Below are 55,193 nucleotides of genomic sequence, written 5' to 3'. Positions count from 1 at the left end.
CCCTGTATCGGATCGGACGGTGACCTCATGCGGCAGAGCACCCTGGACATGGACGACCTCCGCAAGCGGCGCAGCCTGGTCATCACCCGCAAAGAAGCCGCCGAAGCGCTCGGGGTCGATCCCCGCACGATCACCACGAGCATCAACGAGGGCACGATCCCGCATGTGAAGCTCGGGCGTCGCATCGTGATCCCCCGCGAGAAGTTCCTCGCCCTCTTCGCCGACACCGCGCCCGAGCACGACGGGTCGTAGGCGGCGCGCTGTGGCGGTGCCGATTCGGCACCCCCGCGCCGAGTTCTCGGAGGAATGTCGGCGGAGCGACGTAGACTGAACCCGTAACGCCGACCACAAGGAGGCACCCCGTATGGCTACGAAGACTCGCGTATCCGAGGCGCACGTTCAGCGCGTCCTTGCGGAAGTGCAGGCCGGGCAGCAGACCGCGGGCGAGGAAATGACTCCCGAGGGTGTGCAGCTTCTGGCTCGTCAGGTGCGCGGAGAGATCACCGTAGACGAGGCCGTCGCAGTGATCGCCGCTCGCACCCGCGCACGCCTGGCCGCCCGCACCGTCTGAACCGTATTGCGTCGCGATGCCTGATCGGTATACCTATCCGGGCAGCGACGTTCTCGTCAACAAGTTCGGCGTCACCGGCTATGACGATTGGAAAGACGCCGAGGTCGACTTCATTGGCGCCCGCATGGGTGCCTTGCGTGAGCATCCGATCCTCGGCGGGTACGACCTTGCGCACCTGCAAGCGATTCACGCCTATCTGACGCAGGATATGTACTCGTGGGGCGGTGAGATACGCGACACCGACACCCACCCCGGCGGTACCGGTATCGCGCACTGCCGCCCGCAGTTCATCGTGCCCGAGGCCGAGCGCATCTTCGGTATCCTCGCCGGGAGTAACTGGCTGCGCGCGCTCGACGCTGACGAGTTCTCTGAGGGGCTGGCCTGGGTATGGGGCGAGACGACAGCGATCCATCCATTCCGGGATGTGAACACCCGGAGTCAGCACGTCTTCTTCAACCAGCTCGCCCGCGATGCCGGATGGATCATCGACTGGTCGCAGATTCCCGGCGACGTGTTCGCCCACGCCCGCACCCTCGCCATCGTTCAAGACCCCTCGGGCCTGGACGCGCTGATTCGCCCGAGCCTCGTCACTGTCGAGGACGCCGAACAGCACGACAGGCTGATGGGGTTGCTGCAGGAACATGCTCAGGGCTTCACGACACGCAAGAGCACCCGTGACCCTGCCGTGCTCGACCGGGAACTGAACGCCGCGCGCGAACGCCGCCGCACCCTGCCTCCGCTGGATGCGTTCGGACACGACGCCCCGCCCGGCGGCGACCGGGGCGGCCCGAGCCTCGGACGGTAGCCGAGGGCAAGGGCGCGATGCGCCCGCGGCAGCCCCACCCGTGCAGTGTCACAGGCCGCGTGCCGGGCCGTCGTGCCGGGGCGCGCTCCGGTGCCGCTCCTCATGGCCGTGCGACATGGCGCGCTCCCGCTCGGCACGCCGAGCTTCCCACGCGGCCTGTGCTGCGCGGGTCTGCTCGATCCTCTCTGCGGCCTCGGCCGGGGAGAGCGCGCGCAGCAGGGCGGCTTCCTCCCGCGCCTGTTTCGCGGTCTTCGCTGCTGGTGCGGCTTGCTGCGCGGGGCTGGCGGTGAGGTACGCCTGCTGATTGCGGATCACGGTCTCCGCGCCGAACACTCGCGCGTATGCTGCCAGTCGTTCCGTGTGTGCGCGCTCTGGCCGGTGCAGCAGCGCGTCGCGTGCCGCCCGGTGCTCCTGCTCGGCGTCGATCACGCGCGGGTCGCTGTCGATTCGGGGCCGGGTGACTCGCTCCACCCACGCATCGGCGCGTTCGTTCCATCTCGGCGGTTCACCCCACTCGCCGGTCACCTGCTGGCGTGCCTCGGCGGTTCGCGTCTGGGCGTTCGCGTGTTCGTCGCGGGCGCGGCGCTTCCCGAACCACGCCGCCACCCGCACCTGCTCGCTGGCTTCCTGTTCAGCGGCGTCGGCCTGCTCCCAGTCGGCGAGTGCCCCTTTCGCCGCGGAGACGATCGGCGCGGTGACCTCGGCGCGCACTTGCTCGGCGCGCTGCCGTGCGGACTGCTCGGCCGCTCGCGCCCTCTCCCGTACCTCGGTCTCACGGTCGCTGAGGTCGGCAAGAGCGGCGCTGACCTGTTGCCAGCGTGCCGCCTGCGCCTCAGCCGTCTCCGCACGCTTGTCGAGCGCCGCAATCTCATCGTTCACGAACCGCACGGGGCCGTTCTCGACCAACCCGGCCACGTCCTCGACGGCGCGGCGGGTCGCGTCGGCAAGTCCGCGGTCGGCACGGTCGCGATCCATCACCTCGATGAACTGCGCCCTGGCGTCAGCCTGGCTCTCGGCGACGACGTGCAGCATGTTCGACTCTCGCCCGCGGGTCATGCCGACGTACACGTCCGCGGCACTGGTGGCATCGGTGAGGATCGTGTGCGACCCGGCGACGGTCGCGCCCTGCACCCCGTAGGCGGTCGCCGCATACGACAGGTGCGCGTGCTCGGCCACATAGTCGGCAGGGAGGCGCAGGGTGCGCTGCCGCTTCCGCCCGCTCCCGGCCTCGCGCACGGAGAGCGCGCCATCGTCCTCGACGTGCTGCACGACCCATCGCTGCCGATTCGCCACCCCAATGCTGGCGTTGTTCTTCCGCGTCTGAATCACATCCCCGGCCCCGATAGGCAGGCCGTCGCTGCCGTACACGGTCGTCGAGTCGTCGACGACACCGTGCGAGACTCGTTCCTCGCGGATCCGGGCATTGATAGTGCGGGCCTCGTCGTTCGTGCTGACAGTGATCGCTTCGCCGTCCTGCCGCTCCTGGGCGATATGCTCGCCCGCCTCGTCGCCGCTCTCGTGCAGACGGATCAGCCCGAGGCTTGTGAGCTGGTCGAACACTTCGCCGGGCTGTTTGCCGTCGCGCATCCGTAGCGTGACCTCAGCGTAGGCGGGGGCGGTGAAGCGGTGCACCTCGGCCATATCGAACGCGCGCCCCCGAATGTGCGCGGCCATATCGAGCACACCGCCACGACCGACTGCGGCGAGCTGCGCGCGATCCCCGATCAGTGCGACCGTCGCGCCCGCCTCGGCGGTGACGGTCAGGAGGGCGATTGCGGTGTCCTGGTCGAGCATCCCGGCCTCGTCAACGATCACCCGCTCCCCCCGCACCAGCCGCGCATCCTCGGACGGGCCGCGATAGGTGCGCCCGGTCTCGGGGTCGGTGTCGCCGGGTGCGAGGCGCGTCCATACGCCATCGACGTTCCAGCGCCACCCGTGGGCGTGCACGAGCGCCGCAACACTGGTCGCGGGCACCCCGAGTTCGTCGTGTGCGACCTGCGCGGCGCGCAACGTCGGCGCAACCACCCGCGACGCCCTCCCGTGCTGCGCCGCGACCTCGATTGCGACACTGAGCATCGTGGTCTTGCCCGCGCCCGCGGCACCCTCCACGACCACGAGCGGATCAGTCGATGCAACGGCAGCGGCGGCGCGCTCCTGCCCCGCATCCAGGCCCCGCGCCCTTGCCGCGTCGTGCCCGTCGGGGTGCTTCGGTTCCCGCTTCGGCACTCGTGCGGTCAGGAGATCGCGCAGTTCTGTCTCGGCCTGCACGACGCGCAGGCTTGTGAGGTGCGCCACATGCTCCGGTGTCGGTGCGCCGGGCGGGAGGATCGAGAAGCAATCCTCCATCGCCAACGCCGTTGCAATGCGCACGAACTCGCGTATCTCGTCGGGTGCAGCTTGCACGCCGTACTCCGTCATGATCCGGGTCGCGTGCTCCTGCACCGTGTGCCGCGTCCACGCCGAACTACTGGCGGCGCACCGATCCAGTGCCCGGTTCGCCACGGTCTGCACGGAGAGGTCATCCAGCGACACCGGCGCACGACGCACGGGCCGGCGCAACGTCTCCGGGTCGTAGCCGGCGTCTCGCAGCTCCGTCGCCCAAGCGTGTTCTTCGCGGAGGGTGGTGGGCTTCTTCGCAGGCCGCTCATACGCCCACGCTTTCGCCGCGAGCCGGGCCGAGACGACCGGCCCCACAGTCTCGCCCGAATGCGCCGCCTCCCACTCCGCTTCAAGCCGTTCAAGATGCTTGCGGACTTGCTCGCCGCGCTTGCTCATCACGCCGTTGAACCGCTCGAGCTCGACCACCTCACCCGATACCCGATCAAGGGTCAGGCCGTGCCGATCCAGCACCTCCGCCAGCCCCGGATGCGCGGCGATCACGGCGGTGCCGAGAGCGCGGATCGCGCCCTGCTGCCGGAACAACGCCGCCGTATCCAAAGCTCGCCACTTCCCGGCCGCCCACACGCGGGTGCCGATCTGAAAGTGGATATGCCGGTGCGGATCACCCGCCCGCGACGTGCGGTGCGACACCGCGACCGTCTGCAACTGCTGGACGGGCACGACCTCCTGCTTGCCGCGCGGCCCGACGCGGGTCGCGGAGTGCTGGGCGAGCCACCGCTGAATCTCCGCCACCGCGTCCTGCTGCGCCCGGTCGAGAGCTTCGGAGACCTCCGGGTGGAGCGCTGCGGCGATCGAGAGCGACTTCGGGGCGTTCACCACCATCTCCGCAAACCTGGGCGACCCCCGCCGCCCCTCGCCCGGCAGACGGGGCCTGCCCATCGACTCACCCGTGAGCGGGTTCACCCAATCCACCCAACCGGAGTAAGCCTCCGGGCCGAGCCCCAACGCCGCGGTCGTGTTGCCGTCGCTGTCGAGCGCGGTGAACGCCGCCACAGACGCATCCGCGCCGAGATAATAGTCATCGGCACGGGAGCGATCGGCCTCGACATAACGGCGCGCGTCGGCTCCGGTTCCCCGGAACAGGATCACGCCGCCATGCATGGGATCACCACCTGACGTTTCTACTACAGAAACTGACGTATCTATCACGGTAGCATACGTTCATTCAGAAGAACAAGGGGAAGATCAATGCTGTCGGCGCGTGTAGTGGGCTAGGTGCGGGTTGTGGTGGGCATGCCACAGGGGTGCATGTGAAAACGGGAAGATCAAGCTGTGGCATCGATGTTGACCACGACCCCTTCTGGATGGTCGCGCAGTATCTTGTGAGCGCACGATCGATCAGAGTGAAATTGCCCTCCGTTGACACCGTCACGCTAACGAGCCTTCGCGAGTGGGGATGTGATGGAAATCCCCGCGGGTTAGGTTGAGGCCGACGGCTAGGCGAGCGTGAGAAAGAGTTTCTCGAGTTCGTCTTGATCGGGGGCGCCCTCCTTGCCTGGGTGGTTCAAGCATTCTTTCAATGCGCTGGAGATCACAAGGAACCCCGCCCGGTCGAGCGCCTTGGAGACGGCGGAGAGCTGCTGCACGACATCGCGGCAGTGCGCGTCCTGCTCCACCGCGGCGATGACCGCGGCGAGCTGCCCGTGTGCACGACGCAAGCGGTTCACCACCTTGCGCTTCGCCTCCGCATCATGCTGAGCAGGAATAGGGTCTGCTGTTGTCTCATGCCCCATGACCTCTGCCTCCTTCACTGTGTTGAAACGACCTGACTTGACAAACATAATACCCCCCTGGGTATAGTTATCCTATTCCGCAGGATACCCCCTGGGGTATATAGAACCAAGGAGAGCGTGATGTGTCGAGCGGTGACCTGTCGTACATGCAGGAAGACGACCTGGGCGGGATGTGGGCAGCATGTCGCGATGGTGAAGGCGGGCGTGCCCGCATCGGACTGGTGCAACGGCAAGCACACTCAGGCGCAAATCGATGCCGCGAAGGCAAACCGGGGCGGGTTCTTCTCCCGCCTGTTCGGCCGCTAAACCGCAGAGAAGGAACGGAACAGGCAATGGCTACGAGGAATCTGACGCTGGACACCTTCGAGGGTGCCGTGAACGGTGATGGCATCGTGTTCGTCGATTTCTGGGCGGCGTGGTGCGGGCCGTGCCGGGCATTTGCCCCCACCTTCGAGCGCGCCTCCGAGCAGCATCCAGACATTGTGTTCGGCAAGGTTGACACCGAGGCCGAGCAGCAGCTCGCAGCGAGCTTCCGCATCAGCTCGATCCCGACTCTCATGGTGTTCCGCGACGGGATCCCGGTCTACGCCCAGCCTGGGGTTCTCCCTCCTGCGCAGCTCGACCAGCTCATCCAGGGCGCCCGTGACCTCGATATGGACGACGTGCGTCGGCAGATCGCCGAGCGCGGCACGCAGCCCGCCTCCTGAAACCGGCTGAGATCCACTCATCCATCCAGCACATCGTCAGAAGGACCCTCATTATGTGCGCACGAATCACCTGCTCTGCCTGCGGCAGGCCCACCTGGACCGGCTGCGGCGAGCACATCGAGGATGCCCTCTACGGCGTACCCGAGGCCGACCGCTGCACCTGCAACTGACTCCTGAATCACTACATCACTCGAGAAAGAACTGATCATGCTGCTCGAACGCATCTATGACGAGGATCTCGCACAGGCGAGCTATTTCATCGGCTGTCAGGCGAAGGGCGAGGCCATCGTCATCGATCCCCGCCGCGACATCGATGTCTACCTCGACCTGGCCGTGAAGAACGGCATGCGAATCGTCGCCGTCACCGAGACGCACATCCACGCCGACTACCTGTCGGGCACCCGCGAACTCGCTGCGAGAACCGGCGCCCGGATGTACGTCTCCGACGAGGGCGGGCCAGACTGGACGTACGGCCCCGACTTCGACAGTGCCGTGCGCATGAAGCACGGCCACCGCATCCGACTCGGCAACATCACCGTCGAGGCCTCGCACACGCCCGGGCACACGCCTGAGCACCTGTCGTTCCTCATCACCGACGGGGCGCAGGCGAGCGAGCCGGGTTTCATGCTCACCGGCGACTTCGTGTTCGTCGGCGACCTCGGTCGCCCCGACCTGCTCGACGAGGCCGCCGGGTTCGTCGACACCCGCTTCCGGGGCGCGAGGGATCTCTTCGCAAGCCTGCGCGACCGCTTCCTCACCTTGCCCGACTATGTGCAGGTGCTGCCGGCGCACGGCTCCGGTTCGGCGTGCGGCAAAGCGCTCGGCGCGATCCCTGCGTCGACCGTCGGCTACGAGCGAAACTTCTCCTGGTGGAGCCAGTATCTGAAGAACGACGACGAACAGGGCTTCGTCGATGAACTGCTCAGCGGTCAGCCGGATGCTCACGCCTACTTCGGCCGCATGAAGATCGAGAACAAGATCGGCCCAGCCGTGATCGGCGATATGCCCGAACTCGTTGAATACACGGCAAACGAACTCCGGTCGGCGCTCGATGCCGACTCCGTGATCTTCGTGGACACCCGCCACAACAGTAAGGTGCACGAAGGTACCGTGGAGCGCTCCCTGAACATCCCGGGCGTCGCGAAGGCCGCGAGCTACGGCGCGTGGGTCTATGATCCGCAGATCGAGGATCGCCCGCTCGTGCTCCTCGCCGGCTCGCTCGAAGAGGCGCAGCAGATGCGCGACCACCTGATGCGGGTCGGCATCGACACGGTACGCGGCTACATCACCTCACTCGACGGCCTCGAACTCGTCAAGCCGAAGCTCGTGCAGCCGGAGGCTCTCGACGGCTTTGACGGGGTGATGCTGCTCGATGTGCGCAACCGCACCGAGTACGCTGAGGGCCACCTGCCAGATGCCAAGCAGCTCTCCGGCGGTCGCGTGCTCTGGAACCTCGACCTGCTGCCCGAGCCCGAGGCCGGCACGATCGTCACCTACTGCCAGAGCGGTGTACGCAATAGCGTCGCCGCCAGCGCGCTGCGCCGTCAGGGGTATGACATCGCCGAACTCGACGGTAGCTACGCGGCCTGGGCAGCGCGCCCCGGCAACCAGCCCGTCACCGCCTGACCGGCGCACTCAGGAGTCCGAGTGGAACCCCATCTGATCGTCATCGCGCTCGCTCTGGCGGCGCTGGTCGGCGTGTCCCTCGGGCTCCTGGGCGGCGGCGGATCGATCCTCACCGTCCCGATCCTCGCATATGTGCTGGGGATGGAACCGCGCGAGGCGATCGCCGCGTCTCTCTTCATCGTCGGCGCGACCAGCGCGGTCGGCATGATCGGCCACGCCAGATCGGGACGTGTGCGCTGGAAGACCGGGGCCCTGTTCGGTATCGCGGGCATGGCCGGCGCGTTCGCGGGCGGCCTGCTCGGCGGGTTCATCCCCGGGGTGGCGCTTATGATCCTGTTCGCCATCATGATGATCGTCACCGCGACCGCCATGATCCGCGGTCGCAAGGATCGCGGCGGCGCGGCGCGCGCTGCGGATCACCCGAGGCCGATCCTGCGCATCCTCATCGACGGGCTGCTCGTCGGCATCGCCACGGGCCTCGTCGGTGCGGGTGGTGGCTTCCTCATCGTCCCCGCACTCAACCTGCTCGGCGGCCTGCCCATGGCGATCGCGGTGGGCACCTCGTTGCTCGTGATCGCGATGAAGTCGTTCGCGGGACTCGGCGGCTACCTGTTCTCGGTGCAGCTGCACTGGCCGATCGTGCTCGCTTTCACGGCGACCGCCGTCGCGGGGTCGTTCGCGGGCGTCGCCCTGGCCGGGCGCATCCCCGGACGCGCGCTCCGTAAAGGGTTCGGCGTGTTCGTGCTCGTAATGGGAGCCTTCGTGCTCGTCCAAGAAGCCCCTGCGTTCCTGTCGTTGTTCACCTCAGCCTGAAACGGAAGACGCCTCCAATGATCGCTGACGCCTCAAGCGCCGAAACCCGAGCCTCGCGCATCGGCCGAGTCGTCCCCGGGCACGCGATCCCCGTCATCGACGAGCGGGCTGTGCGCGCGGCCGCGGGAATCATGTTCCTGCTGGGCGGGGCCGCATTCGCGACGGCGTTCTTCACCGGCTCGGCACAGCCGCTGCAGCCCTTCGGCATGTTCTTCATGATCGACATGCTTTTGCGTGTGACCGCAGGTGACCGCTGGTCGCCCACGCTGATGCTCGGCCGCCTTGCGGTGAAAGGGCAGCGCCCGGAATGGGTCGGCGCACCGCAGAAGGAGCTCGCATGGTGGCTGGGCTTCGGCCTCGCCCTCGTCGCCTGCGCGAGCATGGGCCTGTTCGCGGCACCGCTCTGGATCCCCCTCGCGCTCTGCGGCTCCTGTCTCACTCTGCTCTTCCTCGAGACCGCGTTCGGCATCTGCGTCGGCTGCGCCCTACAGAGCCGTTTCAGCAAGCAACCGCCCAAGTACTGTCCGGGCGACACTTGCGATACGGGTTCCAGCACCCACTTTGCTGCGCCCTGGTCTGCGCCAGTCGGACACCCGACCCCTGAACCATCCGTCACCACCAGACCAAAATCAAGCTGAAAGGGCCACCCGCCATGCTCCGTTCAATCACTATCTCCCTCTCCGCTGTCGCGCTCCTGCTCGGCTTGGCAGCCTGCTCATCCGCGCCGAACTCGGCTGGCGGTGCGAACCCGGTCGAAGTCGGTGATGCCACGATCCTGCTCGACGTCCGCACCGCCGCGGAGCACTCAGCAGGGCACCTCGATGGAGCCAAGCTGCTCGACTTCAACGGCGGCGACCTCGCCGCCGCGATCCCGAGCCTCGACTCAGACGCCGAATACCTCGTCTACTGCCGCTCAGGCAACCGATCCGGCCAGGCGATCGCGCTCATGGAACAGGCCGGGTTCACGAACCTCACCAACCTCGGATCCCTCGAACAAGCAGCTCAGGCGACCGGGCTACCGATCGTGAACTAAGGACAGACCCTTATCACCTATGGGTATCGGCGCTGCGATGGGCGGCGACGCTATCGGCCCCTACAGTAAAGAGCGTTGCAAAAAGTGCTAACGAAAGTGCTAAGCAACCTGTAGGTCAAGGTATCGCGGCGGAGTTATCCACAGGTCACATGTCGTAGATCGTTGATTTTATGCGGCAGAACGCTCGGCCCAGATTCGCGGCGCGAGGGGGTCGAGGTCAGTTCAAGTCCCCCCTCGCGCACAGATGGAAAATGGCCTCTGACTTGGGATTCAGCTCCCAAGGTCGGGGGTCGTTTTCGTTGGAAGTGCGAGATGAAGTGGTTATCGGCTGGTTATCGGCTGAGGTCGGCGGCGTCGGCCATCTCGCCTCCCCTCAGCGGGATCAGGGCCACTCCGGCGCTGCGTGCGTGTCCGAACAGTTCGGGATGCCGCTGGCGCCGCTCCACGGGGGCACGGCCGGCGGCGTCCGTCTGTCTGCGTGCCCCGCGCGGGATCTCTGAAGTTTTGTCCCCCAAATGGGGGACAAAGCTGCTCGAAGTTGTGTATGCTGAAGTCTGACGCACCCTCCGGTCGTCTTCGGCCCTCATCGCTCCCCCCGCGGTGAGGGCCAACCTATGCCTCCTGGGAGCGTTCCCGCCGCCGTTCCGACGTGTCCTCCGGTGTTCTCGTCGTGCAACATTTCGGTCACCTTCTGCTGACCACTGTTGCCGGGCGCGTCGGCTGGGATAGCGTTAGCCACAGTCGGTGCATCCTGCGTCGGCATAGCAACAAGCAGAACGGCAGTAGATGAGCACCCAGGGCACGGTCAAGTGGTTCAACTCGGAGAAGGGCTTCGGCTTCATCTCCCCCGACGACGGAGGCGCCGACGTGTTCGCGCACTACTCCGCAATCCAGTCTTCCGGCTACCGCTCCCTCGACGAGAACCAGCGCGTCGAGTTCGATGTGGCGCAGGGCCCCAAGGGCCTGCAGGCTGAGAACATCCGCCCCCTCTGAGGCGAATGACATAAGAACCCCGCCGGTCCTCTCGGATCCGGCGGGGTTCTTTCGTCTGACGGGTCGGGTCAGGCGTCGACCTTCTCGCCCTTGCGCGCGGCGCGGCGGCTGCCCTCGGGTGCCTTCTGCGCTGCGGCCTGGGCTGCGTCGAACGCCTCCTGGGCGGCGCGGGCGGCCAGGAACAGGCCCTCGCGGTTCAGGTGGCGCGAGTAGCGGGCATCCAGGTACAGCACGGGCACGTCGCCGGCGGCCTTGATCAGCTCGGGGTAGAGCTCGTCCTTGATGGGGCCGGAGCCGCCGCCGTAGACGTACACGACCTCGGTGGACTCGCCGGACTGGCTCAGCGTCTCGCTGAACGCGCGACGGATCTGCTCGACCAGGTGCTTCACGTCGGGCTCCACCAGGTGCACCGCGCGGGTGTGGCGGTTGCGCTGCAGCACCGACGGGGTGGACTGCAGGAAGTCCGCGAGCTGCTTGCGGCTGGTGAAGCGCAGGTCGGCCTCGTCCTGACGGTCCAGGGCGTTCTCGAGGATGGTGCCGTAGCCCATGTCGAGGGTCGAGGCGGCCTCGGCGTTGAACCGGCCGTTGGTGAACACCGGGAAGTTCACGGTGCCCTCGCCGATGTCGATGCCCACGGTGTTCTGCGCAGCGACCAGGTCGGCGCCGGTCACGCCGGGGAGGATGTCGGCCTCGCGGGTGCGCAGGTCGGCCAGCAGGGCGTCGGCCAGGGGCTCGCCCTTCTCGGAGATGGCGTACTGGGCTGAAGCGCCCTCGGCCACGACCTGCACGTCGTCGAACTCGATGCGCACGCTGACGGGGGTGTTGAAGTTCTTGATCGTGACCAGGTGCACGGCCGAGCCCTTCGAGCCGATGAACTCGCCGGCGTAGCCGTAGCGGCGGGCGACGAACTCGCTGATCGGCAGGGCGAGGCCGGTGCGCACGCGCACGCGCAGCTCGTGGTCGGGCAGGGCGTCGTGCTCGCGCACGTAGTCGCGCAGCGCCTTGGCGGCGTACACGCCCAGCACGAGGATCTTGCTGAGCTGCTGGTCGGCCTTGCTGGCGTGGCCGTCGTGCACCTCGAACTCGCTGAACACCGAGCCGCGCACGCTGAGCGCGGAGCGGCCGAAGATGCGGCGGTCATTGTCGGACACCAGCGGCGACGAGAGCGAGGCGTCGAGGCGGTTGTAGAAGTCCTCCTCGGCATCACTCATGGTCTGGGGCGCCTCAGCGTCCTCCAGCGGCACCTTCGGCGACTGCCGTGGCGTGGCCACGATCGCGCTGGGCAGGTCGATGCGGTCCCGAACGCCGGTGTCGGTGTTGAGGATCATGCCCTTGACGTAGCCGTTTCCGACGTCGATGCCGCCGGTCAGGTGAATGATGTCCGAGCTCATGGGAAGGCCTTTCGTTCCGAGTCGTCGGTGGAATTGTGGAGGATGCTCATAGACCGAGCAGGTCGTCGATGGTCGCCGTCGCCGCGCTGGGAGCTGCGCGTTCCCGGCGGATCCTCGCCGGGGCGGATTCGGCATCCGGCTCGTGGTCGGGTCCGGCATCCGCAGTCGTGGGCGCCGTCCGTGCGGCGGGCCGGGGCTTCTTCGAGGCGAGCTGCGGCGCTGCGGTGGGCTCGGCGGAATCCGGCTGATCCTCGTCGGGCAGCTGCTCCCCGACGTACACGGGACTCGCGGGCGGGCGCACCGGTCGGTTGGCCACGTCGACGAAGCCCTCGCGGGCAACCGACTCGCGGATCAGGCGACGCACGGACTCGGAGGCCGAGAACTGCAGATCGAGCCATTCGGTGACAGTGGTGTCGGCCGCGGGCACGGTGAGCTGCACCTTGCGCGTGCTCGGCGCTTCAGCCACTGCTGCTCCTTCACCTCATGGCGCGCGTCATCGGCAATGTCGCGCCTAGATCACGGTACAGTACCCGGCTGTCAGTGGAGCAGTGCGCGCCTCAGTGCGACGGTGTCGGAGACCTTCTGGTGCGCGTGCTCGGCCTCCTGCGGCTCGCCGAAGCCCCAGTCGACGAAGATGACGGGGATGCCGTGCTCGGCGGCTCCGTCGACGTCGTGATGCCTGTCGCCGATCAGCACGGGCCGCGATGTGTCGACCCCGGCGGCCCGCAGCCGCTCGAGCGCCTGGGCGATCACGAACGCCTTGCCGTCGGCGCGCCCCTCGGGCACGGGTCGGGCGCCGGAGATCGCGGTGAACAGGTCGGTCAGCTCGTAGTGGTCGAGGATGGCGCGCACCTGGTTCTCGGGCTTGGTGCTGGCCGTGGACTGCGGGATGCCGGCATCCCGCACCTCCCGCAGAAGCTCGGGAACGCCCGGGTAGATGGTGACGGAGGCCGCGTAGCCGTCGGCCTTGGCCAGCTCGCGGTAGCGATCGACGGCCTCGTGCGCGCGCTGCTCGTCGAGGCCCGCCCGCAACTGGAACGACTCGTGCATGGGCGGACCGATCCAGAGCGACAGCTCGGCGGCATCCGGTTCCGGCAGTCCGTACGAGGCGAACACCTTGCGCAGCCGCGGCATGATGCCCGCCGACGCGTCGGCGATGGTGCCGTCCACGTCCCAGAGGATGCAGGAGTAAGCCATGCTCCCACCCTACTTTTCACGGTCTCCACGCCTCCCCCACATTTCCGACGCGGGGAGGGGAGGGGACTGGGTCAGAAGAGGCGGGGGGCGCCGGATTCAGTGCCCTTCATGCCCTCGTAGTCCAGGACGACGCAGCGGATGCCCCGGTCCTCGGCCAACACGCGGGCCTGCGGCTTGATCTCCTGAGCGGCGAACACGCCGGTGATGGGGGAGAGGTGCGGGTCGCGGCCGAGCAGCTCCAGGTAGCGGGTGAGCTGCTCGACGCCGTCGATGTCGCCGCGGCGCTTCACCTCCACCGCGATGGCTGCGCCGTCGGCATCCCGGATCATCAGATCCACCGGACCGATGGCGGTCGGGAACTCGCGGCGCACCAGCTTGCCGCCCTCGCTGATCAGGTCGACCTGCTCGGCCAGCAGCCGCTGCAGATCGGCCTCCACACCGTCCTTCTGCAGGCCGGGGTCGATACCGAGGTCGTGGTTCGAGTCGTGCAGGATCTCGTAGATCTGCACGCGCAGCGCATCGCCGGTCTTCTTGTGCGTGACGCGCCACACCTCGACGACGCCGGCGGTCGCCTCCTCCTCGCCGGGCTCCTCGGTGGCCAGGGTGCACGGCGGGCTCATCCAGTTCAGCGGCTTGTAGCTGCCGCCGTCGGAGTGCACGAGCAGGCTGCCGTCGCCCTTGTGCACCAGCAGGCGCGTGGCGAGGGGCAGGTGGGCATGGAGCCGCCCGGTGTAATCGACGGAGCAGCGGGCGATGACGAGGCGCACCCGAAGAGCCTACTTCGTCGTGACCGGGGTGCCCTCGCGCAGCGGCTTCGCCGCACTCGAGAACAGCCCCGACATGACCACCAGCGCCACCAGGATGAACAGCGTGTTCAGCAGGCCGATGTGCTCGCTGATGACTCCCAGCACCGGCGGTCCGCCGAGGAACGCGACGTAGCCGATGGTGGCCGCGGCGCTCACGCGCGCGGCGGCCTTGGTCGGGTCGTCGGCCGCCGCCGACATGCCCAGCGGGAAGCCGAGCGATGCGCCGATCCCCCACAGCGCCGCTCCGACCAGCACCAGCGGCAGGTCCGGGCCGAGGATGAACAGCAGGATGCCGGCCGCCGCCGTCGCCGACAGCACGCGCAGCACGGTCACGCGGCCGAACCGGTCCACGAGCGGTCCGCCGAACAGGCGCACCACGCTCATGCCGATGGAGAACACGGCCAGCGCCAGCGCGCCCATTCCGGACGGCTGGTGGTGCCCATCGACGACCCCCAGAGCGATCCAGTCGTTGGCGCCGCCCTCGGCGAAAGACATGCCGAGCATCACGATGCCCAGCGCATAGGTGCGGGGCTCGCGCCAGGCCTCCAGCGCCGTGTGCATGCGCTGACGGAAGGTGGGCTTGATCTCGTCGGTGGGGTCGAGGGCGATCTCGCGCACCGGCACCTGGAAGAAGCAGGCGACGGATGTCGCGATGATGACGACGCTGATGATGCCGGCGTGCGCGGCGACATCCAGTCCCCCGCGCGCGGCCAGCACGCCGATGCCCGCACCGATCACGGTTCCGAAGCTGAAGAAGGCGTGGAACACCGGCAGGATCGTCCGGCCCATGTGCTGTTCGATGGCCGTGGCCTCGACGTTCATCATCACGTCGACCGAGCCGTTGCCGAACCCGAAGAGCATGAGCCCGGCGAGCACCACGGGGATGGAGCCGAACAGGTCGGTGCCGAGGCCGATCAGCAGCACGCCCGTGCCGAACAGGAGCATGGCGACGAGCATCCCGAGCCGGGCGCCGGTGCGGGCCATGACCAGCGGCCCGGTGGAGATGCCGATGATCGACGAGATCCCCATGCTCAACAGAAGCAGGCCGATCTGCGCCTTGTCGATGCCGAGTGCGGCCGCGATGTCGGGAACGCGGGATGCCCAGGTGGCGACCGACAGGCCGCTGGACAGGAAGATCGCGAAGATCGCCGCGCGCCAGCGCACGAACTGCGAGTGGGTGAGCGCGGCGTCCATTCGGGAAGTCTATCGAATCGATTCGACGATGGGGGAGCGCAGCGCGTTATCCTCGGAGGATGAGCAGCACTGCACGTCGTGCGACCATCGCCGACGTGGCCCGCGAGGCCGGCGTCTCCACGTCGACGGCGTCTGTCGTGTTCAGCGGCAAGGTCAATGTCGCCGACGCCACGCGCGAAAAGGTGCTGACGGCTGCGGCGGCACTGGGCTACGCCGGCCCCGACCCCCGAGCGGCCTCGCTGCGGCTCGGTCGCAGCGGCATCGTGGGCGTGGTGCTCGGCGGCGAGCTGCGATACGCGTTCCTGGACCCGGTGACGACGGCCATGATGGACGGGCTCTCCGACGCGCTCGCCGCGGACAGCGCCGGCATCCTGCTGCTTCGAGACGATCCGCAGGGCGACGAGGCGCCGCCCATCACTGAGGCTCCGGTCGACGCAGTGGTGCTGATCGGATGCTCGGGACGAACCCGTGCCGCCCTGGATACCGTGCGCCAGCGCGGACTGCCGGTCGTCGTGATCGAGGGGGACGCGGGAGAGGGGGTCCCGCAGATCACGCTGGACAACCGCGAGGCGAGCGCGCAGATCTCGCGGTACGTATTCCAACTCGGACATACGAATGTCGCGACGGTGACGCTGGCCCTGGATGCCGAGCGAGAACGGGGGCCGATCACCGCCGAGCGCGTGGCGGCGGCGACCGTGGACGTGACCCTGCACCGGCTGGCCGGTTTCCGCGAGGTGTACCCGGATGCCGACGGCGTGACGGCTGCGGCCAGCCTGGCCGACGAGGGCATGATCGCCGCGCGCTCGCTGCTGACCGATGCATCCGGTGCGCTCCGCGCGGACCGGCCGACGGCGATCGTCGCACAGAGCGACCTGCTCGCGGTGGGCGTGATCCGCGCGGCCGAGGAGCTGGGACTGCGCGTGCCCGAGGACCTGACCGTCGTGGGATTCGACGGCATCAACGCCGACGGTCTGGGCTCGCTGAAGCTCACGACCGTCGCGCAGCCCGCCGTGGCCAAGGGCCGCGCGGCGGGGGAGCAGGTGATCAGGATGCTGGCCGGCGAACCGGGGGAGTCCGTGCACTTCACCTGCACGTTCCGCGAGGGCCAGACCACGGCCCCGCCAGCACGCTGACCGGCTTCATAGACGGGCTTTCAGGAGCGCTGGGGGCCGAGCGGCAGGGGCTGGCGCGCGAAGTCGAGGATGCGGTAGCGGCCGCAGGCGATGACGTCGTCGGGCTGTGGCGCTCCGGCGATCCGCCACGGAACGGTCTGCGCATCCTGCACGAGGAACGTCACCTCTCGAGCGGAGAAGTCCGTGCGATCGGCGAGCCAGTTGTAGCCGCGCAGCGTGTGGTCCACCTGCACCAGCTGCGCCGGATGCTCGAGAAGCAGCTTCGGCAGGCGCACCGTCCAGAACTGGCCGGCTCCCACGCGGCCGGAGGCATTCACCCAGTCCACGACGCACGCGACGTCGGCGTCCGGAGCCGTCGCAGCGGCGTGGATGCGCGGCACCGACAGCATCGCCCCGGCAGCCAGGAGCACGGCTCCGACGGCGGCGAAGATCCGTGTGGGGGAGGGGAGCTTCAGTGCCAGCGGATGCGCGACGAGCCCGAGCACGGGCGCGAACGCGATCGGCTGCAGATATCGCGCCGCGTGCGTACCCAGCAGGATCGCGCCGACGACAGTGGCGATCGGCGCCAGCCAGCCGTATGCCGCCAGCAGAACGCCCCGCGCACCGGGGCCGTCGTCGCAGGGCTGGGGACGGACGGTGCGCAGCACGCACACCAGCAGCAGGACCAGCGTCAGCGCAGTCGCGGCGATACCGCCCGGTGCGGCCAGACGCTCGCCTGCGAGTGCGCCGTAGTACCCCAGCGACACCAGGGCGTCGGACGGATGCGCATAGCCGTCGCCCGGATTCGCGATCCATGCCGAGAGCGGAATGCGTGCCAGCATCCCGAGTCCGGAGCCGGTGACGAGTGCGATCAACGGCGGCAGGGCACGGCGTCCGGCGAACCGCGGATGCAGAGCCGCCAGGAGCAGCACGATCAGCGGAGCGGTGCCCCATGCGAGGAAGAGCAGGTTGGTCGTCGTGGACACCAGCGCCACGACGACCAGCCAGAACAGCCTGCCGAAACCCCTCGTGCCCGTCGAGACCCCTCGTGAGTGACGTCGATCATGAGGGGTCTCGACGGTGGTGAGGGGTCTCAGCGCGGAACGCCGCGCGCGTGCGTCGAACCAGCGACGCACCAGGCCGGCGGCCAGGACAGCGCCGATCACGGTGGCCGAGTAGTAGGTGGTGGTCAGGAGCATGGATGCCGGATCCAGGGCATCCCGCGACGCGGACGTCTCAGTGATCGCGAGGATCCCGAACGCGCCCAGCGCGGCGAGCGACCATGCCACCGGCGCATGGCCCGGGCGGCGCCTGCCGGCGGCCAGACGGATCGCCCCGTAGAAGGCCACCAGGTTCACGATGGCGTTCGCGGCCAGCACGCACATGATCGACACCGTCGGGAGCAGAGTGCGCAGCAGCGTGAAGACCGCCGTCTCGGGCAGGAACAGCACGCCTGAGAACATCCAGTCCAGTCGGTCGCCGTCCAGGATCGAACGCCCGACCATGGCCACGATCAGGGAGTCGCCATCGCGGAAGAGCAGCTCCGAGCGTGGCGTGGAGGCGACCTGACCGACGATGATCGCGGACATCGCGATGGCAGCCACCCATCCCGACGCCTCGCGCCATGCCCCACGCATGAGTTCATGTTCGCACGGGGCAGCTGTGAGCCCGGGCGACGCTTCGCTTCGACTCGCCGACGCTCGCTGAGTGCAGGCGATGGGCTCGGCGACCCGGGCCGCACAGGCGCCGAACCGCGCGGAACCTCGCGTCAGTAGAATGGTCGCAAGAACTGCCCGCCCGCGCCGGAAGGCCTCGACGAGCCTGAGGAGCCGCTGATGCAATTGCTCCTCGCCGTGTTCCTGGCAGGGTCTGTTCTCCTCCCCCTCCTGGTGCGCTGGCTCGGAGCACAGGCGTTCATCGTCGCGGCGCTCGTCCCCGCCGCCGCCTTCGTGCATGCGCTCGCGCTCACTCCGGCCGTGCTCGTGGGGACAGCACCGTTCGAGGACTACGAGTGGATCCCGCAGCTGGGCCTGCACCTCTCCATGCGCATGGACGTGCTGAGCTGGGTGCTGACGCTCATCGTCACCGGCGTCGGCGCGCTGGTGCTGCTGTACTGCCGCTGGTACTTCTTCGACGATGCAGCCGAGGTCGGCCAGTTCGCCGGTGTCCTGCTGGGGTTCGCGGGCGCCATGTACGGGCTGGTGCTCACCGACGACCTCATCATGCTGGTCATGTCCTGGGAGATCACCAGCATCCTCTCCTACCTGCTGATCGGCCATTACCGCCACCGCGCAGCCAGCCGTCGTGCCGCGCTGCAGGCACTGCTGGTCACGACGCTGGGCGGTCTGGTGCTGTTCGTCGGCGCGATCCTGCTGGTCGTGGATGCCGGCACAGCCAGCATCCATGAACTGCTGCAGCTCGCCCCGACCGGACCGCTGGTGGATGCCGCGGTCGTGATGATCCTGATCGGTGCGGTCTCCAAGTCGGCGATCTTCCCGTTCCACTTCTGGCTGCCCGGTGCCATGGCGGCGCCGACGCCGGTGAGCGCGTACCTGCATGCCGCAGCCATGGTGAAGGCCGGCATCTACCTGATCGCGCGCTTCGCGCCGATCTTCGCGCTGACCGGCCCGTGGCGGCCCATCGTCATCTCGCTGGGCGTGTTCACGATGCTGCTGGGCGGCATCCAGGCGCTGCGCGAGACCGACCTCAAGCGCATCCTGGCGTTCGGCACGGTCAGTCAGCTGGGGTTCTTCTCGGTCGTGATCGGCTTCGGCACCCCGGGGGCGGCTCTCGCCGGCCTCGCGCTGGTGATCGGGCACGCCCTGTTCAAGTCCGCGCTGTTCCTCATCGTCGGCGTCATCGACCGCCAGCTCTCCACCCGTGACCTGAACGAGCTGTCCGGCCTGGGCAGGCAGGCCCCGGTGATGGCGACCGCCGCGTTCATCTCCGTCGCCTCGATGATGGGCATCGCCCCGACCATCGGCTATGTGTCCAAGGAGTCCGCGCTCACGGCCCTGCTCGAAGACGCCCAGCACGGCTCGCCCTGGGGCTGGGTCGCGCTGATCGGCGTCACCGTCGGCGCGGTGCTGACCGTCGCCTACGGATGCCGGTTCCTCTGGGGCGCGTTCTGGCGCAAGGACAACCGGCACGGTGAACGTATGCCGGATACGGAATGGCCGGATCCGCCGGTGGGATTCCTGGCATCACCGATCGTCCTGGCGGGACTCAGTCTCGCCGTGGGCATCGGCGCTCCGGCAGTGGACATCATGCTGCAGGGCTATGCGGCGACGTTCGACCCGGCTCTGGGAGAGGCCGGCCATCTCGCGCTGTGGCACGGGATCGAGCCCGCCCTGCTGATCTCGCTCGGCGCGATCGCCGGGGGCATAGGCGCCTTCGTGCTCAGCATCCGCTCGGGCTGGCATCGCTGGCAGCGGATGCTGCGCTTCACCGCCGCCGACGTCTACTACCAGGTGATGCGCGGAATCGATCGCCTCTCGGTGCTGACCACGAGTCTGACGCAGCGCGGCTCGCTGCCGATGTACGTCGGCACGATCTTCATCGTGGTGCTGGCGGCCGAGGCGACAGCACTGGTGGGTGCGGCACCCGAGCGCCTGGCGCTGTCGGCCTGGCATACGCCGACTCAGCTGGTGGTGGCACCGATCATGGCGATCGCCGGCGTCATCGCCGTCCGCGCCCGCAAGCGGTACACCGGCGTCGTGCTGGTCTCGGTGACCGGCCTGGGCATGGTGGTGCTGTTCGCCACCAGCGGCGCTCCCGACCTGGCGCTCACGCAGATCCTCGTCGAGACGGTCACCATGGTCACGTTCGCGCTGGTGCTGCGGAGGCTGCCCTCGCGGATGGGAGAGCACAACGCCTCGGTCGGCCGCCTCCCGCGCGCGATCCTGGCGATCGGCGTGGGAGTGACCATGGCGCTGGTGGCCATCGTGGCCACGCAGGCGCGCATCTTCGACCCCATCTCCGTCGACTTCCCCCAGCTCGCCTACGACCTCGGGCACGGCAAGAACGTCGTGAACGTGGCGCTGGTCGACCTGCGCGGCTGGGACACCATGGGCGAGCTCAGCGTGCTGGTGCTGGCCGCCACGGGCGTGGCATCTCTCGTGTTCGTCACCCACCGCGCCGACCTGCTCTCGGCGACGAGGGACCTGCCGCAGACCGCTCGGCGGCGCACCGCACGACGGCCGCTGGTCGAGACGGCGGACGGGGTGAAGTTCCAGACCCCCGAGAACCGCGGCGCCCCGCGTGCATGGCTGGTCAGCGGCACTCAGCTGAAGGCCGAGAACCGCTCGATCCTGCTCGAGGTCATCGTGCGGGTGCTGTTCCACACCATCATCGTCGTGTCGATCTACCTGCTGTTCGCCGGCCACAACGGCCCCGGCGGCGGCTTCGCCGGCGGGCTGGTCGCGGGCATGGCCCTGGTCATGCGCTACATCGCCGGCGGACGCTGGGAGCTCGGTGCGGCCGCTCCGACGGATGCCGGGCGTCTGCTCGGCTTCGGCCTGGTGCTGGCCGTGGGCGACGCCATCCTGCCGATGTTCTTCGGTCTCGGACCGCTGCAGAGCACCGTGTGGGAGGCCGACGTGCCACTGCTCGGGCACCTGGAGTTCGTCTCCTCGACGATCTTCGACGTGGGCGTGTACCTCGTCGTGATCGGCCTGGTGCTGGACGTGCTGCGCAGCCTGGGCGCCGAGGTCGACCGGCAGACCCTGCAGCGGCGGGCGCTGTTCAAGGCCGCGCCCGAGCGGGCGGCTTCCCAGGGGGTGCAAGGCTGATGGACGTCTCGCTGACCCTCGTCATCATCATGGCCGTGCTGTTCGCCGCCGGCGTCTACGCGATGATGGAGCGGAGCCTCACCCGCGTGCTCATCGGATTCCTGCTGCTGGGAAACGCCACCAACCTGCTGCTGCTGATCGTGATGGGCGTGCCCGGGAAGGCTCCGTTCTTCGGCGAGGACGGGGCGCTCAGCGACCCGCTGCCGCAGGCGCTGACCCTCACGGCGATCGTGATCACGTTCGCCGTCTCGGCGTTCCTGCTGGCTCTCATCTACCGCTCCTGGCAGCTGGGCCAGGCCGACACCGTCGAGGACGACGAGGACGACGTCGCGCTGCGCGAGCGGACGGATGCCGAGGACGAGATCATCGAGGACGAGTCCACCCCCGGGGAGGAGGAGGCCACGACCGACTTCCTCGAGACCGAGACCTCTCCCATCACCGTGCTGAACATGCGCGATTACGCATACATCCGCGACGACGCTCCGGTGGACGTTCCGGATGGCGCTTCTACCGGCTCGGCAAACCATGCCGAGGGTGAGCGCGACGAGGAGGACCGCCCATGAGCGCGCTGGTCCCCCTGGTCGTGATGCTGCCGCTGCTGGGAGCCGCCATCACCCTGATCTACGGCCGCAATCCGCGCCTGCAGATGCTCGTGACCGCCGGCACCCTGGCATCCGTCTCGGTGATCGCGGCGATCCTGCTGGCGACGGTGGATGGGTCCGGCAAGCCGCTGGCGGTGTCGGTGGGCGGCTGGCCGGTGCCGTTCGGCATCGTGCTGTACGTCGATCGGCTGGCGGCGCTGATGGTGCTGGTCTCCAGCATCGTGCTGCTGGCGGTGCTGCTGTTCTCGATCGGCCAGGGCGCCGCCGACGGCGTCGAGGAGACGCCGATCTCGATCTTCAACCCGACGTATCTGATCCTCGCGGCGGGCATCTTCGACGCGTTCATCGCGGGCGACCTGTTCAATCTGTACGTCGGATTCGAGATCCTGCTGGTGGCCTCGTACGTGCTGATCACCCTGGGCAGCACGGAATCCCGCATCCGCACCGGGGCGGTGTACATCGTCGTCTCGCTGGTCTCGTCGATCCTGTTCCTGGCCGCGATCGCGATGATCTACGGCGCGGTGGGCACGGTGAACATGGCGCAGATCGCCGAGCGGGTGGCGCAGCTGCCGCCGCAGACCCAGCTTGTGCTGCACCTGATGCTGGTGATCGCGTTCGGCATCAAGGCCGCGATCTTCCCGGTGTCGTTCTGGCTGCCGGACTCCTATCCCACCGCGCCCGCACCGGTCACGGCGGTGTTCGCGGGACTGCTGACCAAGGTCGGCGTGTACGCGCTGATCCGCACCGAGACGCAGCTGTTCGCCTCGAGCGACATCAACACGCTGCTGCTGATCGTGGCGCTGGCCACCATGGTGGTCGGAGTGCTGGGCGCCGTCGCGCAGGCCGAGCTCAAGCGCATCCTGTCGTTCACGCTGGTCAGCCACGTCGGCTACATGATCTTCGGCCTGGCCATCGCCACCGAGGCCGCCATCGGCGCCACGGTCTACTACATCGTGCATCACATCGTCGTGCAGACGACGCTGTTCCTGGCCGTCGGGCTCATCGAGCGCAAGGCCGGCAGCACGTCGATCCTGCGGGTGAGCGGGCTGATGAAGGCCGCGCCGCTGCTGGCCGTCCTGTACTTCGTGCCGGCCATCAACCTCGGCGGGCTGCCGCCGTTCTCGGGCTTCATCGGCAAGATCGCGCTGTTCGAGGCGGCCGCGCAGGTGGGCACGCCGCTGATGATCGTGCTGATCATGGGGGGCATCCTCACCTCCCTGCTCACGCTGTATGCGCTGATGCGCGCCTGGAACCTCGCGTTCTGGCGTGAGGGCGACGACTTCTCCGAGATCGAGGGACGCGTCGGATACCTCGGCAAGGCGCCGGCCGCCGACGTGCAGCAGGAGACCCGCCGCATCCCCGCGATCATGACCGTGGCGACGGCGGGGATGGTCGCCGTGACGGTGTCCCTCACGGTGTTCGCCGGTCCGCTGTACGCGCTGTGCGACCGGATCGGTGCGGGCCTGCTGCAACCGGTGTCGCTCGTGCAGATCGATCAGGAGGCGGGATGAACCCCGAGACCAAGCGCGGCCTGGGCCGCGACCTCCTGCTGCAGCTGCCGTTCCTGCTGTGGCTGATCCTGCTGTGGATGCTGCTGTGGCACCAGTTCACGCCGTTGGCGCTGGTCACCGGCATCCTGGTCGCATTCTTCGTGACCCGCGTGTTCCGGTTGCCGACCGTCGAGCTCGTCGGCCGCGTGAACGTCTGGTACGCGGTGGTGTTCATCGTGCTGTTCCTCGGCGCGGTGGTGCACGGCGCCGTCAGCGTGGCCATCCAGGTGTTCGACTTCCGCCGTCAGCCAGGTGCGGCCATCGTCGAGGTGCCGCTGCGCTACGCCGATGACATCATCACCACGCACGTGGCGGTCACGGCATCCCTCATCCCCGGCTCGCTGGTGGTGGAGAGCGACCGGCACCGGCGCACCCTGTACCTGCACGTGATCGGCGTGCACAGCCAGGCCGACGTCGACGACTTCCGCGCCGAGGTGCTGCGCTGGGAGCGCCGCATCGTGCGCGCCGTGGGCACGCCCGCGCAGTACGCGGCGCTGAAGGCGGATGCCGCAGTCGCAACGACCCGGAAGGGGGCCGCCCGATGAACGGCATCCTGCTCATCGCGATCATGGTTGTGTTCGGCGTCGCGGCCATCCTCAGCGTGGTCCGCATCGTGCGGGGCCCGTCGATCCTGGACCGCACCGTGGCATCCGACGTGCTGCTGACCGAGGTGATGTGCGTGCTGGGTGCCGACATGGCCATCAACGGGCACACCCGCAACATTCCGGTGATGCTCATCATCGCCGCCGTCAGCGTGTTCGGGTCGATCGCCGTTGCCAACTACGTCGCACGGAGGGACAACCCGACGCCATGACCTCCTTCCTCGAGTTCGCGATCCCGCAGCAGGTGGCCGACGTCATCGTGCTCGTGCTGGTGCTGATCGGCGCGATCCTGTGCCTCTCGGCGGCCGTCGGGCTGCTGCACTTCCGTGATGTGCCCAGCCGACTGCACGCCGCCACCAAGCCGCAGGTGCTGGGCCTCGTGCTGATCTGCCTGGCCATCGCCGTCGCGCAGCGCACCATCAGCGGGATGCTGATGGGCCTGCTCATCGTGATCCCCGTGATCCTGCTGCAGTTCGCCACCGCACCGTTGTCGGCGCACATGGTGGGCCGACAGGCGTACCGCAACGGCACCATCAATCAGCGCGCCCTCGTGGTCGACGAGTACGCCGAGTCCAAGACCACTCCCCCCGGGGCCGGCTGAGCGGCGTCAGAGAACGGCGACTCCGGCCTTCCGCTCGGGCTTGTTTATAACTCCGGAGATCTGCCGCGATCAGGGCGGGTCCAGCGGATCCAGTGCCCGAACCCTGTGGATCTCCGGAGTTGTGAACAGCAGGTGCTCCTGAAGCGCCCGCTGCCGGCATGCCCGCCGCGAACGCATCCCGCGGGCCCTGCGAACAGGCGTCCTGCACACGCGGTGAATTGTGTCGAGTTGTCCACACCTACCGGGAATCCGGCGCAGTACACGGGGCGAGATCGGACAGGATCGCAGGCATGTCGAAGAACGCACCAACCCCCGCCGAACGTCTCAGGGATGTCCGCAGCGCGGGGATCCTCACGCGTGACAATCTGTGCTCAGCGGGACTCAAGCCGCGAGACATCACCGCGGCCGTGCGCTCGGGGCAGTTCATTCGCCTCCGGCGCGGCGTGTATGCATCACCGGACTTGCCGACGGAGGTGGCCGACGCCGTGCGAGTCGGCGGACGCATCGCGTGCGTCACTCTGCTGAAGATGATCGGCGTCTTCGTCCTGGAAGCACCTGGAACTCATGTGCACGTGCCGTCGCATCTCTCGCGAAGCCGACGCCGCAGGCACGAGGGGATCACGCTGCATTGGGAACGGCGTGAGGACCACGAACTGCCCCACATCGTGTCGGTGGCAGACGCGGTGCGGCAGTCCGTTCGCTGCCAGACTCCGCGAGCGGCGATCGCGACTCTCGACAGCGTCGTACATCACCGTCTGCTGACGATGGACCAGCTCCAGGAGATCTTCCGAGAACTGCCGCAGCGGTTCCATGTGCTGTTGGCACTGGTCGATCCCTCCGCCGAGTCCGGACCGGAGACGTTCATGCGGCTGCTGTTGAGAGCACTGGGCCTGCCATTCGAGACCCAGGTCCGGATCCCGGGCATCGGCCGCGTCGATTTCGTCGTGGACGGTTGGCTGATCATCGAATGCGACAGCAGGGAGTTCCACGAGGGCTGGGACAAGCAGGTGGAGGACCGATTCCGGGACATGGCCGCTGCACGACTGGGCTACGTCACGATTCGACCGCTTGCCACTGACCTCTTCCGCCGGGCGGACGAGGTCGGCGCGGCGGTCGCTGAGATCTTCGGCGCCCTGGGCCCGCAGCTCACCGCTCCCCGCCGTTCACAACTCCGGAGATCCAAGCGCCCAGCCGCAGAGAAGCCGTCGATAGGCGCAGACACCGTCCAGATCTCCGGAGTTATGAACCCGGCGGCTCCGCTCACCGCGCTCACAGCCCGCGCACGAACTCCAGGATCTCCGCCGCGGCGAGTCCGGAATCGCTGATGAGCGTGCCGTGACCGTGGTCGGGGATCTCCGCGAACCGGGCATCCGGAACCAGGGTCAGGATCCTGCGGCACCAGTCCATCGGCGCCAGCGGGTCGCGCGAGCCGCGCAGCACCAGCGTCGGCACCTGCACGCGTGGGTACGCCTTCTCGGGCTCGTGCACGATGGTGGCGCGCATCTTGCGGATGAGATTCGGGCCGCCGCGCAGGTACTCCCGCGCTCCGCGCCACAGCACGGTCGGGCGTTCACCGATCAGGTCGCGCAGCAGGTACGAACCCTGCACGCGGATGCTGCGGGCGGTGCTGTCCACGGTGGGGCCGGCCAGGATCAGTCCAGCGACGACATTCGGATGCCGTGCGGCGACCTCCGCGGCGATCTGGCTGCCCATCGAGTGCCCGAGCACCACGGCATCCGCGATGCCGCGCAAGCGCAGGAAGGTCGCGACGAGGTCGGCGTGCCGCTCCATGGTCAGCGTGCGCTCGGGCTCGGGAGCCTCGCCGAAACCAGGCAGGTCGATGCCGATCACCCGGCCGCTCAGCCGTCGGATCAGGTCGATGTAGACGCAGCGGCCCATGCCGATGCCGTGCAGCAGCACGATCGGGTGCGGCCCGGACCCGAAGTCCTCGAACACGAGCGCCGCCCCGCCGTGCGCGAATTCCCCGAGCTCGACGACGGCATCCTCGGGGGCGAGCAGGCGTTCGGGCATCCATCCACGCTACCCGGAGTGCTATCGTCGTCTCCCGCATGAACACTGACAGCACCAGCACCGCGCTCGTCCTGGGCGGCGGTGGATCCTCCGGCAACGCCTGGCTCATCGGCGTGGTGGCTGGCCTGCTCGAGGCCGGCGTCGACGTCACACGCGCCGACCTGATCGTCGGCACCTCGGCCGGCGCGACCACGGCCGCGCAGTTGCTGGGCGGCTCGCCGCGCGGGCTCTACGAGGCCACCATCGCGCCGCTGCCGCCCGCGGATGGTCGCCCGGCAGGCGGCCCTCGCGCGAGCCGTCCCGGCATCAACCACCTCGAGCGCACGACGGCGATCATCGCGGCATCCTCAGGTCCTGAGGACATGCGGCGCCGGCTCGCGGCATCCGCCCTGGAACTCGACGCGATCGACGACGGCAGCTCCTCGCAGCGCTGGCGCGAGATCACCGCCTCCCGTCTTCCGTCGTCGGAGTGGCCCGCGCAGCGGATGCTGATCACCGCCGTCGACGCGCGCACCGGCGAGCCCGTGATCTTCGACCACGACAGCGGGGTGCCGCTGGCGGATGCCGTGGCAGCCAGCACCTCGAGCGGCCTGCCCCACCGCATCGGCGACGCCCGATTCATCGACGGCGGCTACCGGACCAACGCCGACAACGCGGATCTGGCGGCAGGTCACGACCGTGTTCTGGTGCTCTCGCCGTTCGGCGGGCGCACGCGCTCGCCGCGGGAGTGGGGCCTGCACCTGGTGGATCAGGTGCAGACGCTGCGTGCTGCGGGGAGCCTGGTCGAGACGGTGTTCCCCGACGACGACAGCCTCTTCGGCGCTGCGGCGATGAACCCGCGACTTCGCGCGCCCGCGGCAAGGGCCGGGCACGAGCAGGGTGTGGCGCTGGCCGAACGGGTCGGCGCGCTCTGGAGCTGAATCCGTCGAGGGCGATTGTCGAGAGCATGCAGAGAGCATGTTCTCTGCACGCGGACAGATCGCCTGAGGCGTGCCGGCTGCGCTTGTACGATCGTCCAGGAGGCTCGGCCGGAGTGCCGGTGAGCCGAAGGGGGGGCGGAGTATGACAGCTCAGGCAGGGTGGTATCCGGCGGGCGCACCAGGCAGGGAGCGCTGGTGGGACGGCACGCAGTGGACGGCCTACGAGCGCGAAGTCACAGCCCCCGAGCGGTTCACATCGCCGGACGCAGCGGCTCAGGTCCCCGCGGTGCAGCAGCCGGCCCCGCAGCAGCAGGTTCAACAGTTCCAGGCCACCCCGCAGTTCCGGCCCGCAGGTCCTCCGATGGGCTGGTACGTCGCTCCGAACGACGGAAAGACGCGCTGGTGGAACGGCATGCGCTGGTCCGCATACTACCTGCGCCAGGGCCGTGTCGCTGCCGAACCCTACGCACTCGAACCTCCGTCTCTGGGCTGGGTGCTCGGTTCGTGCTTCCTGCTGATCGGCCTGGTGAACCTCCTGGTCGGCAGGGACACGCGGGTCATCGCGATCGTCTTCTCCGTGATCGGCGTCCTCTGGATGATCGGGGCCGGTCGTGGCACGGCGCGCGCCAAGGTGCCGGCGCCGCAGACGGCCCCATCGCTCGACCCCGCACTGCGGCCGTTCCCCGGCGAGGCCGAGAGCGCCGGCGCCGGCTGGTACCCGGTGTCCGCGAGCGCGCAGCGGTGGTGGACGGGCACCCGCTGGGCGCAGTACATCCTGGAGCGCGGTGTCGTGCAGCCCCGCCAGTTCGGCCCCCGCTCGCACCGGGTGATGATGATCGTCAGCTGGATCTTCGCCGGCCTCGGGGCCCTGGGTGCGCTGCTGGGCGCCGTGCTGCTGGGCAGCGACGCGAGCGGTGGCATCGCCCTGCTCGTCGTCGGCATCCTGATTCTGCTGATGGGCGGTGTGCTGCTGCTGGTCACCTGGGCGCGGCGCTTCTCGATGATCCTGCCGACCTCGCCGCCGCCGATCCGCTGATCAGCCCCCGTTCTGCACGAGCGGGAAGGGTCAGGGCTTCAGCACCAGGGTGTCCGTCGCCGCGGCCGTGACGGCCTTCCGCGAGAAGGCCCAGGGCTTCTGGATGCCGGCAGCCCAGTCCACGGTCTGATCCGTGTAGTGCTCGTTGAACGCGTGCCCGCTGGCACCGGTCAGGTGGATCCAGGTGGACTTGTCGAAGTCCGCCAGATCCACGATCATGCGCATGGACGGCACGGTGGTGGTCGCGTACGACTCGCCGAGGATCCAGCCGGTGGCATTCACCACCGATGATCCGCCGCTCACGGAGTACGGCCCGCGATTGAACAGCATCTCGATGGGCTTGATGCCCGACGAGCCCAGCGTGGAGCTGGTGAGCGTGAGCGCATGAAGCGTGCCCCAGTTCCACCCCGTGACGTCCTCGCCCTGCAGCTTCGACAGCTCGGAGTACGCCTGCTTCGCCGACAGGGCGAGCATCTCATCCATGCCGGTCACCCCCAGGCGGTCGTTGCTCCACAGCGGGTCGGAGGGATTGTCGAGCAGGGTGCCGACGACCGTGAACAGCCGACCCTGGTCGCCCACAGGCAGCGGCACCTCTCGATCGGTGAACACGTTGTGCACCAGGTTCGACCACAGCACGTTGGCGTACGCGGCGGCGGGGGAGTCGGCCCGGTTCTGCGCGTCCCAGGTGCGCAGCAGCTCCGCCGCGGCCTTCGGTCCCTTGCCCTCGACCGTGACATCGCCCATGGCGGCCGCCAGCTGCTTGCCGATCCACATCTCGTCGTCCAGCTGGATCTCGTGCAGGCCCTTGCCCGTCAGCGGGCCGGTGGCGGACTTGCGCTCGATGAGATGCGAGATGCGCGCGGCGCGGTATCCGTAGTCCCAGTCGCGGGAGAGGAAGTACGGGTAGTCGTCGGTGACGATCGCGTTGTTGGCGGTGACGATGTACCCCTCGGGCGGGTTGTACGACACGGGCAGCTCGTCGAAGGGGATGAATCCCGTCCAGTCGTAGGCGCTGTCCCAGCCGGGCTGCGGCAGCCAGCCGTCGCCCGCACCGCGGATGGGCAGCCGGCCCGGCGCCTGGTATCCGATGTTGCCCTTCTTATCGGCGTAGATGAGGTTCTGCGCCGGCACGTCGAACAGGGATGCCGCGTGACGGAAGTCCTTGAAATCGGATGCCGTGTCCAGCGCGAAGATCGCGCTGGCCGTCGTGCCGGGATCCAGCGCCGTCCATCGCAGGCTCACGGCGTAGTCGCCGGTCATCGTCGTGTCCGCGGTGGCGCTGGGCACATCGGTCACTGCCTTGCCGATCTCGGCCGACGGATGCTTCGCGATGGCCGTGAAGTCGTCCGTGAGCCCCGAGATGATCGGCCCGTGCACCGTGCGGCGGATGGTCAGCGGCACGTCCTTGCCGCCCGCCACCCTGATGACGTCCTTCTTCACCTCCAGGGGGACCAGCGCGCCGTCGCGCCAGTACTGGTCGCCCTGCACCTTCTCGATGTACAGGTCGGCCACGTCGGTGGTGAGGTTGGTGAAGCCCCACGCGATCTTGCCGTTGTGGCCGATGACGACGCCTGGGAGGCCCGAGAACGTGAATCCCGCCACGTCGAACGGGCAGTCCGCCGAGACCTTCGAGCACTTCAGCTGCATCTGATACCAGACCGACGGGAGTGCGGCTCCCAGGTGCGGGTCGTTGGCCAGCAGCGGCTTGCCGCTGGCGGTCAGATCGCCCGAGACCACCCACGAGTTCGAGCCGATGCCCTCGCCGAGGGGCCCGATCAGCATGCTCGCGGCCTCGATCACGCTGTCGGCCTGCTGCCACTGGACGGTCTGCAGCGCCTGCCCGACATCGGTGCCGGTGCCGCCGGTGAATGCGGCCGGCTTCGCGGCGGGTTCGGCATCCGCCGCCGGTGCATCGGTGGTGATCTTCGGCACGATCACCGGGTTCTGCGCGAACGGGTATGCCGGGTACACCTTCTCGATGAGCGCCTGGGCATCGGCATCCGATTCCCCGGCCTTGTCGAGATCCGCCGCCAGCAGCGCGCGGTCGGTCTCGTCCACGATGTTGGTGCGCAGATCCCAGGCCATCGCCTTCAGCCACGCGACGGAGTCGGCGGGCTGCCACGGCTCGGGCTTGTAGTCGGGATTCTGGATGCCGAGCACGGCGTACTCCAGCGACAGGTCGGCGCCGGAGCGCGAAGCGAGGTAGGCGTTCACGCCGTCGGCGTAGGCCTGGTAGTAGCCGCGGGTGGTGTCGTCCAGGGCATCCACCTCCTGCTGCGCGACCTCGTGCCAGCCCAGCGTGCGCAGGAACTTGTCGGTGGCCACCTGCGAGGGGCCGAACATCTCGGCGACCCGACCCGAGGTGACGTGCCGGCGGAAGTCCATCTCGAAGAACCGATCCTGCGCGTGCACGAATCCCTGGGCGAAGAACAGGTCGTCGGTCGACGACGCCGTGACGGTGGGCACGCCCAGAGCGTCGCGCTGCACGGTGACGCTCTCGTGCAGGCCCTTGACGGTCAGCTCACCCGAGGTCTGCGGGAAGGAGCGCTGGATCGTCCAGGCGAGGAAGAACGCGGCGGCGGTCGCCAGTACCAGCACGGATGCCAGCACGATGAACGCGATGCGGCCGATCCTTGCGGCGATCGAGGGGCGGGATGGTGCTGCAGCAGTGGCTGACGACATCGGCTGGTCTCCCATGAGTCGTGGGACTCCGTGTCACGGAGCGTGGGCGCGCGTCTCGGGTAAGCGCATGCCCTGGCATCCTATCCAGTCGTTCCGGCCGCGAATATCTGCACCGGGTACGAGAAAGTCCTGGTCGGACGGCTCACATGAGCTTGGTCGACTCCAGTGCGCGCACGGTCTTCTGCGTGAAGCCCATCAGCGGAACCCGCAGCACGAGCCCCAGCAGCAGCGCCGGGATGACGAACGCGAGAAGCCAACCCAGCGAGACCCAGTAGTCGTTGCGGTAGATCCCGGCGATGGCGGCGCGCATGGCGTTCACGGCGTGCGTGGCGGGCAGGAACGGACTCACGTTCTGGAACCACTGCGGCAGCACCTGCAGAGGGTAGGCGCCGCCGGAGCCGGAGATCTGGATCACCAGCAGCAGCACCGCCAGCGCCTTGCCCGCGCTGCCGAACGCCACGACGAACGTGTAGATGATCAGCGTGAAGACCAGCGAACTGACCCAGCCGGCCAGGATCAGCAGAAGCGGATGCTGGGGCTGCACCTGCGTGAACAGCACGCTGCCCACGCTCACGACCGTGGCCTGCAGGAATCCGACCAGCGCGAAGATGCCGAACCTGCCGAGGTACGTCTGCGCGGGGGAGAGGTCCTCCGCCTCGTCGGCGGGCGGGTCCACGCGGATCGACACGGCGATCAGCAGCGACCCGACCCAGAGCGCGAGCACGGTGTACAGCGGAGTCATCGCGGCACCGAAGCTCACCACGGAGTACACCGGCACGCGCGTGAGCGCCACCGGCTGTGCCAGGTGCGCGGCGAGATCCTTCGGGTCGGATCCGATGGCCTTCGACAGGTCGCTCAGGTCGCCGGTGTCGATGGCCTTGGTCAGCGCGGCATCCAGTGCGTCGAACCTGTCGGCGGTCTGGGTCAGCGACGCCGAGATCCCGGAAGTCAGGGATCCGGCATCCGTCAGCGCCGAGCGCAGCGAGTCGGAGCCGCTCAGCGACTTCGTGACCGACGAGAGCTGCCCGCCGATGCCCTTGACGTCCTTGCCGATGGTGGCCAGCGTGCCCGCGAGCTTCTCGAGTTTCGGCTTCAGGCTGTCGGTGTAGCTCGCGTGGGCGTTCTGCACGGCGGCCTTCGCCTGGGCGATGAGCCTGGTGATCTCGGCGTGCGTGGCCTGCGCGTCGCCGTTGCCGGTGGTGATCTGCGTGGCGGCGTCGACCAGCCGGGTCTGCAGAGCCTGCTCGCGCGCGATGGCGGCGTCGAGACGGGACACCGCCTGATCGAACGAGTCCAGCTGAGCGGCCGGGATCAGCGGACGCACGGTGTTCACCAGGTCGTCGCGGATCGCCTGATGCTGATCGACCTGCGTCTGCACGCGGTCGGCGATGGCGCGGATGCTGTCCGCCGAGCTGCCCGCCTGCGCACCCATCGCGGCGAAGGCCCGATCGACGCTGTCGGCCACGGCCTGGTAGCTGTCGGCCGTGCCGGCCAGGGCGCTGCCGAGGGCCGCGGTGGTCGAGTCGAGCACGCTCTTCAGCGACTGCGCGGCGTCCTTGCCGCTTCCCAGCGCGCCGGTGGCGCCGCGCAGCGCATCGCCGGAGGAGGTCACGAGCCCGGACGCGCTGTCGACCAGCGGCAGGGTGGAGGAGATCAGCGAGCCGAACATGTCGGCGGTGTCGGCATCGGAGCGCAGCTGCGCGGAGACCGCGCCGACGTGCGCCTGAAGCCGCGACAGGGCCGCCTGCGTGTCGGCGGAGTCCAGGTAGCTCGACAGCGAGGTGATGATGTTCAGCCCCGCTTCGCCGAGCGTCTCGGTGAACGCCTCGTTGATGGTGGTGGAGACCTCGCCGGCGCCCTGCTCGGTGATCTTCGGCGCCAGCGCGTTCTTCTTCTCGTTGATGTAGTACTCGATGCTGGTGCGCTGCGACCCGTTCGAGTAGAAGGTCATCATGTCGGCGCTGAAGGTGGGCGGCAGCACGATCGCGGCGTAGTAGTCGCCGGAGCGGGTGCCGTCGATGGCGTCCTTCTTCGAGGTGAACACCCAGTTCAGGTCGTGATTCGCGCGCAGCGCGGACAGCACCTGCTCGCCCACGTTCAGGCGCAGCGGCACGAGGTCGCTCTGGTAGCCCGTGTCGGTGCTGGCGACGGCGACCGTGAGGTTCTTGGTGTTCTCGAACGGGTTCCAGCTGGCGATCACGTTGAACCAGGTGAACAGTGAGGGGATCACGATCAGGCCGAACAGCACGATGACGGCCATCACGTTCGTGGTGGCGCGGCGCAGGTCGTGCCGGAGCACATGCAGGATGCCGTTCACGCGAGCCCCTGCCCTTCCCATGCGTACTCCTCCTGATCCGGCCCTTCGCTCCCCGCGCCGCGATGTTCCTGGGCCGCTGAGGTCGGCTCAGGGCGTCTGCCGTCCCGGGTCTCTGAGCCTGTCGCCTGTACTGAGCGAGCGGTAGCGAGTCGAAGTGAAGCGTCGTCGACCGTCCACGGCGCACCTTCGTCGATCAGGGCCAGCCGCAGCTCGGCATCCGGCAGTGCGCTCACCTCGGATGCGGTGTGGATGCTGTGCTTGATGTACTCCATCGTGACCAGCGTCGCGATGATGATCAGCGTCCACAGCGCCCACAGGCCCAGCATGGTGGCCTTGACATCGGGCAGCAGCCAGGCGGCGACGCCCAGCACCGCGATGCCCGCCGCGGCCACGATCGCCACCAGTCGCAGCCGTGTCGGGTACCGGTGGGTGAATCGCCGGGAGCGCTCGGCGACCTCGGCGCGGAATCCGTCGCCGTCGGTCAGCGCGTGGATGATCTCGGGAGTGCGGCGGCGGCCGGTGATCTGCACGTCCTCGCTGACCAGCAGGCGGCTCTCGGCCAGCCGGCGGTTGAACAGCAGCGCGAAGCTTCCCAGCCGGCGGCGCAGGAAGAGCCCCAGTCCGAAGGCCAGCAGCGCGTAGACCGACAGCGCGCCCATGAACCGCCACCAGTCGCCGCCGGAGAAGCCGCTGATGGTCTCGCGCAGCGCGTCGATGCCGTAGGTGAACGGCAGGAACGGGTACAGCCCGCGGAAGAAGTCCGGCATCATCTCGATCGGATACAGGCCCGAGGCGCCGGGGATCTGGAAGATCACCAGCAGGATGCACAGGCCCTTGCCCACGTAGCCGAAGCACACCGACAGGGCGTAGATGATGCTCAGGTAGACCAGGCCGATGAGCACGCTGGTGCCCACGAACGCGAAGGCGTTCGCGGTCTGCACGCCGATGACGATGTTCCCCACCGACACGACCACGGCCTGGAACACGGCGATGCAGGCGAACAGCAGCCAGCGGCCCAGGTACGCCTGGCGTACGGTGATGCCCTCGACTCCCTCGCTGTCGACCTCCAGCTTCATGATGACCACCAGCACGAAGGCGCCGATCCACAGCGACAGGTTCGTGAACAGCGCGGCCATCGCGGAGCCGTAGGCGGGGGTGGGGAAGAGCACGTTCTGGTGCACCTCGACGGGGGATGCCATGAAGTTCGCGATCTGTGCGGGATCGAGACCGCTGACGGTGCTGAGCTTCTTCCAGATATCGGCCGAGCTGAGCGCCGTGACATCGGTGCGCACGCCGTCGAGGCTCGTCTGCGCGCCGGCGAGGTTGCCGTCCAGCGCGCCCAGGGCCGTCTTCGTGCTCTCCAGCTGGGTGCCGAGACCGGCCAGCAGCTTCTGCGCCTGGGTGATCTGCGAGCGCTGGGCGTCGAGCGCCGCCGAGAATCCGTCAGCGCCGGCGGACAGCACAGACATGGCGCTGTTCAGTTCGGGCACGCTCTGGCTGAGCGCAGTGCGGATGGCGCTCGCCGAGGTCGCGGCCTGCTGGGTGGCGGCATCCACGGCGTCTGCCGACGAGGTGACCGAGTCGATGGTGGTCGACACGTCGGTGTTCAGCTGCTTCAGCTGGTCGAGCACCTTCTGGTCGGCGTCGTTGCGCTGCTGCAGCGCGTCGATGGAGGCGCGCAGCCTCTGCGCGGCATCCGATGCCTGGTCGGTGTTCTGCAGCACCTGCTGCAGCTGCGCCAGCGCGTCGCCGTTGGACTTCACCACGGCCGACAGGTCGTCGATGGCCGTGCCCACGGCGACGTTCGCCTGCTGCAGCCCCGCCGAGAGGGTCGCGACCGAACCGCTCATCTTCGCCGACGCGTCGGCGATCAGGGTCGCGCCGTCGACGTACGCGCTGGTGACGGAGTCGGTGACCAGCAGCAGCTCCTGCTGTGCCTCGGATGCCAGCGTCTGCGCCTGCTTCACGGCGCTCTGCACGTCGCGCAGCGTCTTGTCGACATCGCCGAGAGCAGCGGATGCCGTGGACAGGCGTCCCTGGGCATCCGTCAGCCCGGTCTGCAGCTCGGTGATGCGGGTGCGGGCGTCGCCGACCTTCGCGACGGCATCGTCGAGGGCCCCGACCGTGTTGTCGCGGGCGTCGCCGAGGCGGTCCTCGGCATCCGTTCCCGCCGTCTTCAGCTGCTGGCTGACGGCCTTCGAGACCGTCGACACGAAGGTGCTGTTGATCTGCTTGTCGAGCGTGGAGGCTCCGACATCCGTGATCTTCGGTGCGATCGCGTTGGCCTTCTCGTTGACGTAGTACTTCAGCTCGGGCTGGACGAACGTGCCGGTCGTGATGCTGAGGAAGTCGCTGCTGAAATCGGGCGGGATGACGATGGCGGCATACGCGTCGCCGCTGCGGACGGCATCCATCGCCTCTTTCTCGTCGAGGAACCGCCAGCCCAGCTGGTGATCCTTCTTCAGCTCGCCGACGAGTTCGCCGCCGACGTCGATATGTCCCGTCAGATCAGAAGTCGCACCGGTGTCCTGGTTGACGATGGCGACGGCGACGTGCTGCGTGTTGGAGTACGGGTCCCAGAACGCGACGATGTTGAACCACGCGTACAGCGACGGGGTGATGATGACGCCGATGATGATGATCCAGGCCTTGCTGACGCGCGCGAGTCGGCCGAGGTCGCGGCGGAGCACGGTCCATGCGTTCGGCATCGCGCCCCCTCCCGACCGGTCTGCGGTTTTCTGAGCATAGGATCTCACGCGATCGGCTCCGGGCCATCGGTGGTCGGAGGTGTGGACTCCGTCGCAGGCGGGACGGTGAGGTCGGGGTGCGCGGCCAGGAGGGCGTCGGTCTCCCGCCAGGACAGACCGGCGATGCTCAGCACCGTGCGTACTGCGACATTCGCGGCATCGGCGCCTGTGGCATCCGCTCGGGAGACGACGGCGCGCGCGATCTCCTCGATCAGGCGGGCGAGCACCGGAGTGGCCAGGTCGGTGCGGAACGCGCCGTCGTCCTGGCCGCGGCGCACGAGTCCGGCGACGGCCGCGCGCAGCGGCGCGAGGGCGGAGGCGGTGTGCTCGACATGGGCGTCGTCGAGGGCGAGCGCGGCGGCGACCTGCACGTGCGTGGCCTCCTGCCACAGGCGTGCTGCCAGCCGGGCCAGTGCGATGCGGGGGTCGGCGTCGGAGACCCCGGCGGCGATGGCGTTGAAGCGCTGCGCGCCGGCGGAGATCAGTTCTCGGATCAGCGCGTCGCGGTCGGCGAAGTGCCCGTACAGCGTGCGCCGGCTCAGGCCCGCGGCGCGCGCGATGACGTCGACGGAGGCGTGCGGGTCGGCGGCCAGCGCCGTGCGTGCGGCATCCAGGATGCCGGCGCGGTTGGCGCGCGCGTCGGCACGGGCAGGGCGGTTCATGACCTCAATGGTACGTAAGTTGCACATTGCTGTGCAACTTGGCTGGGGAGATTCCCAGCATCCGTACCGGCGACGACGAACCCCGACCCTTCGACAGGCTCAGGGACTGGGTTGCTGAGCCTGTCGAAGCATCGGGGCTTCGGAGGAGTGGGTGCGTCAGTCGGTGCCGGTGTCGAACGCGGCACCCTCGGATGCCGCATCGACGGCCTCCGCGAGCTCCTCGTCCACGGTCTCGGATGCCGAGATCTCGGCCGCTCCGCCGGCGGTGACCTTGCCGACCAGCTCGCCGGTGGCGCCCCCGACCAGGCCGAGGTGCGCGTACTGCTCCAGGCGCGAGCGCGAGTCGGCGATGTCGAGGTTGCGCATGGTCAGCTGGCCGATGCGGTCGACCGGGCCGAAGGCGGCATCTCCCACGCGCTCCATGGAGAGCTTCTCGGGCCCGTACGACAGGTTCGGCGAGACGGTGTCGAGGATGGTCCAGTCCTCGCCGCGGCGCAGGCGGATGGTGACGGTGCCGGAGATGGTCAGGCCCACCCAGCGCTGGATCGACTCGCGCAGCATGAGCGACTGCGGCTCCAGCCAGCGGCCCTCGTACATCAGGCGGCCCAGGCGGCGGCCCTGCTCGTGGTAGGTCGCGAGGGTGTCCTCGTTGAGGATGCCGTTGACCAGGCGCTCGTAGGCGATGAACAGCAGCGCCATGCCGGGGGCCTCGTAGATGCCGCGGGACTTCGCCTCGATGATGCGGTTCTCGATCTGGTCGCTCATGCCCAGGCCGTGCCGGCCGCCGATCGTGTTGGCCTCCATGACCAGCGCCACCGGGTCGGTGTACTCAGTGCCGTTCAGCGCCACCGGGCGCCCGCCCTCGAACGTGACCGTGACGTCCTCGGTCTCGATGGCGACAGACGGGTCCCAGAACTTCACGCCCATGATCGGGTCGACGGTCTCCAGCGACACGTTCAGGTGCTCGAGGGTCTTCGCCTCGTGCGTGGCACCCCAGATGTTGGCGTCCGTCGAGTACGCCTTCTCGGCGGAGTCGCGGTACGGGAATCCGCGTTCGACGAGCCACTCGCTCATCTCCTGCCGACCGCCGAGCTGGGTCACGAAGTCGGCGTCGAGCCACGGCTTGTAGATGCGCAGGCGCGGGTTGGCCAGCAGGCCGTAGCGGTAGAACCGCTCGATGTCGTTGCCCTTGTAGGTGGAGCCGTCGCCCCAGATGTTGACGTCGTCGTCCAGCATGGCGCGCACCAGCAGCGTGCCGGTGACGGCACGGCCCAGGGGAGTGGTGTTGAAGTAGGTGCGTCCGCCGGAGCGGATGTGGAACGCGCCGCATGACAAGGCGACGAAGCCCTCCTCGACCAGCGCCGTCTTCGCGTCGACCAGGCGCGAGGCCTCGGCGCCGTACTCCAGTGCCCGGCCGGGGATCGAGGCGATGTCGCTCTCGTCGTACTGCCCGAGGTCGCCGGTGTAGGTGAAGGGGATCGCACCCTTCTCGCGCATCCACGCGACGGCGACGGAGGTGTCAAGCCCTCCGGAGAAAGCGATGCCGACCTTTTCGCCGACGGGGAGGGACTGGAGCACCTTGGACATGCGCTCAAGTCTATCGGCGTGTCGCGGCGTGCCCTGGCGTGCGTCGACGCGGCAGAGGGGCTGGTCGCCGCTGCGGACCGGTGCTCAGGGAGCCGCCAGTTCGCCCTGAGGCGCGTCGGCCTCGATCATCGCCTTCAGGAAGCGGATCACGGTCTCGCGCTCGTGCGCATCGAGCGACGCGACTGCCGAGAATCGCCTCGCGTGCTGGCGGCCGATCGTGTCGTGCGCCGAGCGGCGCGTGGACTCCGTCACCCGCAGGCACATGGTGCGTCTGTCGCTCGGGTGCGGCACGCGGGTCACGTGCCCGCCGTCGACGAGGCGGTCGATGAGCTTCGTGGTGGACGCGCTGGAGATGCCCACCTCGCGGGCGATGTCCTTGGGGGTGACCAGGAGGCCCTGCTCCTGGGAGCGGATCATCATCCTTATCGCGCGCATGTCGCTGTCGTTGAGCTTCATGTAGCGCCTGGAGGCCTCCGACAGTGCCCGTGCAGCGGCCTGCCACCGTCGCATCCCCTCGAGCACGCGGAAGCAGGACTCGACGTCGTCCTGGGTCATGCCGGAGCGGTCGATCAGGTTCGAATCCTTGGAGAAGTACTGCATGGCGACCTTCCTGCGCTCGACGCTTCACGGCGCGTGCGTGAGTTCATCCTACCTGGTACGCTAGGCATACCTCTTTCTTGGCTAACGAAATCGGGTGGTGGTGACGTGGAGGAGATGGTCGTACTCGTGGACGAGCACGGCGCGCCGACCGGCGAGGCCCCGAAGCGGACCGTGCACGGCAGGTCGACACCTCGTCACCTCGCCTTCTCGTGTCACCTCATCGACCGCCGAGGGCGTCTGCTGGTGACCAGGCGGGCCCTGGCCAAGCGCACCTGGCCGGGCGTCTGGACGAATGCGCTGTGCGGGCATCCGATACCGGGTGAATCGATGGAGGATGCCGTGCGTCGTCGAGCCTGGTTCGAACTGGGAGTGGAGATCGCGGACATCACCTGCGTGCTGCCGGACTTCGGATACACGGCGCGCGATGCGTCCGGCATCCAGGAGAACGAGCACTGCCCGGTGTTCATCGCAGAGGTGACGAGCCCGTTGATCCCGCACCCCGACGAGGTGAGCGAGGTGGAATGGACGACGGTGGATGGCTTGACGGCGGCCGCCTCGGCCGCGCCGTGGGCTTTCAGTCCGTGGCTGGTAGGCCATCTGCCCGCGCTTGCCCCTCACCTGGCCGAAGCCGTGGCGAGGCGCCATGCGTGAGCAGGCCGTCGGCGTCCGCCCGGCGACTGACGTCTTCGAGATGAGGTTCAGTGAGATCGTCCGGCGCGGGTCTGAGCGTTCTCGGGGCTTCTCTGCCCAGTACACGCAGCTCTGGGAGTCGCTGGAGAGGATCGCGGCTGGCGGCAAGCGGATCCGCCCTCGCACCCTTTTGGGCGCCTATGCCGCCCTGGGCGGCACTGACCAGTCCACGGCCGTGGACGCGGCGTGCGCGATCGAGCTCCTGCATCTCGCGCTGGTGATCCACGACGATGTGATCGATCGCGACCTCGTCCGGCGCGGGGAGATGAACATCACCGGGCGCTTCGCGGCGGATGCCGTGGTGCGCGGCGCGTCTCCGGAAGCCGCGCGGGCATGGGGCGAGGCGTCGTCACTGTTGGCCGGGGACCTCATGCTCACGGCTGCTCATTCGCTTCTCGCACGCCTCGATGTGTCTCGTGAGCGTCGAGAGGCCATCCTCGACGTGTTCGATGACGCGGTTTTCGAGAGTGCGGCGGGAGAGCACGACGACGTCTGGCTGAGTCTGCACCTGGAGGGGTATTCGTCGCAGCAGGTGCTGGAGATGGTCGATCGCAAGACCGCGTCGTACTCCTTCGCCGCACCGCTGCTGATCGCCGGCATCCTCGCCGGCGCGCCGACAGACCTCATCGCCGAGCTGAGCGACATCGCCCGGCGCATAGGGGTCGTCTACCAGCTGCGCGACGACGTTCTCGGTCTCTTCGGCGACGAGCGGCAGACGGGAAAGTCGGCGCTGAGCGATCTGCGCGCCGGGAAGGAGACGCTGCTGATCGCCTGCGCCCGGTCGGATCCGGCCTGGAACGTGGTCAGCGCGCTCTTCGGTGATGCGGACCTCGGCGCAGCCGACGCTCAACTGCTGCGGAGCGTGATCGAGGAATCGGGCGCGGTCGTCTTCGTCGAGTCGGTGATCGCCGAGCGCTGCGACGAGGTGAACCGGCTGGTCGCAGCATCCGCCCTGCCGGAGGCCCTGCGCGAGCAGCTGCTCTCGCTGACCCGCGCCTGCGCCTCGAGGGCCTCATGAAAGGGCTGGACCTGTACACCGAGACGGCGAAGACGAGCGCGGGGGTCGTCATCCGCCGGTACTCCACCTCGTTCAGCTGGGCCAGTCGCCTGTTCGAGCGACCGGTGCGGGAGCACATCGCCCGCGTCTACGCCCTGGTGCGCCTGGCGGACGAGATCGTCGACGGCCCTGCCGAGGAGGCCGGTCTGGACGTGCGGATGCGAGAGAAGCTGCTCGACGAGCTGGAGGACGAGACGGAGCGCGCGCTGCGAATCGGGTTCAGCACGAACCTCGTGGTGCACGCGTTCGCCCTGACGGCGCGCGAGCACGGCTTCGGGATGGAGCTGTGCACGCCGTTCTTCGCGTCGATGAGGAGGGACCTCGACGAAGAGGTCTGGGATGCCGACGCGCTCGACGACTACATCTACGGCTCGGCGGAGGTCGTCGGACTCATGTGCCTCGCGGTGTTCGAATCACGCCGCTCACGGGGCGGCGCCCCCGCCCGCAGCGGCGATCAGGATCGCACCCTGCACGACGGGGCGCGCCGGCTGGGAGCGGCATTCCAGAAGGTCAACTTCTTGCGGGACTTCGCCGACGACCGCGGCGCGCTGGGCCGCACCTACTTCGCCGAGACCGCGGACGGGCTGACCGACGACGCGAAGGCTCGCATCGTCGCGTCGATCCGTGCCGACCTTCGCGCCGCAGACCAGGCGGTTCCGCTGCTCGACCGCGCGTGCCGCGCACCGGTCTGGGCGGCTCAGGCCCTGTTCCGCGAGCTCACCGATCGCATCGAGGCCACGCCCGCCGAGGTGCTGGCGACCACGCGCGTGCGCGTGCCCGATGCTGTCAAGGCGCGCATCCTGGTGCGCGCACTCGCCGTGAAGGCGATGCGATGAGCTCTTCCCGGGTGGTCGTCATCGGCGGGGGAGTGAGCGGCCTCGCGACCGCATGCCTGCTGGCCCGCGATGGGCACAGCGTCACCCTGCTCGAGCGCAGCGGTGAGCTCGGCGGCCGGGCGGGTGCGTGGGAGCAGGGCGGCTTCGCCTTCGACACAGGGCCGTCCTGGTACCTCATGCCGGAGGTGTTCGATCACTTCTACCGGATGATGGGCACCAGCACCGACGAGCAGCTCGATCTGGTGCCGCTCGAGCCCGGCTACCGGGTCTACGCCCAGACGCCGGGTCCGCGGCACGGCGTGCCGGCGGCGACGGATGTCGGTGCCGGCGCCGACCGGGTCGCGGCGCTGTTCGAGAGCCGTGAGCCCGGGTCGGGCGCCCGGGTGCGCCGCTACCTGGCATCCGCCAGCAGGACGTACCGCGCGGCGGTCTCGTCGTTCCTCTACAACCCGTTCTCGTCGTGGCGCAGCTTCACCTCGGCCTCGGTGCTGACGGCCGCTCCGGCCGTTCTGCCGCTGCTGGTCCGCTCGCTGTGGTCTTTCATCAGCCGCCGGTTCAGCGACCCGTTGCTGCGCAAGATCCTCGGCTATCCCGCCGTGTTCCTGGGCACGTCGCCGTTCGAGGCCCCGGCGCTCTACCACCTGATGAGCCACATGGATCTCGTCGACGGCGTGCAGTACCCGATGGGCGGGTTCCGCTCGTTCGTGTCGTCACTGGCCGAGCTGGCGCGAGCTGCGGGAGTGGAGATCCGCACCGGAAGCGACGTCGTGCGCATCGCCAGCGAGCACGGTCGCGTCAGCGCCGTGGAGTTCGTGCAGGACGGCCGGAGGCAGCGACTGGATGCCGACATCGTCGTCTCGGCGATCGATGAGCACCACACCGAGACCGTGCTGCTGGCCCCGGGCGACCGCTCCTACCGCCCGCGACGGTGGCGCAGGCAGGTCACGGGACCGAGCGCGGTGCTGGTGCTGCTCGGCATCCGCGGGGCGCTGCCCGAGCTGCCGCACCACACGCTGTTCTTCTCGGACGACTGGCGCGAGAACTTCGACGCGATCTTCGGCGCCTCCCCGCGCGTGCCTCAGCCGCCGTCGATCTACGTCTGCAAACCCAGCGCCACCGACGACGCGGTGGCCCCCGCCGACCACGAGAACGTCTTCGTGCTGGTGCCGCTGCCGCCCGACCCGAGCATCGGCCACGGCGGCATCGACCGCGCAGGCGACGAATGGGTCAACCGGATCGCGGATGCGGCGGTCGCGCAGATCGGGCGCTGGGCCGGGATCCCCGACCTCGACTCCAGGATCGTTGTGCGCCGCACGATCGGGCCCGCCGACTTCGAGTCCGACTTCAACACCTTCCGCGGCAGTGCTCTGGGGCCGGCGCACACGCTCAGGCAGAGCGCGTTCCTGCGCGGGGTCACGCGTTCACGAAAGGTGTCTGGGCTGTTCTACGCCGGCGCCACGTCGGTTCCCGGCGTGGGTCTGCCCATGTGCCTGATCAGCGCCGAGCTCGTGCTCAAGCACGTGCGAGGCGACCATTCGGCCGGACCGTCGGAGCTGCGATGAACCTCCTGTACGCGGGAGTGCTCGTGGTCAGCGGCGCCTGCCTGGTGCTGCTCGACGTGCGCTTCTCCCTGGTGCTGCGTCGCAGGCCCGTCGCGGCGGTCGTCGCGCTGGTCGTCGGGCTGGTGTTCTTCATCGGATGGGATGCCGCCGGCATCGCGCTCGGGGTGTTCCGGCATGTCGATTCGCGCTGGGCGAGCGGCATCCTGCTGGCCCCGGAGTTCCCGGTCGAGGAACTGATGTTCCTGCTGTTCCTCACCTACCTGACGCTGATCCTGCTGAGCGGATGGCGGCGCTGGCGCGAGAGCAGGGAGCGACGATGACCTATCTGCTGCTCTCGCTGCCCTTCGTCGCCGCCGGGCTCATCCTGTTCGGGATCGGTGCGGCGCACGCCCGGCGCCGGGACGACCTGCGCCGGTACCTGTCGGCGTGGGGAGTGAGCACGGCCGTCCTGCTGATTCTCACTGCCGTGTTCGACAACGTCATGATCGGCGCGGGCTTCTTCGACTATCGCGAAGACGGCATCTCGGGCATCCGCATCGCGCTGATGCCCGTCGAGGACCTGCTGTATCCGATCGCGGGGGCGCTGCTGCTCAGCGGAGCCTGGCAGCTGCTGGATGCTGCACGCGAACCGGGAGGACGCTCCGATGCCTGACCGCCGTTCCGCAGCGCGCACGTTGCTCGTCGCCTCCCGGCCGCTGAGCTGGATCAACACCGCGTTCCCGTTCGCCGCCGGCTACTTCCTCAGCACCGGGCGGATCGACGCTGCACTCGTGATCGGCACGGTGTTCTTCCTGGTGCCGTACAACCTCACGATGTACGGCGTGAACGACGTGTTCGACTACGAGTCCGACCTCGCCAACCCGCGCAAGGGAGGCGCCGAGGGGGCCAAGCTGCCTCTCGCCCTGCATCGCACCACCCTGTGGATCTCGGCGGTGCTCACGGCGATCTTCGTCGTGGCGCTGGTGATCCTCGGTGCGCAGCGCCCGCTGTCGTGGCTGGTGCTCGCGATCAGCGTGTTCGCCGTGCTCGCGTACTCGGTGCCGCGGCTGCGCTTCAAGGAGATCCCGGTGCTGGACTCGATCACCTCGAGCACGCACTTCGTCACCCCGGCGCTGTACGCCTTCGCGCTCGCCGGCACCACCATCACGCCGCCGCTGATCCTCACGATGGGCGCGTTCTTCTGCTGGGGCATGGCCAGCCACGCCTTCGGCGCCGTGCAGGACATCGTTCCCGACCGCGAGGCGGACATCGGATCCATCGCGACGGCGCTCGGCGCGGCACGCACGGTGCGCTTCGCGATCACACTGTGGGCGCTCGCCGGGGTGCTCATGCTGTTCGCGCCGTGGCCGGCGTCGCTGGCGTCACTTGCCGCCGTGCCGTACATCGCGATCGTCGCCCCCTTCGCCCGGGTGCACGACGCGCACTCCGCGTCGGCCAACCGGGCCTGGCGCCGGTTCCTCGCGATCAACTATGCAGTGGGGTTCGGTGTGACGATGCTGCTGATCCTGTGCAGGACGGAAGGGCTTTTCGCATGACCCGTGTTCTCGTCACCGGGGCCACCGGCTACATCGGCGGGCGGCTCGTGCCGCAACTACTGGACGCGGGACACGACGTGAGCGTCTTCGTCCGCTCGGCATGGAAGCTGCGGGACGTGCCCTGGCGCAGCCGCGTGAAGGTGTTCTCCGGCGACCTGGCCGACCAGATCGCCGCCCGGCGCGCCATGACCGGAATCGAGGTCGCCTTCCACCTGGTGCACTCCATGAGCTCCGGTCGCGGGTTCCGCGCGCTGGAGAGGGAGGGCGCGAGGACCTTCGCGGATGCCGCCGCGGCATCCGGCGTGCGGCGCGTGGTGTACCTGGGCGGTCTGCATCCCCGCGGTGACCGCCTGTCCGAACACCTCGCCTCGCGGGCGGAGGTGGGCCGGGTGCTGCTGGACGCACCCGTCCCCGCCATCGTCTTCCAGGCCGGCATCGTGATCGGCTCGGGCTCGGCGTCGTTCGAGATGATCCGGCACCTGACCGAGGTGCTGCCGTACATGCCCGCCCCGCGCTGGGTGCGCAACCGCGTGCAGCCGATCGCCGTCCGCGACGTTCTGCGCTACCTCGTGCTCTCGGTCGGTGCGCCGGGCGAGCTGAACCGCACGTTCGACATCGGCGGACCCGACATTCTGCGGTACGGCCAGATGATGAACGGCTACGCCGTGGAAGCGGGCCTGCCCCAGCGGCATATCGCCGCGCTTCCCGTGCTGACGCCGTGGCTGGCGTCTCAGTGGGTCAGCCTGGTCAGCCCCATCCCTCGGCAGATCGCGGTGCCGATCATCGCCTCGCTGCAGAACGATTGCGTCATGAACGAGCACGACATCGACCGCGTCATCCCACCCCCGGCCGAGGGACTGCTGCCGTATCGCACCGCCGTGCGCCTCGCGCTCCGGCGCGAGGCCGACGGGGAGGTGGAGACCAGCTGGCAGAGCGCCACTGTTCCCGGTGCGCCGAGTGATCCGCTGCCGAGCGATCCGGATTGGGCCGGTCACACGGTCTTCACCGATGTCCGCGAGCGCAGGAGTGCCACGGCGCCCGAGGCGATCTGGCGCGTGATCGAGGCGATCGGAGGCGAGCAGGGCTGGCATTCGTTCCCGCTGGCGTGGGCGGCCCGCGGCTGGATCGACAGGCTCGTCGGCGGAGTGGGGATGCGCCGTGGCCGCCGGCATCCGTCACGGGTGAACAGCGGCGACGTGATCGATGTGTGGCGGGTCGAGTCCGTGGAACGGGGGCGGATGCTGCGCCTGCGCGCCGAGATGCGGATGCCCGGCCGCGGCTGGCTGGAGATGAGCGTCGAACCGGATGCCGACGGCAGCGTCTACCGCCAGCGGGCCGTCTACTTCCCCAGAGGGCTCAGCGGCCGGCTCTACTGGCTGGTGCTGCTGCCGTTCCACGGCATCATCTTCAACGGCATGGCGCGCAGCATCCTGCACGAGGCGGAGGCCGGCGTCGGGGACTCCGCGCAGGCGAAGGGCGTCAGCCTCGGCTGACGTCCGCGAAGCGCTCGCGGAGCGGATGCCGGGGCCCGAGGCCCGCCAGGGCGACCGCGCCGTCCAGGCCGGAGCCCTGCGGGCTCACGAATCGGGCATCCGGCGCCTCCGAGCGCACGGCGTCGGCGAAGGCGGTGCGGATCAGGTCCGACCCGAACACCCCGCCGATGGCGGCGACGGCGGCGTCGGCCGGGGCCTCGGTCACGCGCAGGGCGGTCAGGGCCGCCAGGGCCAGCTCTCCGGCAGCCTCACGGCAGATGCGCTCGGCCACCTCGTCGCCGGTGGCGGCGAGCAGAGCCGTCGGGGCGGCGAAGGATGCCACGATGCGGACGCGATCCTCGGATGCCTGCAGCGCGATGTACGCCGAGGACAGGTCCGCCCAGCGCTCCTGCGCCACGGCGGTGAGCGAGGTGGCGGGACCACGGCCGTCGTGCGCGCGCATCACGGCATCCAGCGCCGCGCGTCCGATCCAGTAGCCGCTGCCGGCGTCGCCCATGATGTAGCCCCAGCCGTCCACGCGCGTGGAGTGCTCGGGACCCACGCCGAGGGTGACCACTCCGGTGCCGGCCGCGACCACGGCGCCGTACTGATCGCCCAGCGCACCGAGGAACGAGGTGACCGAGTCGTGCGTGACGACGACGCGCTGCACGCCGGCCAGCGTCGGATGCTGCAGCAGCGCGCGCGCCTCTTCATCGGCATCCGTCAGTCCTGAGACGCCGAACGTGACGGTGTGCGGGGTCGTGCCGGAATCCCGGGAGACGGCTTCGACGACGTGGGTGAGCTGACCGAGCAGCGGCCGATCGGTGAGCACGCCGGAGAACAGGGCGTCGCGCACGCCGTCGGGGCGGACCAGTCGCGTCTTGATGCCGGTCTGCCCGGCGTCGATCGCGAGCAGCGTGCGGTGCTGTGCCTCGGACACGTCCATCCCTTCTCGAGACCGATGATCGACCCCGTGCCAGCGTAGGCCACAGGTAGGGCGTTGTGCGGAGGCGAGAATGGAAGCACCATCGAGGAGAAGGACGCAGGATGACCCAGGCACCACAGGAGGAGGTCGGAGCGTTCCGGCCGCGCTATCGAGGACTCGTGCACGAGGTCGCCGAGACGGTCGCGATGCCGCACACGTACACCCTGCTGATCTGGGCGACGACCATGGTCACCGTCGCGCACCGCGGACTGCCGGATCTCCTCTCGATCTTCTGCCTGCTCGTCGGGGCGTGCGCGGCCTACATCGGCGTCGGCCGGATCGGGCATCGGATCCACGACGCCCGCCCCGCCGTGCACCGGCGCGCGATCACGCATCCGTATCTCGTCGCCTGCGGCAACCTCGCCACCCTCGCCGCCGCCACCGGGGCATGCGCAGCGGTCTCGCTCATCCCCGTCGCCCACCTCGCGTGGTTGGCGGTCGGCGCCACCGGCACCAGCGTCTTCCTGCTGGGCATCGCCCTGCAGGCCGTCGTGCAGCGGCGCATCCGCCGGGGCTGATCGAGGCGCCTCCGCTCAGTACCCCGGATACCCCTTGAGCTCGTCCTGATAGGCGGCCCTGTCCTTCGCGGGCAGCACCTGGCGGGCGAACACCATCAGCTGGATGCCCTCCAGCGGCTCCCCGGTCTGCTTCTGCAGGGCCTCGCGCTCGGTGCGGAACTCGCCGGTGGGGTCCTTCGACAGGTCGTTGGCGTACGCGTAGAACCGCAACGGGTCGGGGTACGTGTCGCTGTAGTACTCCCAGGTGTGCTGGCGCGCGGGGTCGGCGGAGCCGTACAGCTTGGCCAGCATGTCGTCGGAGATTCCGGTTCCCGCCTCGTTGAGCGCGTACAGCTGGGACATGCCCTTCTCGGCCAGCACCTGGTCGATCGTGCTCATGATCTCGCTCTTGCGCCGGTTGTCCTGCACGGGCTGCACGCTCGACCACACCGTGGAGGTGTACCTCTTCAGCATCGACTCGCCGCCGTAGCCGTTGCGCTCGGGGCTCACATCGACGGCGCCGGTCTGCACCCACGTGAGGCCGTACACGCTGCTGAGCCGCTCCCGGATGGCTGCCATCAGCTCGTCCCCCTGGGACTGCACATCCTCCAGCGACGGCTGGCTGAGCACGTCGTCGTTCGAGACGCCCTTGATGCCGGGATACCCGGCCTCGTGCGTCTGCTTGGTGGTCTTCGTGCCGCTGTACGCGTGCGTGGCGGCCGAGCGCAGCGCGCCCATCGCCCCGACGGTCGCGACGTTGAACACCAGCGTCACCGCGAGGGCAACGGCCCCCAGCATCCGCCCTCGCCTCGTCAGGAGCGCGGCGATGATCGCGCCGAGCACGACGAACTGCACGACGATCATCGAGGTGCCGTACAGGGCGTCCGTGCCGCCGGCGCCCATCATCAGCAGCATCACCAGCACGAACAGCACCGTGCCGATCAGCGCGACGAGCCCCAGCACGGTGACGTGCTTCGTCTCCGCGGCGGGAGCGGCGGTGTAGGTGACATCGCCGGATGCCTGCGCCAGGCCCGCCGCGGCGTCCAGGCCCTCCTGGGTGCGCCTGGCGCCGCGATAGCCGCCGGGCGGCGGCAGGGGAGGCGCTCCCTCGGAGCCGCCGACGTACGTGCTGCGCTGATGCTCTACCACGGCTTGTCCGTTCCACCGCCGGAGCCGTTCTGGTCGCCCCTGCCCTGATCCTCGCGGTCCTGCGCGCCCTGATCCAGCTTCTTCTGGATGTCGTCGAGGTCGCCCTGCTTGGGCTGGTCCTGCTGCTGGTCGCTCTGATCCGGCTGCCGGCTCTGATCCGGGTTCTGCTGGCTCTGCTGCTGCTTCTCCTGCTGCCGCTGCCTGTTCTGATCCACGGTGTCGCCCATGTCACGGCTCTGGTCCGGAGACTGGTTCTGCGCGTCGTCGCTGCTGCACTCCTTCGGCGTCTCCACCGTCACCTGCAGCGCCTCGCCGTAGAACTGCGCGGCCTTCGCCGCGTCGCCGGAGGCCTGCGCGGCATCTCCCTGTCGTTCGATCACCAGCGACAGGTTGATGCGCACGTAGCAGACGTCCAGACCGGATGCCAGGGGCAGCGCGCGCTCGAGCTCCTTCCGCGCCTCGGGCAGCTTCTCCTGTCCCGCCAGCGCCGTGCCGATGTCGTACGGCGCCTTGAACTGCTCGAACCAGTTCAGGACGTCCAGGTTGCGGGCGGCGGCCTCCGACTCGGCGTACCCGCCGGCCACGTACGAGCTGATCGACTGATGCGCGAACGCGTACATGCTCAGCAGCTTGCCTGCGAACAGCAGCGCCGCCAGCGTCAGCGGCAGCAGTCCGATCGTGATCCATCGCCGGATGCTGCGCCTGCGGCGGTTCGCCGCGAGCAGGGCCGCAGCGGCGTCGGCGGGCGTGGGGTTCGAGGCGGGAGACGCTGCGGGAGACGTCATCGTGTCGGTCATCGGTCGCCTCCGTTCTGCGCGGGCTTCTCGGCCAGCCCGCGCAGGCGCACGATCTGCATCGCGGCCCGCGCGACCTCGACGGACACCAGCACGATCAGCACGAGGGCGGCGATCCAGTACAGCTCGATCACGTTCCCGACCTCGCCGGATGCCGTGTAGTCAGTCGTGGTCGTGGGGGCCTCGGGCAGCGTGATCTCGGCGGATGCGGTGCGGTGCTGGTAGGTCACGCCCAGCTGCTCGGCGATCTGCTGCAGGTTGCCCTGGTCGATCACCGAGGTGGCGTCCTTCCCCTGGTACTGGATGTACCCGCCGTCGCCGCTGGTGCGTCCGGTGGTCTTCTTCATCGGGCCGCCCTCGGCGGTGCCGTAGCCCAGCACCGCGCCGCCGTCGACGTACTTCGCGCTGCTGGCGAACGACTCCGGCCGGGTGTCGGACGTCTGCTCGCCGTCGCCCAGGTAGAACACCATCCGGCTGCGATCCGGCGACGACTTCGCTGCGGCGGAGAGGGTGTCGGCCAGCATCCGATTCGCCACGCTGATCGAGGAACCGCGGGACTGATCGGTGATCTCGGGCAGCATCACGTCGATCGAGGACATCAGCGCCGTGGCATCCGTCGTCAGCGGCAGGCGCAGCTGCGCCGTCGCATCGAAGCTGATCAGCGAGAAGCGCGCGCCGGGGTACTCGTCCACGATGGACTGCACGTCGGCCCGCACGCCGTTCAGCCGCGGCTGGTCGCCATTCCAGTCCTCGGCGATGATGCTGGCGGTGGTGTCGACGACGATCACCACATCGGTGTCGGTCGCGAGGGTCTGCGAAGTGCCGCCGGGGATGCCGGGGCGCAGCAGCATGACGAACACCACCACCAGCATGCCCAGGCGCAGCGCCCACAGCGACCGGGGTCGCGGCCCCTTGATCAGGGCGCGCACGACGAAGACCGCCGGCACCGCGCACAGCAGCGCGAGGAGCACGGGATGGATGACGGGCTGGAGGATCACAGGCGCACCCTCCACAGCAGGGTGAGGAACCCGAGTATCGCGACCAGCATGAGGGCGATGGCGAGGTTCGGGCTGTCCACGCGGATCACCTGGGCCTGCCCCTTCAGCGCCGTCGCCTCCTGCTGCTGGATCCGGGTGATGATGTCGCTCACGGTGGTGGTGTCGCGCAGCGCGTACGACTGGCCGCCGGTCAGGGCGGCGGCGTCCTCCAGCTGCTTGCTGACCTTCGCATCCTTGCCCTGCACGGGATTCAGGGCGAACACGCGCACCTTCTGGGAGCTGGCGTACTGCGCGGCCTCCTCGATGGTGAGGATCGAGGCTCCGGCGACCTCGTTGTCGGTGGCGAGGATCACCGAGCGGCTGCGCTCGTCCTCGGCGTGGTCGAAGCGCATGGTGCAGGCGGCCAGCCCGTCGCCGATCAGCGAGGCTCCGGGGCCGTTGAGGGTCCCCACCCAGTGCTCGGGGGTCTCGTCGCGGTAGTCGAAGCTGGAGCGCAGCTGCTGCAGCTGCGTCTTCACGAACGGGTAGTCGTCGGTGAGCGGGAACACCTGCACGGGGGAGCTGTTGAAGATCGTCAGCCCGATGCGCTCGCCCTTGAAGCCCTTCAGCAGTTCCTCGAACACCCGCAGCACCTCGACATCGACATCGGACATCGAACCGGACACGTCCAGGCACAGCATGATGTCGCGGCTGGTGTTCACAGGCTGCACAGTCTTCGGAGACATCGGTCGCGCGGCCACCACGCCGCCCAGCAGCACCGCGACGGCTCCCACGACGAGGATGCCGGAGAGCAGGCTCATCCGGCGGCGGATGGCGGAGCGGAACGACGGCAGGGTGCGCAGCCGCTCGGCGCGCGAGACCAGCACGCCGGGTGCCGCGTCGGCCCTTGCCCTGCCACGCAGTCCCAGCAGGATGCCGACGACGACCGCCACGATCAGCACGCCGAGCGCGACCAGGACCAGCCACCAGGTGTTCAGTGCCATGTGTTCACCACCCGCCGGGCGGCCTCGGCGCCGTAGACCGGATCGATGGCGGGCCCGCGCTGGAAGATGCTCGGGTAGTAGTGCCGGCGGATCGCGTCGATGAGGGCGGGATCCACGCCCCGGGCGACCAGGTCGTCCAGGGCCAGCACGGGCGCCTCGAGCCCGGAGTACTCGTTCACGAACTCGCGCACGAGCCTGGAGAGCTCGAGGTTCGCCTGCTTCGGGTTCATGGTTCGCGAACGGTAGGCGTCCTCGATGCGCTGGATGCCGGTCAGGTACTCGCCGCGCAGCTGCGTGAGCACGTCTGCCGTCGGCGGCGTGTAGACGGGGGCGCCGTGCAGCGTGATGCTGCGCTTCGGACGGGTGAGCAGGAACAGCATCCAGAACGCGAGCCCGATCAGCAGCAGGATGCCGATGGCCAGCAGCATCCACATCCAGCCGTACTGCACGGGAGGGTACAGGTCGTCAGAGGCGGGCATGCGACCTCCGGTCCAGCATCGACAGCAGCGTCGGCACCGCGGCATCCTGCCCCGAGAAATCGGCATGCGTGATCTCGTGCCGGCGCAGCACCTCGTCGCGGTGCGCGGTGGCCGCGGCCTCGAGCGCCGCCAGCTCCGCCATCACCTCGGTGTCGCCATGCACGAAATCGGGGATGCCCCAGCCGGTGTCCACGTCACGGCGGTGCTGCAGACCCGCGGCCTCGGGGTTCACCGGGTCGACGAGCCGGTCGAACATGCCCACCCGCCTGCCGCCGTCGGTGACGAGCTCGGCATCCCGCAGCGTCAGCCACAGCACGTCGTGCTGCACCTTCAGCCGTCGCAGCAGCCGGTCGGTGTCGTCGGTCAGCGGGGCCTCGTCGGTGACGATGACGACGATGGAGCGGCGCGAGATGTTGCGGGCGGTGTACCTCAGCAGCGCATCCCGGTCGCTGGGCGCGGCGCTGGCGTCGATCGCGTCGCGCACGGTGCGCAGTGCGTGCTCCAGGGCGCCCTCGGTGCCGCCGGGCGGCAGGCGGCGCACGCGGTCGGCGTCGCCGTAGATCATCGCGAAGTCGTCGCCGTGCCGCACGGTGAGGAAGCCCAGCGCACCCGTCAGCAGCACCACCAGGTCGCGCTTGGGGCGCTCGTCCTCGGCGAGGGCCTGCATGCCGCGGCCCGTGTCCACCAGGAACAGCACGGTGTGCATGCGGGTGGCCTTGGTGCGCTTGATGAGCGGCTCGCCGTGCTTGGCGGTGGCGCGCCAGTCGATGTCGCGCACCTGATCGCCGAACTCGTACAGCCGCAGATCCTCGAAGTCCAGGCTGCGCCCGCGCAGCAGCGATGCGTAAGCGCCATCGAGCGCGTGCATCGACTTCTGCGATGAGCGGATGAAGAGCTTAGCTCTAACCTGGGTGATCAGACTTGCCAACGGTTGGGTCCCTGAGCTCGTCGGAGGGTTACGGGGTCGGCACCGACGCGAAGATCTGGTCGATGATCTCCTCGCTGCGCACGCCTTCGGCATCCGCCTCGAAGGTCAGCAGAACGCGGTGGCGCAGCACCAGGTGGCGCAGGGCGCGGATGTCCTCCGGCAGCACGTGCGTGCGGCCGTTCAGCAGTGCCAGCGCGCGGGACGCCTGCAGGAACGCGATGCTCGCGCGGGGGCTGGCGCCGTACTTGATGAACCGAGCGCGCTCCTCGCCGATGTACGGCGCGGGGTTCCGGGTGACGTACGCCAGCTGCACGATGTAGTTGCGGATGGCGGGGTCGATGTACACCCGCGAGGCGATGTCCTGCAGGTCCTGCACATCCTCCAGCGAGATGACGCCGGGCACGTGACGGTCGGGGTCCAGCACGCCCGAGTCGATGCGCCCGAGGATCTCGAACTCCTCGGCGGGGCTCGGGTACTCCACGATCTCCTTGAGCAGGAAGCGGTCCATCTGCGCCTCGGGCAGCTCGTAGGTGCCCTCCTGCTCGATGGGGTTCTGCGTGGCGATCACCAGGAACGGCTTGGGCAGCGGGTGCACCTCGCCGCCGATCGTGGTCTGCCGCTCCTGCATGGCCTCGAGCATGGCCGACTGCGTCTTGGCGCTGGAGCGGTTGATCTCGTCCAGCAGCACGAAGTTGGCGTGCACGGGACCGAGCACGGTGCGGAAGGTGCCGGTGGCGGCGTCGTAGATCTGGCTGCCGGTGATGTCGCTGGGCAGCAGGTCGGGCGTGCACTGGATGCGCTTGAAGCTGGCCTTCACCGTGTCGGCCAGGGTGCTCGCGGCGGTGGTCTTCGCGAGGCCCGGCACGGACTCCAGCAGGATGTGGCCGCCGGCGATGAGCGCGATCAGCAGGCTCGAGCGCAGGCTGTCCTGGCCCACCATCTTGGTGGAGTACGAGTCGGAGATGACGGTCAGGATGCGCTGCGCGCGGGCGAGGTCATCGGGGGAGGCGTTGCGAGCGGATGCCGTCGGCTGCGCGCGCTGAGGTGCTGTCGGCGCGGGTGGCGGCGCAGGCGCGGATGGAACGGATCCAGCAGCCGGGAACTCGGTCATGTCTCATCTCCTCGAGCATTTCGGGGACGGTCGACGACCAGGCATCCCCCCGATACAGGGTAGACGGCGCTGCTGGGACGAGATCAGCGATCTCAGGCATTGTCCGGGGCCGACTGAGCGTGGCCCCGACCATCGGGCGTCCAGAGGCTCGATCGCCATCGGCGCGAGCCCGTCGGGTCAGTGTCCGATGACGCCCTGAAGGTCGACGGCGACTTGGATGGCGGGGATGGTCTCGCGCTTGTGGAGGTTCTCGACCTTCGCCGCCCCGCCCATGGACAGCAGCGGGACGAAGATGAACGACTGGTCGTAGGGCAGCTCGCCGTGCGCGGCCACTGCCTTCGGGAAGATGTCCCACTTCAACGTGCGTGACAGGTGGGCTGCACCGCCGACTCGAGTCAGCGTGAGGAATGTCTTCAGCGATCCCAGTCCGACGGTGTCTCCGAGTCGGTACATGATGCCGATGACGCCAGGGTGGCTGGGTTCCCAGGTGATGAGGTCTCCGAGGCCGGTGACCATGATCGGGATGGCGATGCCGTCGCCCTGGGTCTTGCCGATGCAGTCCCCGACCTCGGCTTCGTAGAGCTTGGGGTCGATGATCCGCAGGAATCCTTCGGCGAAGGTCCCGTATCCGTAGTTCTCCCAGACCTCGATCAGCTCGTCCGGGACACGCCCCCGGTACTCCTCGACGATCTCCGCCGGAACCGGCGCATGCGGGACGAAATCAGCAATCTCCACCATGGGGTCAAACCTATCTGAAGACGACATTGATGAACGTGCTGCTGAGATCGACACCGGGGTTGTCCTCGATGAACGTGATCACGGCCCTGTCGATGTCGCTCACACGGCTCTTCCACTGCGAACCCAACGACGAGTTGACGCGGGTGTCGCCGACACCGGAGATGTCCGTGCCGTCGCCGCCGGCGATTCCGTCCAGACGGTGGGTCGCGGCCTGAGTCTTCATCCACTTCGCCGTTTCCTCGGACGCCTTGTCATAGTCTCCACCGTGCTT

At 68.7% G+C, this 55,193-nt stretch carries 54 protein-coding genes and 1 pseudogene (1 of these 55 cut by a window edge); 30 read left to right on the top strand and 25 right to left on the bottom strand.

Annotated elements, in window-relative coordinates:
* Positions 1–27 precede the first annotated feature (27 nt).
* The 3 genes from Q0568_RS06295 to Q0568_RS06285 all read left to right on the top strand — a co-directional run bounded on the left by Q0568_RS06295 (position 28) and on the right by Q0568_RS06285 (position 1,376).
* On the top strand, positions 28–252 hold the full coding sequence (locus tag Q0568_RS06295; protein WP_124970892.1) for a helix-turn-helix domain-containing protein: 225 nt from the start codon (positions 28–30) through the stop codon (positions 250–252).
* Between the two features lie 112 nt (positions 253–364).
* On the top strand, positions 365–571 hold the full coding sequence (locus tag Q0568_RS06290) for a hypothetical protein (RefSeq protein ID WP_206475471.1): 207 nt from the start codon (positions 365–367) through the stop codon (positions 569–571).
* A 16-nt stretch (positions 572–587) separates the two neighbouring features.
* Entirely contained in the window at positions 588–1,376 is a 789-nt protein-coding gene (locus Q0568_RS06285; protein WP_298863951.1) for a Fic family protein, read from the top strand.
* Between the two features lie 48 nt (positions 1,377–1,424).
* On the opposite strand, the gene mobF is transcribed toward Q0568_RS06285, so the two are convergent.
* On the bottom strand, positions 1,425–4,877 hold the full coding sequence (mobF, locus tag Q0568_RS06280; RefSeq protein ID WP_298863949.1) for a MobF family relaxase: 3,453 nt from the start codon (positions 4,875–4,877) through the stop codon (positions 1,425–1,427).
* Between the two features lie 335 nt (positions 4,878–5,212).
* Positions 5,213–5,509, bottom strand: coding sequence for a metal-sensitive transcriptional regulator (locus tag Q0568_RS06275; RefSeq protein ID WP_209705296.1), 297 nt, complete (start codon positions 5,507–5,509; stop codon positions 5,213–5,215).
* Positions 5,510–5,629: 120 nt separating this feature from the next.
* Here Q0568_RS06275 and Q0568_RS06270 point away from each other — a divergent pair, with 120 nt between their 5' ends.
* The 7 genes from Q0568_RS06270 to Q0568_RS06240 all read left to right on the top strand — a co-directional run bounded on the left by Q0568_RS06270 (position 5,630) and on the right by Q0568_RS06240 (position 10,681).
* Entirely contained in the window at positions 5,630–5,815 is a 186-nt protein-coding gene (locus tag Q0568_RS06270; RefSeq protein WP_206475469.1) for a hypothetical protein, read from the top strand.
* A 26-nt stretch (positions 5,816–5,841) separates the two neighbouring features.
* Complete coding sequence (gene trxA / locus Q0568_RS06265; RefSeq protein WP_209705297.1) at positions 5,842–6,216, top strand: thioredoxin; 375 nt, start codon at positions 5,842–5,844, stop codon at positions 6,214–6,216.
* A 207-nt stretch (positions 6,217–6,423) separates the two neighbouring features.
* The gene (locus Q0568_RS06260) at positions 6,424–7,842 is read left to right on the top strand and encodes an MBL fold metallo-hydrolase (protein ID WP_298863933.1); all 1,419 of its coding nucleotides are present in this window, start codon (positions 6,424–6,426) and stop codon (positions 7,840–7,842) included.
* A 21-nt stretch (positions 7,843–7,863) separates the two neighbouring features.
* On the top strand, positions 7,864–8,655 hold the full coding sequence (locus Q0568_RS06255; protein WP_206475466.1) for a sulfite exporter TauE/SafE family protein: 792 nt from the start codon (positions 7,864–7,866) through the stop codon (positions 8,653–8,655).
* A gap of 17 nt (positions 8,656–8,672) precedes the next feature.
* On the top strand, positions 8,673–9,293 hold the full coding sequence (locus tag Q0568_RS06250; protein WP_298863924.1) for a DUF4395 domain-containing protein: 621 nt from the start codon (positions 8,673–8,675) through the stop codon (positions 9,291–9,293).
* Positions 9,294–9,307: 14 nt separating this feature from the next.
* On the top strand, positions 9,308–9,688 hold the full coding sequence (locus tag Q0568_RS06245; RefSeq protein WP_298863921.1) for a rhodanese-like domain-containing protein: 381 nt from the start codon (positions 9,308–9,310) through the stop codon (positions 9,686–9,688).
* 786 nt (positions 9,689–10,474) lie between these two features.
* The gene (locus tag Q0568_RS06240; RefSeq protein WP_136034351.1) at positions 10,475–10,681 is read left to right on the top strand and encodes a cold-shock protein; all 207 of its coding nucleotides are present in this window, start codon (positions 10,475–10,477) and stop codon (positions 10,679–10,681) included.
* A 68-nt stretch (positions 10,682–10,749) separates the two neighbouring features.
* Here Q0568_RS06240 and Q0568_RS06235 read toward each other — a convergent pair whose 3' ends face one another.
* From Q0568_RS06235 to Q0568_RS06215, 5 genes are all read right to left on the bottom strand, one after another.
* Positions 10,750–12,072, bottom strand: coding sequence for a hypothetical protein (locus Q0568_RS06235; protein WP_298863906.1), 1,323 nt, complete (start codon positions 12,070–12,072; stop codon positions 10,750–10,752).
* A 46-nt stretch (positions 12,073–12,118) separates the two neighbouring features.
* Positions 12,119–12,538, bottom strand: a complete 420-nt coding sequence (locus tag Q0568_RS06230) for a hypothetical protein (RefSeq protein ID WP_298863903.1) — start codon at positions 12,536–12,538, stop codon at positions 12,119–12,121.
* Positions 12,539–12,609: 71 nt separating this feature from the next.
* On the bottom strand, positions 12,610–13,269 hold the full coding sequence (locus Q0568_RS06225; protein ID WP_298863900.1) for an HAD hydrolase-like protein: 660 nt from the start codon (positions 13,267–13,269) through the stop codon (positions 12,610–12,612).
* 71 nt (positions 13,270–13,340) lie between these two features.
* On the bottom strand, positions 13,341–14,036 hold the full coding sequence (nucS, locus tag Q0568_RS06220; RefSeq protein ID WP_298863897.1) for an endonuclease NucS: 696 nt from the start codon (positions 14,034–14,036) through the stop codon (positions 13,341–13,343).
* A gap of 9 nt (positions 14,037–14,045) precedes the next feature.
* Entirely contained in the window at positions 14,046–15,269 is a 1,224-nt protein-coding gene (locus Q0568_RS06215) for an MFS transporter (protein ID WP_298863895.1), read from the bottom strand.
* Positions 15,270–15,328: 59 nt separating this feature from the next.
* On the opposite strand from Q0568_RS06215, the gene Q0568_RS06210 reads away from it, so the two are divergent.
* Complete coding sequence (locus tag Q0568_RS06210) at positions 15,329–16,402, top strand: LacI family DNA-binding transcriptional regulator (RefSeq protein ID WP_298863891.1); 1,074 nt, start codon at positions 15,329–15,331, stop codon at positions 16,400–16,402.
* Between the two features lie 20 nt (positions 16,403–16,422).
* Here Q0568_RS06210 and Q0568_RS06205 read toward each other — a convergent pair whose 3' ends face one another.
* Positions 16,423–18,018 (bottom strand): hypothetical protein, encoded by a 1,596-nt coding sequence (locus Q0568_RS06205; RefSeq protein ID WP_298863889.1) that lies wholly within the window; start codon positions 18,016–18,018, stop codon positions 16,423–16,425.
* Between the two features lie 198 nt (positions 18,019–18,216).
* On the opposite strand from Q0568_RS06205, the gene Q0568_RS06200 reads away from it, so the two are divergent.
* The 8 genes and pseudogenes from Q0568_RS06200 to Q0568_RS06170 all read left to right on the top strand — a co-directional run bounded on the left by Q0568_RS06200 (position 18,217) and on the right by Q0568_RS06170 (position 25,851).
* Positions 18,217–21,171, top strand: coding sequence for a Na+/H+ antiporter subunit A (locus Q0568_RS06200; protein ID WP_298863886.1), 2,955 nt, complete (start codon positions 18,217–18,219; stop codon positions 21,169–21,171).
* Positions 21,171–21,734: a Na(+)/H(+) antiporter subunit C gene (locus tag Q0568_RS06195; protein ID WP_298863883.1), complete on the top strand. Its 564-nt coding sequence runs from the start codon at positions 21,171–21,173 to the stop codon at positions 21,732–21,734. The genes Q0568_RS06200 and Q0568_RS06195 overlap by 1 nt, the downstream gene beginning before the upstream one ends.
* Entirely contained in the window at positions 21,731–23,284 is a 1,554-nt protein-coding gene (locus Q0568_RS06190; RefSeq protein ID WP_298863881.1) for a Na+/H+ antiporter subunit D, read from the top strand. The genes Q0568_RS06195 and Q0568_RS06190 overlap by 4 nt, the downstream gene beginning before the upstream one ends.
* Positions 23,281–23,868, top strand: a complete 588-nt coding sequence (locus tag Q0568_RS06185; RefSeq protein WP_298863879.1) for a Na+/H+ antiporter subunit E — start codon at positions 23,281–23,283, stop codon at positions 23,866–23,868. The genes Q0568_RS06190 and Q0568_RS06185 overlap by 4 nt, the downstream gene beginning before the upstream one ends.
* A complete protein-coding gene (locus tag Q0568_RS06180; protein ID WP_298863876.1) occupies positions 23,865–24,137 on the top strand; it encodes a monovalent cation/H+ antiporter complex subunit F in 273 nt (90 codons plus the stop codon). The genes Q0568_RS06185 and Q0568_RS06180 overlap by 4 nt, the downstream gene beginning before the upstream one ends.
* Entirely contained in the window at positions 24,134–24,526 is a 393-nt protein-coding gene (gene mnhG / locus Q0568_RS06175) for a monovalent cation/H(+) antiporter subunit G (protein ID WP_298863872.1), read from the top strand. Before Q0568_RS06180 ends, mnhG begins: the two co-directional genes overlap by 4 nt.
* 158 nt (positions 24,527–24,684) lie before the next feature.
* A pseudogene (locus tag Q0568_RS17185) lies at positions 24,685–24,972 on the top strand (type IV toxin-antitoxin system AbiEi family antitoxin domain-containing protein); the annotation flags it as partial.
* A gap of 318 nt (positions 24,973–25,290) precedes the next feature.
* Positions 25,291–25,851, top strand: a complete 561-nt coding sequence (locus tag Q0568_RS06170; RefSeq protein ID WP_298863870.1) for a hypothetical protein — start codon at positions 25,291–25,293, stop codon at positions 25,849–25,851.
* Here the strand turns inward: Q0568_RS06170 and Q0568_RS06165 are convergent.
* Complete coding sequence (locus Q0568_RS06165; protein ID WP_298863867.1) at positions 25,796–26,557, bottom strand: alpha/beta hydrolase; 762 nt, start codon at positions 26,555–26,557, stop codon at positions 25,796–25,798. The two genes, Q0568_RS06170 and Q0568_RS06165, sit on opposite strands and share 56 nt — an antisense overlap.
* Positions 26,558–26,595: 38 nt before the next feature.
* Here Q0568_RS06165 and Q0568_RS06160 point away from each other — a divergent pair, with 38 nt between their 5' ends.
* Both Q0568_RS06160 and Q0568_RS06155 read left to right on the top strand, forming a co-directional pair.
* A complete protein-coding gene (locus Q0568_RS06160; RefSeq protein ID WP_298863865.1) occupies positions 26,596–27,477 on the top strand; it encodes a patatin-like phospholipase family protein in 882 nt (293 codons plus the stop codon).
* 142 nt (positions 27,478–27,619) lie between these two features.
* Positions 27,620–28,513: a DUF2510 domain-containing protein gene (locus tag Q0568_RS06155; protein ID WP_298863862.1), complete on the top strand. Its 894-nt coding sequence runs from the start codon at positions 27,620–27,622 to the stop codon at positions 28,511–28,513.
* 30 nt (positions 28,514–28,543) lie between these two features.
* On the opposite strand, the gene Q0568_RS06150 is transcribed toward Q0568_RS06155, so the two are convergent.
* The 6 genes from Q0568_RS06150 to Q0568_RS06125 form a co-directional block, all read right to left on the bottom strand.
* Positions 28,544–31,195 carry a penicillin acylase family protein gene (locus tag Q0568_RS06150; protein WP_298863859.1) on the bottom strand — a complete coding sequence of 884 codons (2,652 nt, stop codon included), beginning with the start codon at positions 31,193–31,195 and terminating at the stop codon, positions 28,544–28,546.
* A gap of 142 nt (positions 31,196–31,337) precedes the next feature.
* On the bottom strand, positions 31,338–33,533 hold the full coding sequence (locus tag Q0568_RS06145) for a YhgE/Pip domain-containing protein (protein ID WP_298863856.1): 2,196 nt from the start codon (positions 33,531–33,533) through the stop codon (positions 31,338–31,340).
* A complete protein-coding gene (locus Q0568_RS06140) occupies positions 33,509–36,220 on the bottom strand; it encodes a YhgE/Pip domain-containing protein (RefSeq protein ID WP_298863853.1) in 2,712 nt (903 codons plus the stop codon). Before Q0568_RS06140 ends, Q0568_RS06145 begins: the two co-directional genes overlap by 25 nt.
* Before the next feature lie 44 nt (positions 36,221–36,264).
* The gene (locus Q0568_RS06135; RefSeq protein WP_298863850.1) at positions 36,265–36,921 is read right to left on the bottom strand and encodes a TetR/AcrR family transcriptional regulator; all 657 of its coding nucleotides are present in this window, start codon (positions 36,919–36,921) and stop codon (positions 36,265–36,267) included.
* A 156-nt stretch (positions 36,922–37,077) separates the two neighbouring features.
* Positions 37,078–38,508, bottom strand: coding sequence for an argininosuccinate synthase (gene argG, locus Q0568_RS06130; RefSeq protein ID WP_298863847.1), 1,431 nt, complete (start codon positions 38,506–38,508; stop codon positions 37,078–37,080).
* 84 nt (positions 38,509–38,592) lie between these two features.
* Positions 38,593–39,108, bottom strand: a complete 516-nt coding sequence (locus tag Q0568_RS06125; RefSeq protein WP_298863844.1) for a MarR family transcriptional regulator — start codon at positions 39,106–39,108, stop codon at positions 38,593–38,595.
* Between the two features lie 114 nt (positions 39,109–39,222).
* On the opposite strand from Q0568_RS06125, the gene idi reads away from it, so the two are divergent.
* From idi to Q0568_RS06085, 8 genes are read left to right on the top strand one after another with little or no spacing between them, the layout of a single operon-like run.
* On the top strand, positions 39,223–39,759 hold the full coding sequence (idi, locus tag Q0568_RS06120) for an isopentenyl-diphosphate Delta-isomerase (RefSeq protein WP_298863841.1): 537 nt from the start codon (positions 39,223–39,225) through the stop codon (positions 39,757–39,759).
* Positions 39,752–40,816, top strand: a complete 1,065-nt coding sequence (locus Q0568_RS06115; RefSeq protein ID WP_298863839.1) for a polyprenyl synthetase family protein — start codon at positions 39,752–39,754, stop codon at positions 40,814–40,816. Before idi ends, Q0568_RS06115 begins: the two co-directional genes overlap by 8 nt.
* Positions 40,813–41,691, top strand: a complete 879-nt coding sequence (locus Q0568_RS06110; protein ID WP_298863838.1) for a squalene/phytoene synthase family protein — start codon at positions 40,813–40,815, stop codon at positions 41,689–41,691. Before Q0568_RS06115 ends, Q0568_RS06110 begins: the two co-directional genes overlap by 4 nt.
* Positions 41,688–43,253: a phytoene desaturase family protein gene (gene crtI / locus Q0568_RS06105; protein WP_298863836.1), complete on the top strand. Its 1,566-nt coding sequence runs from the start codon at positions 41,688–41,690 to the stop codon at positions 43,251–43,253. Before Q0568_RS06110 ends, crtI begins: the two co-directional genes overlap by 4 nt.
* Positions 43,250–43,573 (top strand): lycopene cyclase domain-containing protein, encoded by a 324-nt coding sequence (locus tag Q0568_RS06100; RefSeq protein ID WP_298863833.1) that lies wholly within the window; start codon positions 43,250–43,252, stop codon positions 43,571–43,573. Before crtI ends, Q0568_RS06100 begins: the two co-directional genes overlap by 4 nt.
* Positions 43,570–43,905 carry a lycopene cyclase domain-containing protein gene (locus Q0568_RS06095; RefSeq protein WP_298863829.1) on the top strand — a complete coding sequence of 112 codons (336 nt, stop codon included), beginning with the start codon at positions 43,570–43,572 and terminating at the stop codon, positions 43,903–43,905. Before Q0568_RS06100 ends, Q0568_RS06095 begins: the two co-directional genes overlap by 4 nt.
* The gene (locus Q0568_RS06090) at positions 43,898–44,788 is read left to right on the top strand and encodes a prenyltransferase (protein WP_298863826.1); all 891 of its coding nucleotides are present in this window, start codon (positions 43,898–43,900) and stop codon (positions 44,786–44,788) included. Before Q0568_RS06095 ends, Q0568_RS06090 begins: the two co-directional genes overlap by 8 nt.
* The gene (locus Q0568_RS06085; RefSeq protein WP_298863823.1) at positions 44,785–46,281 is read left to right on the top strand and encodes an SDR family oxidoreductase; all 1,497 of its coding nucleotides are present in this window, start codon (positions 44,785–44,787) and stop codon (positions 46,279–46,281) included. Before Q0568_RS06090 ends, Q0568_RS06085 begins: the two co-directional genes overlap by 4 nt.
* Here Q0568_RS06085 and Q0568_RS06080 read toward each other — a convergent pair.
* A complete protein-coding gene (locus Q0568_RS06080; RefSeq protein ID WP_298863820.1) occupies positions 46,268–47,200 on the bottom strand; it encodes an N-acetylglucosamine kinase in 933 nt (310 codons plus the stop codon). The genes Q0568_RS06085 and Q0568_RS06080 overlap by 14 nt on opposite strands.
* Positions 47,201–47,307: 107 nt before the next feature.
* Here Q0568_RS06080 and Q0568_RS06075 point away from each other — a divergent pair, with 107 nt between their 5' ends.
* The gene (locus Q0568_RS06075) at positions 47,308–47,763 is read left to right on the top strand and encodes a hypothetical protein (protein ID WP_298863817.1); all 456 of its coding nucleotides are present in this window, start codon (positions 47,308–47,310) and stop codon (positions 47,761–47,763) included.
* Between the two features lie 15 nt (positions 47,764–47,778).
* Here the strand turns inward: Q0568_RS06075 and Q0568_RS06070 are convergent, their stop codons facing one another.
* The 9 genes from Q0568_RS06070 to Q0568_RS06030 all read right to left on the bottom strand — a co-directional run.
* A complete protein-coding gene (locus Q0568_RS06070; RefSeq protein WP_298863815.1) occupies positions 47,779–48,891 on the bottom strand; it encodes a hypothetical protein in 1,113 nt (370 codons plus the stop codon).
* Complete coding sequence (locus Q0568_RS06065) at positions 48,885–49,688, bottom strand: tetratricopeptide repeat protein (protein WP_298863812.1); 804 nt, start codon at positions 49,686–49,688, stop codon at positions 48,885–48,887. The genes Q0568_RS06070 and Q0568_RS06065 overlap by 7 nt, the downstream gene beginning before the upstream one ends.
* Positions 49,685–50,683, bottom strand: coding sequence for a VWA domain-containing protein (locus Q0568_RS06060; protein ID WP_298863810.1), 999 nt, complete (start codon positions 50,681–50,683; stop codon positions 49,685–49,687). The genes Q0568_RS06065 and Q0568_RS06060 overlap by 4 nt, the downstream gene beginning before the upstream one ends.
* Complete coding sequence (locus Q0568_RS06055) at positions 50,680–51,666, bottom strand: VWA domain-containing protein (RefSeq protein ID WP_298863807.1); 987 nt, start codon at positions 51,664–51,666, stop codon at positions 50,680–50,682. The genes Q0568_RS06060 and Q0568_RS06055 overlap by 4 nt, the downstream gene beginning before the upstream one ends.
* Complete coding sequence (locus tag Q0568_RS06050) at positions 51,657–52,145, bottom strand: hypothetical protein (protein ID WP_298863805.1); 489 nt, start codon at positions 52,143–52,145, stop codon at positions 51,657–51,659. Before Q0568_RS06050 ends, Q0568_RS06055 begins: the two co-directional genes overlap by 10 nt.
* Positions 52,132–53,013, bottom strand: coding sequence for a DUF58 domain-containing protein (locus Q0568_RS06045; RefSeq protein WP_298863802.1), 882 nt, complete (start codon positions 53,011–53,013; stop codon positions 52,132–52,134). The genes Q0568_RS06050 and Q0568_RS06045 overlap by 14 nt, the downstream gene beginning before the upstream one ends.
* 88 nt (positions 53,014–53,101) lie before the next feature.
* Complete coding sequence (locus tag Q0568_RS06040; protein WP_298863799.1) at positions 53,102–54,184, bottom strand: MoxR family ATPase; 1,083 nt, start codon at positions 54,182–54,184, stop codon at positions 53,102–53,104.
* A gap of 177 nt (positions 54,185–54,361) precedes the next feature.
* On the bottom strand, positions 54,362–54,922 hold the full coding sequence (locus tag Q0568_RS06035) for a GAD-like domain-containing protein (protein WP_298863796.1): 561 nt from the start codon (positions 54,920–54,922) through the stop codon (positions 54,362–54,364).
* Positions 54,923–54,932: 10 nt separating this feature from the next.
* On the bottom strand, positions 54,933–55,193 hold the final stretch of the coding sequence (locus Q0568_RS06030; RefSeq protein ID WP_298863793.1) for a polymorphic toxin type 15 domain-containing protein. 384 nt of this gene lie beyond the right edge of the window; 261 of the gene's 645 nt are visible here — the last part of the coding sequence; its start codon lies off the right edge, out of view; its stop codon occupies positions 54,933–54,935.

It is taken from the genome of uncultured Microbacterium sp. (assembly GCF_937927635.1).
Classification (GTDB): domain Bacteria; phylum Actinomycetota; class Actinomycetes; order Actinomycetales; family Microbacteriaceae; genus Microbacterium.
The sequence above is the reverse complement of the archived record's forward strand: the minus strand, read 5'-3'. Positions and strand labels throughout refer to the sequence as shown.

Excerpts from the sequence above, each read along its gene's own strand:
- Q0568_RS06055 (WP_298863807.1), bottom strand. The coding sequence starts at position 51,666 with ATGGCACTGAACACCTGGTGGCTGGTCCTGGTCGCGCTCGGCGTGCTG.
- Q0568_RS06150 (WP_298863859.1), bottom strand. The coding sequence starts at position 31,195 with ATGTCGTCAGCCACTGCTGCAGCACCATCCCGCCCCTCGATCGCCGCA.
- Q0568_RS06290 (WP_206475471.1), top strand. The coding sequence starts at position 365 with ATGGCTACGAAGACTCGCGTATCCGAGGCGCACGTTCAGCGCGTCCTT.
- Q0568_RS06190 (WP_298863881.1), top strand. The coding sequence starts at position 21,731 with ATGAGCGCGCTGGTCCCCCTGGTCGTGATGCTGCCGCTGCTGGGAGCC.
- crtI (WP_298863836.1), top strand. The coding sequence starts at position 41,688 with ATGAGCTCTTCCCGGGTGGTCGTCATCGGCGGGGGAGTGAGCGGCCTC.
- Q0568_RS06040 (WP_298863799.1), bottom strand. The coding sequence starts at position 54,184 with ATGACCGAGTTCCCGGCTGCTGGATCCGTTCCATCCGCGCCTGCGCCG.
- Q0568_RS06090 (WP_298863826.1), top strand. The coding sequence starts at position 43,898 with ATGCCTGACCGCCGTTCCGCAGCGCGCACGTTGCTCGTCGCCTCCCGG.
- Q0568_RS06115 (WP_298863839.1), top strand. The coding sequence starts at position 39,752 with ATGCGTGAGCAGGCCGTCGGCGTCCGCCCGGCGACTGACGTCTTCGAG.
- Q0568_RS06045 (WP_298863802.1), bottom strand. The coding sequence starts at position 53,013 with ATGCACGCGCTCGATGGCGCTTACGCATCGCTGCTGCGCGGGCGCAGC.
- mobF (WP_298863949.1), bottom strand. The coding sequence starts at position 4,877 with ATGCATGGCGGCGTGATCCTGTTCCGGGGAACCGGAGCCGACGCGCGC.
- Q0568_RS06245 (WP_298863921.1), top strand. The coding sequence starts at position 9,308 with ATGCTCCGTTCAATCACTATCTCCCTCTCCGCTGTCGCGCTCCTGCTC.
- Q0568_RS06065 (WP_298863812.1), bottom strand. The coding sequence starts at position 49,688 with ATGACCGACACGATGACGTCTCCCGCAGCGTCTCCCGCCTCGAACCCC.
- Q0568_RS06075 (WP_298863817.1), top strand. The coding sequence starts at position 47,308 with ATGACCCAGGCACCACAGGAGGAGGTCGGAGCGTTCCGGCCGCGCTAT.
- Q0568_RS06185 (WP_298863879.1), top strand. The coding sequence starts at position 23,281 with ATGAACCCCGAGACCAAGCGCGGCCTGGGCCGCGACCTCCTGCTGCAG.
- Q0568_RS06155 (WP_298863862.1), top strand. The coding sequence starts at position 27,620 with ATGACAGCTCAGGCAGGGTGGTATCCGGCGGGCGCACCAGGCAGGGAG.
- Q0568_RS06050 (WP_298863805.1), bottom strand. The coding sequence starts at position 52,145 with ATGCCCGCCTCTGACGACCTGTACCCTCCCGTGCAGTACGGCTGGATG.
- Q0568_RS06210 (WP_298863891.1), top strand. The coding sequence starts at position 15,329 with ATGAGCAGCACTGCACGTCGTGCGACCATCGCCGACGTGGCCCGCGAG.
- Q0568_RS06100 (WP_298863833.1), top strand. The coding sequence starts at position 43,250 with ATGAACCTCCTGTACGCGGGAGTGCTCGTGGTCAGCGGCGCCTGCCTG.
- Q0568_RS06095 (WP_298863829.1), top strand. The coding sequence starts at position 43,570 with ATGACCTATCTGCTGCTCTCGCTGCCCTTCGTCGCCGCCGGGCTCATC.
- trxA (WP_209705297.1), top strand. The coding sequence starts at position 5,842 with ATGGCTACGAGGAATCTGACGCTGGACACCTTCGAGGGTGCCGTGAAC.
- Q0568_RS06285 (WP_298863951.1), top strand. The coding sequence starts at position 588 with ATGCCTGATCGGTATACCTATCCGGGCAGCGACGTTCTCGTCAACAAG.
- Q0568_RS06145 (WP_298863856.1), bottom strand. The coding sequence starts at position 33,533 with ATGGGAAGGGCAGGGGCTCGCGTGAACGGCATCCTGCATGTGCTCCGG.
- Q0568_RS06240 (WP_136034351.1), top strand. The coding sequence starts at position 10,475 with ATGAGCACCCAGGGCACGGTCAAGTGGTTCAACTCGGAGAAGGGCTTC.
- Q0568_RS06225 (WP_298863900.1), bottom strand. The coding sequence starts at position 13,269 with ATGGCTTACTCCTGCATCCTCTGGGACGTGGACGGCACCATCGCCGAC.
- Q0568_RS06215 (WP_298863895.1), bottom strand. The coding sequence starts at position 15,269 with ATGGACGCCGCGCTCACCCACTCGCAGTTCGTGCGCTGGCGCGCGGCG.
- mnhG (WP_298863872.1), top strand. The coding sequence starts at position 24,134 with ATGACCTCCTTCCTCGAGTTCGCGATCCCGCAGCAGGTGGCCGACGTC.
- Q0568_RS06260 (WP_298863933.1), top strand. The coding sequence starts at position 6,424 with ATGCTGCTCGAACGCATCTATGACGAGGATCTCGCACAGGCGAGCTAT.
- Q0568_RS06170 (WP_298863870.1), top strand. The coding sequence starts at position 25,291 with ATGGACCAGCTCCAGGAGATCTTCCGAGAACTGCCGCAGCGGTTCCAT.
- Q0568_RS06035 (WP_298863796.1), bottom strand. The coding sequence starts at position 54,922 with ATGGTGGAGATTGCTGATTTCGTCCCGCATGCGCCGGTTCCGGCGGAG.
- Q0568_RS06110 (WP_298863838.1), top strand. The coding sequence starts at position 40,813 with ATGAAAGGGCTGGACCTGTACACCGAGACGGCGAAGACGAGCGCGGGG.
- Q0568_RS06125 (WP_298863844.1), bottom strand. The coding sequence starts at position 39,108 with ATGCAGTACTTCTCCAAGGATTCGAACCTGATCGACCGCTCCGGCATG.
- Q0568_RS06200 (WP_298863886.1), top strand. The coding sequence starts at position 18,217 with ATGCAATTGCTCCTCGCCGTGTTCCTGGCAGGGTCTGTTCTCCTCCCC.
- Q0568_RS06135 (WP_298863850.1), bottom strand. The coding sequence starts at position 36,921 with ATGAACCGCCCTGCCCGTGCCGACGCGCGCGCCAACCGCGCCGGCATC.
- Q0568_RS06085 (WP_298863823.1), top strand. The coding sequence starts at position 44,785 with ATGACCCGTGTTCTCGTCACCGGGGCCACCGGCTACATCGGCGGGCGG.
- Q0568_RS06235 (WP_298863906.1), bottom strand. The coding sequence starts at position 12,072 with ATGAGCTCGGACATCATTCACCTGACCGGCGGCATCGACGTCGGAAAC.
- argG (WP_298863847.1), bottom strand. The coding sequence starts at position 38,508 with ATGTCCAAGGTGCTCCAGTCCCTCCCCGTCGGCGAAAAGGTCGGCATC.
- Q0568_RS06250 (WP_298863924.1), top strand. The coding sequence starts at position 8,673 with ATGATCGCTGACGCCTCAAGCGCCGAAACCCGAGCCTCGCGCATCGGC.
- Q0568_RS06165 (WP_298863867.1), bottom strand. The coding sequence starts at position 26,557 with ATGCCCGAACGCCTGCTCGCCCCCGAGGATGCCGTCGTCGAGCTCGGG.
- Q0568_RS06270 (WP_206475469.1), top strand. The coding sequence starts at position 5,630 with ATGTGTCGAGCGGTGACCTGTCGTACATGCAGGAAGACGACCTGGGCG.
- Q0568_RS06180 (WP_298863876.1), top strand. The coding sequence starts at position 23,865 with ATGAACGGCATCCTGCTCATCGCGATCATGGTTGTGTTCGGCGTCGCG.
- Q0568_RS06195 (WP_298863883.1), top strand. The coding sequence starts at position 21,171 with ATGGACGTCTCGCTGACCCTCGTCATCATCATGGCCGTGCTGTTCGCC.
- Q0568_RS06205 (WP_298863889.1), bottom strand. The coding sequence starts at position 18,018 with ATGCGTGGGGCATGGCGCGAGGCGTCGGGATGGGTGGCTGCCATCGCG.
- Q0568_RS06275 (WP_209705296.1), bottom strand. The coding sequence starts at position 5,509 with ATGGGGCATGAGACAACAGCAGACCCTATTCCTGCTCAGCATGATGCG.
- Q0568_RS06160 (WP_298863865.1), top strand. The coding sequence starts at position 26,596 with ATGAACACTGACAGCACCAGCACCGCGCTCGTCCTGGGCGGCGGTGGA.
- Q0568_RS06295 (WP_124970892.1), top strand. The coding sequence starts at position 28 with ATGCGGCAGAGCACCCTGGACATGGACGACCTCCGCAAGCGGCGCAGC.
- idi (WP_298863841.1), top strand. The coding sequence starts at position 39,223 with ATGGTCGTACTCGTGGACGAGCACGGCGCGCCGACCGGCGAGGCCCCG.
- Q0568_RS06140 (WP_298863853.1), bottom strand. The coding sequence starts at position 36,220 with ATGCCGAACGCATGGACCGTGCTCCGCCGCGACCTCGGCCGACTCGCG.